The sequence below is a fragment of the Orientia chuto str. Dubai genome (assembly GCF_000964595.1).
Taxonomy (GTDB): Bacteria; Pseudomonadota; Alphaproteobacteria; order Rickettsiales; family Rickettsiaceae; genus Orientia; species Orientia mediorientalis.
Genome location: NZ_LANP01000003.1, coordinates 1 through 53,497, shown reverse-complemented (window position 1 = coordinate 53,497; position 53,497 = coordinate 1). Strand labels below are relative to the sequence as shown.

Annotated in this window: 38 protein-coding genes, 1 tRNA gene and 3 pseudogenes; 19 read left to right on the top strand and 23 right to left on the bottom strand. The window is 29.0% G+C overall.

The features are described 5' to 3' along the window. Nucleotides 1-824 precede the first annotated feature (824 nt). Together OCHUTO_RS05705 and OCHUTO_RS00860 are read right to left on the bottom strand one after the other, a co-directional pair. Nucleotides 825-974, bottom strand: coding sequence for a hypothetical protein (locus OCHUTO_RS05705; RefSeq protein ID WP_156961258.1), 150 nt, complete (start codon nt 972-974; stop codon nt 825-827). Between the two features lie 447 nt (nt 975-1,421). Beyond that, nucleotides 1,422-3,008 (bottom strand): lysine--tRNA ligase, encoded by a 1,587-nt coding sequence (locus OCHUTO_RS00860; RefSeq protein WP_045796989.1) that lies wholly within the window; start codon nt 3,006-3,008, stop codon nt 1,422-1,424. A 132-nt stretch (nt 3,009-3,140) separates the two neighbouring features. On the opposite strand from OCHUTO_RS00860, the gene OCHUTO_RS00855 reads away from it, so the two are divergent. From OCHUTO_RS00855 to OCHUTO_RS00815, 9 genes and pseudogenes are all read left to right on the top strand, one after another. Next, nucleotides 3,141-3,674, top strand: coding sequence for a disulfide bond formation protein B (locus tag OCHUTO_RS00855; RefSeq protein WP_045796988.1), 534 nt, complete (start codon nt 3,141-3,143; stop codon nt 3,672-3,674). Further along, nucleotides 3,652-4,199, top strand: a pseudogene (locus tag OCHUTO_RS00850) (demethoxyubiquinone hydroxylase family protein). Before OCHUTO_RS00855 ends, OCHUTO_RS00850 begins: the two are co-directional and overlap by 23 nt. Nucleotides 4,200-4,260: 61 nt before the next feature. After that, on the top strand, nt 4,261-4,956 hold the full coding sequence (locus tag OCHUTO_RS00845) for a phosphatidylserine decarboxylase (protein WP_045796987.1): 696 nt from the start codon (nt 4,261-4,263) through the stop codon (nt 4,954-4,956). Between the two features lie 45 nt (nt 4,957-5,001). Next, a complete protein-coding gene (locus tag OCHUTO_RS00840; protein WP_045796986.1) occupies nt 5,002-5,766 on the top strand; it encodes a CDP-alcohol phosphatidyltransferase family protein in 765 nt (254 codons plus the stop codon). A 48-nt stretch (nt 5,767-5,814) separates the two neighbouring features. Next, complete coding sequence (locus OCHUTO_RS00835) at nt 5,815-6,297, top strand: Na+/H+ antiporter subunit E (protein ID WP_045796985.1); 483 nt, start codon at nt 5,815-5,817, stop codon at nt 6,295-6,297. Continuing rightward, nucleotides 6,294-6,536 (top strand): monovalent cation/H+ antiporter complex subunit F, encoded by a 243-nt coding sequence (locus OCHUTO_RS07010; protein WP_045796984.1) that lies wholly within the window; start codon nt 6,294-6,296, stop codon nt 6,534-6,536. Before OCHUTO_RS00835 ends, OCHUTO_RS07010 begins: the two co-directional genes overlap by 4 nt. A gap of 28 nt (nt 6,537-6,564) precedes the next feature. Further along, the gene (locus OCHUTO_RS00825) at nt 6,565-9,363 is read left to right on the top strand and encodes a PD-(D/E)XK nuclease family protein (protein ID WP_045796983.1); all 2,799 of its coding nucleotides are present in this window, start codon (nt 6,565-6,567) and stop codon (nt 9,361-9,363) included. 1,324 nt (nt 9,364-10,687) lie between these two features. Continuing rightward, a complete protein-coding gene (locus OCHUTO_RS00820; RefSeq protein WP_045796982.1) occupies nt 10,688-10,936 on the top strand; it encodes a DUF2312 domain-containing protein in 249 nt (82 codons plus the stop codon). Between the two features lie 748 nt (nt 10,937-11,684). Beyond that, a complete protein-coding gene (locus tag OCHUTO_RS00815; RefSeq protein WP_045796981.1) occupies nt 11,685-11,984 on the top strand; it encodes a hypothetical protein in 300 nt (99 codons plus the stop codon). 815 nt (nt 11,985-12,799) lie between these two features. Here the strand turns inward: OCHUTO_RS00815 and gyrB are convergent. Beyond that, a pseudogene (gene gyrB, locus OCHUTO_RS00810) lies at nt 12,800-15,222 on the bottom strand (DNA topoisomerase (ATP-hydrolyzing) subunit B). A 118-nt stretch (nt 15,223-15,340) separates the two neighbouring features. Between gyrB and OCHUTO_RS00805 the strand changes: the two are divergent. From OCHUTO_RS00805 to OCHUTO_RS00795, 3 genes are all read left to right on the top strand, one after another. After that, nucleotides 15,341-16,195 carry a TIGR01459 family HAD-type hydrolase gene (locus tag OCHUTO_RS00805; protein WP_045796980.1) on the top strand — a complete coding sequence of 285 codons (855 nt, stop codon included), beginning with the start codon at nt 15,341-15,343 and terminating at the stop codon, nt 16,193-16,195. A gap of 60 nt (nt 16,196-16,255) precedes the next feature. After that, nucleotides 16,256-16,341: transfer RNA gene (locus tag OCHUTO_RS00800), tRNA-Leu, on the top strand. 86 nt (nt 16,342-16,427) lie between these two features. Continuing rightward, nucleotides 16,428-17,174 carry an outer membrane protein assembly factor BamD gene (locus tag OCHUTO_RS00795; protein ID WP_232296902.1) on the top strand — a complete coding sequence of 249 codons (747 nt, stop codon included), beginning with the start codon at nt 16,428-16,430 and terminating at the stop codon, nt 17,172-17,174. A gap of 231 nt (nt 17,175-17,405) precedes the next feature. Here OCHUTO_RS00795 and OCHUTO_RS06920 read toward each other — a convergent pair. From OCHUTO_RS06920 to OCHUTO_RS00745, 12 genes and pseudogenes are all read right to left on the bottom strand, one after another. Next, nucleotides 17,406-17,678: pseudogene (locus OCHUTO_RS06920) on the bottom strand (TraU family protein). Nucleotides 17,679-17,737: 59 nt separating this feature from the next. Then, on the bottom strand, nt 17,738-17,869 hold the full coding sequence (locus tag OCHUTO_RS06915) for a hypothetical protein (RefSeq protein WP_306305436.1): 132 nt from the start codon (nt 17,867-17,869) through the stop codon (nt 17,738-17,740). A 521-nt stretch (nt 17,870-18,390) separates the two neighbouring features. Beyond that, entirely contained in the window at nt 18,391-19,131 is a 741-nt protein-coding gene (locus tag OCHUTO_RS00785) for a Bax inhibitor-1/YccA family protein (protein ID WP_045796979.1), read from the bottom strand. 454 nt (nt 19,132-19,585) lie between these two features. Further along, nucleotides 19,586-21,595 carry a DNA mismatch repair endonuclease MutL gene (gene mutL / locus OCHUTO_RS00780; RefSeq protein ID WP_045796978.1) on the bottom strand — a complete coding sequence of 670 codons (2,010 nt, stop codon included), beginning with the start codon at nt 21,593-21,595 and terminating at the stop codon, nt 19,586-19,588. A gap of 18 nt (nt 21,596-21,613) precedes the next feature. Continuing rightward, nucleotides 21,614-22,876, bottom strand: a complete 1,263-nt coding sequence (locus OCHUTO_RS00775) for an MFS transporter (protein ID WP_045796977.1) — start codon at nt 22,874-22,876, stop codon at nt 21,614-21,616. A 34-nt stretch (nt 22,877-22,910) separates the two neighbouring features. After that, nucleotides 22,911-25,472, bottom strand: a complete 2,562-nt coding sequence (locus OCHUTO_RS00770) for a TrbL/VirB6 family protein (RefSeq protein WP_084215307.1) — start codon at nt 25,470-25,472, stop codon at nt 22,911-22,913. 35 nt (nt 25,473-25,507) lie between these two features. Next, nucleotides 25,508-28,810, bottom strand: coding sequence for a TrbL/VirB6 family protein (locus OCHUTO_RS00765; protein ID WP_045796975.1), 3,303 nt, complete (start codon nt 28,808-28,810; stop codon nt 25,508-25,510). A gap of 39 nt (nt 28,811-28,849) precedes the next feature. Continuing rightward, on the bottom strand, nt 28,850-32,674 hold the full coding sequence (locus OCHUTO_RS00760) for a type IV secretion system protein (RefSeq protein ID WP_232296905.1): 3,825 nt from the start codon (nt 32,672-32,674) through the stop codon (nt 28,850-28,852). Between the two features lie 102 nt (nt 32,675-32,776). Continuing rightward, on the bottom strand, nt 32,777-33,193 hold the full coding sequence (locus OCHUTO_RS06210) for a hypothetical protein (protein ID WP_232296901.1): 417 nt from the start codon (nt 33,191-33,193) through the stop codon (nt 32,777-32,779). Between the two features lie 5 nt (nt 33,194-33,198). Then, a complete protein-coding gene (locus tag OCHUTO_RS00755; RefSeq protein ID WP_232296900.1) occupies nt 33,199-35,193 on the bottom strand; it encodes a TrbL/VirB6 family protein in 1,995 nt (664 codons plus the stop codon). Continuing rightward, nucleotides 35,193-37,610 (bottom strand): VirB4 family type IV secretion/conjugal transfer ATPase, encoded by a 2,418-nt coding sequence (locus tag OCHUTO_RS00750; RefSeq protein WP_045796973.1) that lies wholly within the window; start codon nt 37,608-37,610, stop codon nt 35,193-35,195. The genes OCHUTO_RS00755 and OCHUTO_RS00750 overlap by 1 nt, the downstream gene beginning before the upstream one ends. 9 nt (nt 37,611-37,619) lie before the next feature. Then, nucleotides 37,620-37,907 (bottom strand): VirB3 family type IV secretion system protein, encoded by a 288-nt coding sequence (locus OCHUTO_RS00745; RefSeq protein ID WP_045796972.1) that lies wholly within the window; start codon nt 37,905-37,907, stop codon nt 37,620-37,622. Between the two features lie 343 nt (nt 37,908-38,250). Between OCHUTO_RS00745 and OCHUTO_RS00740 the strand changes: the two genes are divergently transcribed. Continuing rightward, entirely contained in the window at nt 38,251-40,422 is a 2,172-nt protein-coding gene (locus OCHUTO_RS00740; RefSeq protein ID WP_045796971.1) for a TrbL/VirB6 family protein, read from the top strand. A 1,342-nt stretch (nt 40,423-41,764) separates the two neighbouring features. Here OCHUTO_RS00740 and pnp read toward each other — a convergent pair. The 3 genes from pnp to truB all read right to left on the bottom strand — a co-directional run bounded on the left by pnp (nt 41,765) and on the right by truB (nt 45,457). Beyond that, the gene (gene pnp, locus OCHUTO_RS00735; RefSeq protein WP_045796970.1) at nt 41,765-43,975 is read right to left on the bottom strand and encodes a polyribonucleotide nucleotidyltransferase; all 2,211 of its coding nucleotides are present in this window, start codon (nt 43,973-43,975) and stop codon (nt 41,765-41,767) included. A 290-nt stretch (nt 43,976-44,265) separates the two neighbouring features. Further along, complete coding sequence (rpsO, locus tag OCHUTO_RS00730) at nt 44,266-44,535, bottom strand: 30S ribosomal protein S15 (protein ID WP_045796969.1); 270 nt, start codon at nt 44,533-44,535, stop codon at nt 44,266-44,268. A gap of 28 nt (nt 44,536-44,563) precedes the next feature. Next, nucleotides 44,564-45,457, bottom strand: a complete 894-nt coding sequence (truB, locus tag OCHUTO_RS00725; protein WP_045796968.1) for a tRNA pseudouridine(55) synthase TruB — start codon at nt 45,455-45,457, stop codon at nt 44,564-44,566. 171 nt (nt 45,458-45,628) lie between these two features. Here truB and rpiB point away from each other — a divergent pair, with 171 nt between their 5' ends. From rpiB to OCHUTO_RS00710, 3 genes are all read left to right on the top strand, one after another. Beyond that, on the top strand, nt 45,629-46,078 hold the full coding sequence (rpiB, locus tag OCHUTO_RS00720) for a ribose 5-phosphate isomerase B (protein WP_045796967.1): 450 nt from the start codon (nt 45,629-45,631) through the stop codon (nt 46,076-46,078). Between the two features lie 381 nt (nt 46,079-46,459). Continuing rightward, nucleotides 46,460-46,924 (top strand): single-stranded DNA-binding protein, encoded by a 465-nt coding sequence (gene ssb / locus OCHUTO_RS00715; RefSeq protein ID WP_045796966.1) that lies wholly within the window; start codon nt 46,460-46,462, stop codon nt 46,922-46,924. Nucleotides 46,925-46,978: 54 nt separating this feature from the next. Further along, entirely contained in the window at nt 46,979-47,794 is an 816-nt protein-coding gene (locus tag OCHUTO_RS00710) for an alpha/beta fold hydrolase (protein ID WP_045796965.1), read from the top strand. 461 nt (nt 47,795-48,255) lie between these two features. Here OCHUTO_RS00710 and OCHUTO_RS07005 read toward each other — a convergent pair whose 3' ends face one another. Continuing rightward, nucleotides 48,256-48,393, bottom strand: coding sequence for an Rpn family recombination-promoting nuclease/putative transposase (locus OCHUTO_RS07005; protein ID WP_084215309.1), 138 nt, complete (start codon nt 48,391-48,393; stop codon nt 48,256-48,258). Nucleotides 48,394-49,095: 702 nt separating this feature from the next. Between OCHUTO_RS07005 and OCHUTO_RS00705 the strand changes: the two genes are divergently transcribed. The 3 genes from OCHUTO_RS00705 to OCHUTO_RS05695 are packed head-to-tail and all read left to right on the top strand — an operon-like array spanning nt 49,096 to nt 49,769. Then, nucleotides 49,096-49,395, top strand: a complete 300-nt coding sequence (locus OCHUTO_RS00705; protein WP_045796964.1) for a hypothetical protein — start codon at nt 49,096-49,098, stop codon at nt 49,393-49,395. A 30-nt stretch (nt 49,396-49,425) separates the two neighbouring features. Next, nucleotides 49,426-49,611, top strand: a complete 186-nt coding sequence (locus OCHUTO_RS00700) for a hypothetical protein (protein WP_045796963.1) — start codon at nt 49,426-49,428, stop codon at nt 49,609-49,611. Continuing rightward, nucleotides 49,608-49,769 carry a hypothetical protein gene (locus OCHUTO_RS05695; RefSeq protein ID WP_156961256.1) on the top strand — a complete coding sequence of 54 codons (162 nt, stop codon included), beginning with the start codon at nt 49,608-49,610 and terminating at the stop codon, nt 49,767-49,769. The genes OCHUTO_RS00700 and OCHUTO_RS05695 overlap by 4 nt, the downstream gene beginning before the upstream one ends. Before the next feature lie 447 nt (nt 49,770-50,216). Here the strand turns inward: OCHUTO_RS05695 and OCHUTO_RS06205 are convergent, their stop codons facing one another. The 4 genes from OCHUTO_RS06205 to OCHUTO_RS00690 all read right to left on the bottom strand — a co-directional run bounded on the left by OCHUTO_RS06205 (nt 50,217) and on the right by OCHUTO_RS00690 (nt 52,704). Continuing rightward, a complete protein-coding gene (locus OCHUTO_RS06205; protein WP_232296899.1) occupies nt 50,217-50,555 on the bottom strand; it encodes a PRANC domain-containing protein in 339 nt (112 codons plus the stop codon). A gap of 89 nt (nt 50,556-50,644) precedes the next feature. Next, the gene (locus OCHUTO_RS06200) at nt 50,645-50,971 is read right to left on the bottom strand and encodes an ankyrin repeat domain-containing protein (protein ID WP_232296898.1); all 327 of its coding nucleotides are present in this window, start codon (nt 50,969-50,971) and stop codon (nt 50,645-50,647) included. Continuing rightward, a complete protein-coding gene (locus OCHUTO_RS06195) occupies nt 50,971-51,186 on the bottom strand; it encodes an ankyrin repeat domain-containing protein (RefSeq protein ID WP_232296897.1) in 216 nt (71 codons plus the stop codon). Before OCHUTO_RS06195 ends, OCHUTO_RS06200 begins: the two co-directional genes overlap by 1 nt. 1,017 nt (nt 51,187-52,203) lie before the next feature. Next, nucleotides 52,204-52,704, bottom strand: a complete 501-nt coding sequence (locus tag OCHUTO_RS00690; protein ID WP_084215303.1) for a hypothetical protein — start codon at nt 52,702-52,704, stop codon at nt 52,204-52,206. Nucleotides 52,705-53,497: the final 793 nt, after the last annotated feature.

The window sequence follows — 53,497 nt, the reverse complement described above, 5'->3', positions numbered from 1 at the left end:
TATGCTAAATGTTTCAATCTTTACGCTCATTGATTCTATGTATTGTCTAAATAATGCTATTCAGAGAAGCTGTTCCTCTTTTATAGTTATTTACTATTCTTCTAAAATATTGTATCCAATCTATGCAATTTATGCTTACTTGCCCAGATTCTTCTAGTTTGTGGTATAGTTAATTCAGCATCTATCTGTTTTATAGTAGTGCTATTAATACCTTCTGTAGCTAATTTTTAGTTAATTTATCAATTTTGTTTTGACCTTCATCTTCTATAGGCATAGAATGCTCCTGCTATTTTATTTCTAAAATGGTTTTGCTGGAGGTTAAAAGAAATAAATTTGCTGTTTACGCCTTTAATCTCTAGAGAACATTATCTAACTCTAAATCTCAGATAACATCAGGTATACAGTAACATTTTACTTTTTATCAGCACATGCTTTTTTGTAATATTAAAATTTTTACATAATATTAAACACTGATGCGAAATTATCGCATTCATGGTTGTAAATAATGAAAATTTCATCAAAAAGATATGTAAAAAAAAGCTCTGTAACAATTATTATTACTGGCATTAAGGCTTATTTGCTGCTATAATCTATGACAGGATTTTTTTACTAACAAAATTGCCTTTTTTACCACCAACCCAATGCAGGAAATGCTTAGTAGCAGTTGCTACTGACACAATGTTTTATTTATAAATATCTCTGCTATAGATTATAGCAGCAAATAAGCCTTAATGCCAGTAATAATAATTGTTACAGAGCTTTTTTTTACATATCTTTTTGATGAAATTTTCATTATTTACAACCATGAATGCGATAATTTCGCATCAGTGTTTAATATTATGTAAAAATTTTAATATTACAAAAAAGCATGTACTGATAAAAATTAAATGGTAAAAAATCGTGTCATTATTGACACTGTTATTTTTAGTAAAATTGCAGCTATTGATTGTAATATCGAGTACTATATGTTGCACTTTTTGCCTCCAAAAATACAGCTATAGCAGGTAGTTTTAGAATATTTTTATAAATTATTCTAAAATTGTTATTTAAAAGCTCGAATATAGGGAGCATAATCATTCTTATGCAAAACCTATTTTCATCTTCATACTGATTCTATCTGTCTTACAAGACCAGTTTTTCTATAGGCAATATTAAGATATAAAAACTTGTATAGCATCTTCTTTTCTGTCTAAAGACTATCAACTTATTTTTTTGATTTAAATGAAATTGAGCCTTACTGGTTTAAAATAAAAAATTAAATACGTAAAATAGTCGACTTATTTAATGAATTTTTTTTATATTTTACAAAGTGTAACTATCTTAGTGAGTTAAGATATGTAAAAAACAAGTAGATTATTATATCAGCCTTTTTGCTTGTTTTGCAGATAATAGCTGTGGTTTTGAGGATTAAGGTAATGTTTTTAGTTGCTAGCGCTTGCTAGTTTTGCCTTAATAATAGCTTTAGTATTATCAATACCGAATAATTTTATGAATGAACCTAATCTTGGTCCATCTGATTGTCCAAGTAAAATTTGATATAGTTCTTGAAAATAGCATTTTAGATTATTATAACCATTATTTATACCAATTTTATAAATTGCAGATTGAATTACTTCTGCATCTACTTCATGTAAGTCACTTAGTACAAGATCAATTTGCTCTAAAATTTTACGCTGTTGTGTTGATGGTATCAGATATTTTTTATTTATCTTTACATAATCATTATAATATTGAATAGCAAACTCTATTAACTGATCAAGATATGGACTGCTAGTTGGGCAGGCATCTGGAGCATATTTTTTAATAAATCCCCATAATACTGATTTATTTTCTGGATTACATGCTGAAGCTAGATTAAGTAATAAACTAAAGTTTAAGTTATAAGTGTTAATAACATTTGGTACCTTACCTAAGTGAACATGGTATACTGGATTATCTATCTTAGCTACCTGATCATTTGTTTGATGATATTTCTTTATCAAAGTTAAATAATCATCAACATTTTTAGGTATGACATTAAAATGTAGTTTTTTAGCTTTAGCTGGAGACTGATAGATAAACAATAACATACTTTCCATAGGAGCATATGTTAACCACTGTTCAACTGTTATACTATTTCCCTTAGACTTAGAAACTTTAGCTCCTGTTTCATCGAGAAAAAATTCATAAAAAAATTGTACTGGTGGAGTGCCTCCAAGTACTTTACATATTTTGGAATATATGTGTTGATTTATCATATGATCTTTACCGTATATTTCATAATCTACTTCCAATGCTGCCCATCTCATTGCAAAATCTGGTTTCCACTGTAATTTACATTTGCCTTTAGTTACTTCTGTCTCAAAAATTTTTCCAGTGTTAATATCTTGAAAAGTTACGGTACCTGCTTTCTTATTAATCTTAACTGCAGGAATTTGTAATATTTTACCTGTCTCTGGACAAACTGGTAAAAATGGACAATAAGTTGCCTGCCGCTCTTCACGTAAGGTTAGTAACATTATTTCCATGATTTTTTCATAATTCTCTAAAACTTTTAATAACATGTTATCAAATATTCCAGAATTATAACATTTTGTAGCACTATAAAATTCATATTTAAAATTAAATGTGTCTAAAAATTGTATTAGTTTACCGTTCATGTATTCACCATAACTTGTTGCTTTACAAAACGGATCTGGAACTGATGTTAAAGGTTTATCAAGATGTTCTTTAAGCATATCCTGATTAGGAAGATTAGTAGGTACTTTTCTTAATCCATCCATATCATCAGAAAAGCATATTAGCTTAGTTGGTATGTTAGATAGTTGCTTAAATGCTTCAATTACCATTACAGTTCTTGCTACTTCACTAAAAGTGCCAATATGTGGTAACCCAGAAGGGCCATAACCTGTTTCAAATAAAACGTACCCTTTATCTGGAGCTTGATAATTTAATTTGTTTAAAATCTTTTGTGCTTCAATAAATGGCCAGGCTTTTGATTGAGCTGCATAACTTGAAAATTCTAACATTTAGTCTTAACCTTCTAAATTGAGTTAAATTGAAAAGTATTATAGAGTTTTTACTTAAAAAATCTATAAATCTCATTATAATAACTTTAAATTCTAAAAAAATCACTTACTAGAAGTCATAGATTGATTAAAATGATAGATTCGATATTTAAGGGATTAGCACTGAATAATTATAGAAAGTTCTTTATTATACTAGCTATTGTTCCAATTGTAAGCTTAGTCTTCGCGTACTATGTTGAGCATATACTTGAAATAACTCCTTGTACTTTATGTATTTACCAAAGGATACCTTACTATATATTGTTTTGTTTAAGCATATTGGGTATATCATGCTCGAAGTTAGGGAACGTTTTACATAAGATTATAATGTTGAATATTTTAGTATCAGTTCTTATATCCGGCTATCATTATGGAATAGAAAAAGGTATATTTAATGAGCCAAGAACTTGTAAAGTTAATACACCAATGATAAAAAATTTATCAGTTGAAGCAAGAATGAAATTATTGGATACTATTTCTATAGTTAAAAGCTGTAAAGCTGCTCCATTTAAAATAATAGGTATGTCTATGTCAATGATGAATTTTTTATATAGTATAGTATTGCTATTACTTTGTTATATAGTTAATTTATATTATAGTAAATATGCCAAAGCCGATTTTTGTTGAAGATTCTGATGCTAAAATAGCTGAAATAATTCGAGTAAATTATGCTGGTGAATATGGAGCTTGCAGAATTTATAAAGGACAAATAGATTTTGTCAAAAATAATCAAATATGTAAAACACAGATTATTTCTATGCTACAGCATGAAGAAAAACATTGTGTTTTTTTTAAACAACAAATACAGAATCGGCAGGTTCGGCCAACATTTTTAATGCCATTATGGAATATATTAGGATATGTATCTGGCGCTATTACTGCTAGTATTGGTTCTAAATATGCAATGTTTATACTGAAGCTGTGGAAAGTGCCATTGATCGACATTATCACGAGCAGATTATGCAATTAGAATCAGGATTTGCAGAAAGCGAAAGGGAACTATTAACTGAAATTAGAAAATTTCATCAAGAAGAAATTGAACATAAAATAATTGCTCAAACTTACTATAATGAGTTCAGTAAAATTGATCTAGTTTTTAAGAATTTAGTGGAATTCTGTTGTAACGTTGCTATATGCTTAAGTAAAAAATAGCTCTAGTTAGAGAACAATATCTTAAATTAATTGAAGATGAACTTAATAAAAGGAGTATGTAATGATACCTATACAAGATTTTTCAAAAATAATACATAAGGAAGGGTATATATTTATAGTAATATCAGCAGCTGTAACTTTCTTATTTGGATCATTTAGTCCTATACTAGGGTGGATAGGAGCTATTGTAACAATTTTTTGTGTTTATTTCTTTCGCAATCCTAATCGTGTAGTTCCGATAGATACAGGGCTAGTAATTAGTCCTGCAGATGGTAAAATACAATCTATTATTTATGCTACACCTCCTCCTGAATTAGGATTGCCAGAGGAAGAGCTACTTAAAATTAGTATATTTTTAAGCATATTTGATGTTCATGTTAATAGAATACCGGCTGATGGAAAAATTGTATCCTTAAATTATAATCCTGGACAATTTATAAATGCTTCACTTGATAAAGCAAGTATTCATAATGAGCGTCAATCAGTAGTAATGGAAACTACAGATAAACAGCAAATAATTTTTGTACAAATAGCAGGATTAATTGCTAGAAGGATAGTTTGTGATTTGGAGGAAGGAAATGAAGTTAGTGCTGGTGATCGTTTTGGTATAATTCGATTTGGTAGTAGAGTAGATATTTATTTACCTAAAAAGACTGTTCCATTGGTAGATGTAGGCCAGACCTGTATAGGAGGAGAAACAATACTTGCTGATTTTAAATCAAAGAGAATTGCCCCTGCTAACTATAAAGTTAAATAATAATATTCTAGAAGATAATAAAATATAAATCAGGATAGTAGTAGAATTATGAATTTTAGAAAGCATAAATTAAGCTATCCAATGCCTTTTATTAGGTTATTACCTAGTATAATTACATTATTAGGGTTATCTGTAGGGTTAAGCTCTATAAGATATGCTTTTGATAGTAAATGGGAAGCAGCTATAACATGTATATTAGTTGCTGTACTAATTGATGGTCTCGATGGTAGAATAGCTAGGCTGCTTAATGCTGCTTCTTCCTTTGGAGCAGAATTAGATTCGCTTTGTGATTTTGTTAACTTTGGATTAACTGCAGCATTAATTACTTATTTATGGCTAGATCCAGATCAGCAACAAAAATTAGTATCTTGGATATCTGTATTAGTATTTGTTATTTGTACAGCTATTAGATTAGCAAGATTTAATATTAGTATACTAAATCATGAACATAGTAATAAGAAAAAATATTTTTTTGTTGGTGTACCTGCTCCTTTAGGAGCAGTATTATGTTTAATGCCTGTTATGCTAGATTTTAATATTTTTCCAATCTTAAACTGGCAAATTAAAGATTATAAGCTATGTATTAATATTTACTTATTGATTGTTGGTTTTTTGATGGCAAGTAGAATTCCTACATTTTCAATAAAAAGTATTACTGTAAAACCACAATATATTTGGATTTGTTTATTATTATTTGCTACTGTAGGAGTGACTTTATTAATTTATCCTTGGTATATTATTCCAGTGTTTGCTTTATGGTATATTATTAGTATTCCAGTAAGTATAGTTGTTGCTAGAAGAATTAATTAATACAGAGTATAATGTTATTATGATATTTAATAATTTTTAGTATAAATTATGTTATTATGGGCTAAATTGCAGCATTTAGCAGCTTTACTAATTGTATGGGTTGGGCTCATAGGGTTGGATGATGCATATAATCATCCATATTTGAGCTTGATATCGGTTTTAGTAACCTATTTTATATCTTTGCGTTTGAAATTATTATTTTTTACACCAGTTCCTATTATAAAGTCTATAGCATATTGTATATGGTTATTAGTTGAAGTAGTAAAATCTGCTATAGCTGTTACTAAAATCATTTGGAAAGATAATTTGCAGCTTAATTCTTGTATGTTATGGCTAGAATTTAGTAAACTTTCTCCAGTAGAAAAAGTAATATATGCAAATAGCATTACTCTTACTCCTGGTACTGCTGTAGTTGATACTGATAATAAAAGAATGTTAGTGCATATTTTAAGTACAGAAATTTTTGATACAGCTCAATTGCATGCTGATTTTCTCAAGCTAAAGAATAAAGTATTAAAGATTCAACAATGATACCTGTAATATTTATTTTAATAGGGTGTATATTTGTTTTAATAGTTAAATTTTTATTTACTAAATCTAATTTAGAAAGAATATTGTATATTAACAGCTTAACTAATTTGATATCTCTGTTTATTGTGTTTATTGGTATGAATTATTATACTAGATATTTTATTGATATATCAATAATCTACTTATTACTAAGCTTTATTGCAACTAATGCCTATATGAAGCTTTATTTAAGAAATTAATTGTTGTGAATATCACTTAAATAAGTCCATGAGTGTATATTATGTTAAGCCAAATGATGATTTTATATTTTTACTAGCAAAATTCTTATTAAAAAAAAGCTCATTATCTCTTGATAAGATTAAGGTTATATTACCTTATAGTCAACAATGTCAAGAACTTAAGAAGGCCATAATGCTGACAGCTCAAAAAGAAGCAATGCTATTGCCAGATATATTAACGTTAAAACAATTTATTACTTCCTTTATTGCTACTAATCAATGTTCATTATCTAGTTGTTGCAAGTTAAGTATTAATGAACAAAAAGTAGCCCTTGCTAAGATCATTCAACAGCATAGCTATTATCAGATTCGTTTAAGTGATGCTCTTAAATTAAGTGGAAAATTATTGCAGCTTTTTCAACAATTAGAAAGTCAACAAATCAATCTAAATCAGTTAAAAAATTTGGTTGATCAAATTGATAGTTCAGAATATTGGCAAAACACATATGAATTTTTAGATGTTGCTTATACTAAGTGGAGTGAATTATGTAATACTAATATTAGCAGTAAAAATAATATTTTTTTTCAGTTGCAAAATTTATTAAAATTTAACAACAATTTAATTGTTGTAGCTGGCATCTTACCAAGTAGCAAACTAGAGCTACTACTTTTTAAGGTAATACTTTCTTGTAAGTTTAGTCATGTAATTTTACCGCCAATTTATTTAGAAGAATTAAATTATAGTTTCAGGAATTCTAGTGATTCTTTATGTGATTTTCAATATTTTTTGAAATCATGTAATATTTTACTGAATGATTTAAAATATCTTGCTGAAGAAGTAGCAGTACAGGTAAAAAGAAGACCTATACGGTTATCAGAGTTTTTAGATTTACAAAATTCAAGATTAGTATCATCACACGATGATATTAATAATATTCCTATCGATATTGAATATGTAAAAGTTAACAGCCAATATGATGAGGCTAAGTTAGTTGCAGCAATGGTTTATAGTTATTTAACTAAAGATAAAAAAATTTTAATAATTACTACTACATCAAATTTTACTACTTTATTAACTATGCATTTAAGCAAGTATCAGATAGACTATACTAATCTTATAAATGCTGATATTAAGCAATTATTAGAGATAAATTTTATACTGTTGTTAGCGGACTTTATATCGAGTAATTTTAGCATTAGTAAATTTATTAATTTAATTAATACTCCATTACTTACTAGTAGTAATAGTAGTAAATTTGAAAAGCTAGTTTTTAAAAATAAATTTCAGCAAGGAGAGCTTAAGCAAATCTTACTAGATTTAACTACTAGTGTGGATGATATAGAATTGCAAAAATGGGCTAGGTTTGTTCTTGAGGCTTTAGATAATGTATGGATATACTGTAATAGTAATACAATTTTATGTACTAAGTTAATAACTTATTTATTACAAGCTGCTGAAAATTTAACAGTAGGAAAAATTTGGCAACTACAATCTAGTAAGAGAATAGCTGATGTTCTTAAAGAAATTATTTATATAGCTCAACAATTTGGAGAAATTGATATTAGAGATTTTAGTAAAATTCTCAAAGAGTTATTTGCTATTATCAAATTAGATTGCGAACATGATTATAATGCTAATGTTACTATTACAAATGCAGATAGTGCTGTATTGTTAAGTGCAGATTATATTATTATACCAGAATTTAGTAATGATAATTGGCCTGGTAACTTAATTCAAAATCCATGGCTTAATCAGGCTATATATAGTAAATTAGGGTTAATTGAACAAAATACCTATTATGCTAGAAAGCAATATATATTATATGCTATATTACAAAAAGCACCTGTTACTTTAACTAATGCCAAGTTTAGTACAGCTGGCAGATCTACTGATTCTAAATTTTTTTTAAAGTTGCAACTTCTTGCTGTTAGTAATCCTTTAATTCGTATTAAGGTAAATGACTTAGAGTTAGTAAATAATATTACTTTTAATAAATGGAATAATGAATCTACAACAACAATTATATCACCTAGAATTTTGCTATCTAGTACAGACATAGTTAAGACTATATCTGCAACTGATATTGAACTGCTCATTAGAAACCCTTATGGATTTTATGCTAAAAACATATTAGGGTTAAAACCAATAACACTAAATTCTGATCAATTAAAAGCTGCAAAATTTGGTGAATATATTCATAATGTAATTCATGAATATACTGTTCACTATCAAGATTTAGAGGAAAACAAACAGATAAATTGTTTTATTGCTATAGGTAAGCAATTAATGGATTGTTACAACTGTGATGTTTTTACAAAAACAGTATGGCTTACTAAGCTATATCAGTTGGCTGAAGAATTTGTGCCTTTTGATAAAGATAGAAGAAAACAAGGATTTAGAATTTTTTCAGAACAACTAGGTCAAATTCCATTAAATATTGATAATTTTAAACTAAATATTGTAGCTATAGCTGATAGAATAGAATATCTCCAAAATAGAGAATGCTATATTATTGATTTTAAAACTGGTATAGTCCCTAGTAAAAGAGAAGTAGAGCAAGGGATAGCAACCCAATTAATTATTGAAAGCATTATATTGTGTCATGGTGGATTTAAAGATTTACCTTCAATTATACCTAATAAAATAATCTATATAAAAATTGCTTCTGCTAAGCCTTTACTTCAATTTACAGAAATATTAGTAAATCAAGAAATATTAAATAAACATAAACTAGGTTTAAAAAAATTAATAAAGAATTATATTAAGGAAGGAGAAGTGTTTTTTCCTTTTGAAGGACTAGCTCTTAAATGCAATAACTATAAGCATTTAGCACGTTATTTAAATTAACCATAAATCATTTAACTTATTAAGAATATAAAATTTATAATGGCAAAATTAATATGAATATTTTTTTTTACTAAAGCGTTATACTATAGTAATAGTATGTGCTTTATTATGTTCATTATTAGTACATGTAAAAGCTGATATATACGATGTATTCAAAATTATTTCCCCATTATATTTGAAATTTTTAGCTGGTGTTGTTTCTGATCTGCCATTTACCAAAAATAACAACCAATATTCTAATCATATACCGGGCGTAGTTTCAGGTTATAATATTAGTAATAGATATAGAATAAATATGCAAATATAGCATCTGATATGATAGAATTTAAATAATAAAAATACTGCAGAATATAAGTTTTCTGGGGTGAAAATGCAAGGCTATACTTTGTACAAATGATTTCAAACAGATATCAGGTTTATCACAGCAGAGCTAGAGACGCATATAAATGTAGTAAAAGAAGCGATTAGTATGTTACTTAGAGCTGGATTACCAATCTTAATTACAAATAGGATGTATCTAGATTTTGAAGGTAATATTAATAATATTACTGGAAGTTCCTAAATTGGCACTAGTTGCTAGTTTACATTGCTATTAAATCTATAATAGTTAAAATAAAAAACGAATCATAAATATTTATCATTATTTTATAACAAAGCTGGGCTGTAATAATTATATTTATTTTGTTATTTTCATTATTGTAGAATAGGATGATATAGCTTACTAGGATCAATGGTATTAGAATTACAGGGAAAAATTGTACTATAAAATGTTCAATAATATATTTTAATGGAACATCTATTTTTATTACAACTAGCTTAACTCACTATGTGGCATGTTTATACTGCTGCCATGGAGTAATCCTTATAATTTTGTAATAGCTGGAGCTTATTTATTAACAAGCAAAAGATAATAAGACATATGTATAGGTAATACTGGTGCAAAATTTCTATGCTATTGCCCTCATATGCAATATGCCTATAAAATATATATGACAATATTGCTTGAAAAAAGAGGTACTGCAATAAGCAATGTGATTAATAGATATAGCTAGTTTTTTCCTGATCTTAGTTTTTTTATTTTTTTTCCGTTTTATTAGAAGCAAGGTTTATAATAACTGCTAAAGTAGCTATAAGAGATATAATCCTGATAGTAATGTAATTATATTGTAATCACTAGAAAAGTAAGTATCTGCTATAATAGGAGATATTATTTAATATAAAAATTCCTAATTTAGAATGGTTTGAATTGTTTTTATGTTAAGCTTAGTTTATATTTAATGTTTGAAATCAAAAATTTAATCAACTAAGAAGATTTATATAAAATATGTCAGAAGATATTATCTCTAGTAATCAACTTAAAGAAATTATTGAAAAAATAGAAAGATTAGAAGTAGAAAAGGCAAATATAACAGAAGATATTCAAGCAGTATATGCTGAGGCAAAAAGTTATGGATTTAATCTTCCTACTCTTAAGCAAGTAATTAAAATTAGAAAAATGGATAAGAGTAAATTTAAAGAACAAGAAGAATTGCTTGAAACTTATCTAAATGCTTTAGGAATAATATCATCATAGTTTTTTTATGGTAAATTTATTCTTTGAGCGCCATTAATAATTTCATCTTTTGCTTGCACATTAGCATTAATAGTTAGGGAAAGATCTAGCTATTGACACTTAGATGGTTTTGTATTTTATAAATTATTAGTACTATTCTTTTCTTTATAATCTAAATTTATTTAAGCTCTCTGCTTTTGTAGAGGTATATTTTAGCAATAATTTTTGTTATAAATGTACACTTATTCTTTTTTTTAGCTAAACATTACCTAATCCTAGATTGAATCATGCCTGCAAATTGCAAAAAACCATAATTTTCCTGTAATTTTAAATATTTATATATTGGCTAACTGTTAGTATATAACTGTTTTTGATTTTAATGAATTCTTTAGTTAAAATCAGTTACTTAAAACTATATTTGCTATATGTATTGCATAATATTATAAAAAATAACTAAATTCAAATGTTTTGTTTTTATTTATTTCGTTTTTATTAAGAATAATTATAACTTTTATCAGCTTTAAATTGCATTAAACAATAGTTTATATAATATTATATCAGATTATTTTTTAGATAAAACCTCACTTAATGATAGTTAAGATTATAAATTATAAATTACTTAATATCATAAACATGTAACCATTTTTGCTAAAAACTTGCATTATATTAATAATTTTTTGATGTATTGATTCATTTTTTTGTATTAGTGTCAGTAATATTGCGTGCTATATAGTAACATAAACTCTAAATTATATGTTTTAAGTCACTTATGAATTATGTAATAAAATTTCAAGCTCCATTTGAACGCTTAAAGACTTTTTCAGATGATCCGGATATCTTACTTAGACGAGCAATAATTCTACAAGCTATTATTGATGCTTCTAATATTTCACTAGCATCTGAGGCAAAAAAATATGAGCTTGAAGCTAAAGCGTGGATATTTGGTAACTCAGATTATTTTCAAAAAATATGTTATGAAGCGCTCTTGGAACCTGATTTTATTGTTAAAATTGCAAAAGAAGTTATTAAGTTGAACAAGCAAAAATGTAATCTAAAAATAGAAATTTGACAGTAAAAAAAGACAAAAAGAGTAGTAGTTTTAATTATTGCTAGTATTACACTAGTTCTTAGTGTACACTGCAACTAAGGATGTGATATAAAGTTAGCTTATGTATTTGCAATGTAGAAAAAAGAGGAGTTTCTTAGGAAAAGATAATACCATATAGAAATTTGGGGTAATAAAAAAGAAGTAAGGATTAGAATACAGAATTTGAAGAGTAAATATGGGTAAATTTGAAAAAATGATTTATAAGGAAATAATTTACCAAGAAATGGTTATTTCAAAGCAAAACCTTTGTCTAAATTATTAGAAGTTATATATTTTATCATTGATTGATAAAACTTTAATTTCAATTTTTTATAATTGGCTATTAGTACTACACTAAAATTAGGAGATATATTTAGCACAATTGTCAATACATATTGTGCTCATAATATAAGAAATAGTTTTTAGTACTTGCATAAACCTTTCTATTTCATCTTGCATTATATATTCTCTTTTATTTCTTTGTATTAAAAAGTTCTTTTGGTCTCAAATATACAAGACACTGTTCAATATATATGCTTTCATCTACATATATATTGTTTTACTCAGTTTTAAAAATGGTTTACTAAATCCTTTATATGATTCTACATTCCTATCTAAAACTGCAGCTTATAAGGAGCTTTGTATAAATTTTTTGATTTTTTTTTCATGCCAATCTAACTTTTTGCTTTTTAAAGCATTAAATACTGCTAGTTTTAAATAAAATTGTATATGTAAAACAGTACTTGATTTATAGATTATTAAATAGTAACATTTTCTTTTATTGCATGACGTTAGAGTTATACATCTAAGTTATGAACATTCAAAGCATTAGCTTGAATGAACTCACGTCTAGGTTCTACTACATTACTCATTAAGGTTGAAAACACTGCTGCTGCTTCATCAAAATCGGTTATTTTAACCTGTAAGAGTGTTCTGTTCTCTGGATTTAGTGTAGTTTCCCATAGTTGATCAGCATTCATCTCTCCTAATCCTTTAAACCTTTGAAGGCTTACTCCATGCTTGCCAATTGCTAATAATTTATCCAATAACATTGATGGTAAACTAATATCAATCTTTTCTGATTTATGCTTTAATACTAATGAATTTTCAAATAATTCAAATAATTTTTGTCCTAGCTTGATCAAGCTAATAAACTCTGGAAATTCTAATTGGCTTTTAAAAAGAGTTTGAGTTTTTTTTATTCCTCGTACAAAACAATAAAATTGTATACAATCCTCATTAACTTCAACCTGCCAATTAGTTTTATCTAAATCTTGGGTTGGAAGCATTTTTTGTATAAGAGCTGATAACTTATCTTGATTAACAGGATTAAAAATGCTAGCAGTAATATTTTTAGTAATAACTAAAATTTCAATAATATATTTATTCAGTTTGGTACCGACTTTATTCAAAGCATTAACTAACTTTCTAATATAAGAAACAATTTTTATCAACTCAGCATTAGATATCCTATCTCCAGAAGATTTAATTAAATCAATTTCATCAATGGCAATTTTTAATAAAAAATCATATAATGCTTGGTCATTTTTAAGATAAAGTTCACTAGCACCACGCTTAATTTTATACAAGGGCGGTTGTGCAATATACAAATAACCTTTTTCAATAACCTCTGGCATATAACGATAAAAGAAAGTCAAAAGCAATGCTCGAATATGTGATCCATCAACATCAGCGTCAGTCATGATAACTACTTTATGATAACGTATTTTATCTACTGAAAAATCATCACTGCCAATTCCTGTTCCGAGTGCAGTAATTAAAGTGCCAATTTGGTCAGATTGTAGCATTTTGTCAAACCTAGCTCTTTCTACATTAAGTAATTTACCTCTTAATGGAAGGATAGCTTGAAATTTCCTATCACGGCCTTGTTTAGCTGTACCACCTGCTGAGTCTCCTTCTACTAAAAATAACTCAGATTTATCCGGAGCTCGTTGTTGGCAATCTGCTAATTTACCTGGTAAGTTTGCTACTCCTAATGCTGATTTACGTCTAGTTAATTCCCTTGCTTTACGCGCTGCTTCACGGGCGATAGCTGCTTCAGTAATTTTAGTAAAGATTTTTTTAGTTTCGCTAGGACGGTGCTCTAACCATTCTAGCAGCTTTTCATATACTATTCCTTCAACTATAGCTCTAGCTTCTGGACTAACTAACTTATCCTTAGTTTGTGAAGCAAATTTAGGATCCGGTAACTTTAATGATAACACGCAAGATAGCCCTTCACGAATATCATCACCATTATAATTAATATTACTTTTAGGAAAATGATCTTTATTATATTTAGTAATTGCCCTAGTTACTGCTGATCTATATCCCTGTAAATGGCTTCCACCATCTCTTTGTCTAATATTATTAGTAAAACATACTATATTTTCATAGAAGGAGTCATTCCACTGCATAGCTAATTCTACAGTTGCTCCATTATTATCAGTTTGTTGAAAACTTATGGTTGGATGTAATGCTATTTTAGCTTTATCAATATATTGCACATATGATTCTACTCCACCAGTATAAAAAAATTTAACATGTTTTATTTCACTAGAACGTTCATCAGTTAGTAAAAATTCCACGGAAGAATTTAAAAATGCTAATTCTCTTAATCTATGCTCTAACTCTGAAAAACTAAATTCAATAGAAGTAAAAATTTTCATTGATGGATAAAAAGTTATTTCTGTGCCTTGTTTTTCTTAGCATCAGCTACTACTGATAAAGGATTTTGAGGTTCTCCATATTCAAAACGCATAAAATGTTCTTGATTATTTTTCCAGATACGTAATTCTAACCAATCAGATAATGCGTTAACTACTGATACTCCAACTCCATGTAATCCTCCAGAGACTTTATATGCATTTTGATCAAACTTTCCTCCAGCATGCAACTGAGTCATGATTACTTGAGCTGCAGATACTCCTTCTTCTGAATGAATATCAACTGGTATACCTCTACCATTATCTCTAACTGTAACAGATCCATTCTTATTTAGAATAACTTCAATTTTATTACAACCACCAGCCAATGATTCATCAGTTGAATTATCAAGAACTTCATAAACTAGCTGATGTAATCCAGCTCCGCTGCTAACATCCCCAATATACATACCAGGCCGTGTTCGGACTGCTTCAAGTCCTCGTAAAATCTTTATTGAATCAGCATTATATTGATCTGAGTTTGTTTTTGTGGTCATATTTAAACTTGATGACATAATATTTGCAACCTTATAATAGCTAAAATACTTAGATGGAGAAACATATTGTGATAGCATATAGCATAATATATCAGAAGTCAAAAAACACTTTAATATCATTCAGTGAGGAATTAATATGCCTAAATATAAACCAATTAATTTATCTAACATAGTTAAAGATTACGAACTTTTATTATTTGATATATATGGGGTACTACTAGAAGATAATAATCCATATACTAAGATAATAGAAGCAGTTAATAATCTGTCCCAAAGCATAAAAATATGTTTTATATCTAATACTCCTCAACCGGCTCAATATTCCAGTGATCGACTTAATAGTTATGGAATTAATGCTACTTCACGAAATGTTTATACTTCTGGGGAAATTGCAAGAGCAATGTTAAAAAATACAAAAAAATACCTCGAAATTGATAGTCCTATTGTTTTCCATTTAGGGCCAGATTTTAAAAAAAATGTATTGAAAGATCTTCCTATAAAAATTACTACAAATATTCATGATGCAAATATACTACTTATAACAGCATTTGAAGATTGTGAAGATAAGTTAAATCAATATAATTCTATTTTTCAAACTGCAGTAAATAACAAGGCAATCTGTCTTTGTGCTAATCCAGATACCATCAATCCACTTGGAAGCAAAAGTAGGTACTGTGCTGGATATTTTAGTGCTATTTATAAGGCTATAGGAGGACAAGTAGTATACAGTGGTAAACCGTATGCAGAGATTTTTCAAGCTGTATTAAATACAGCAGCACAAAATGTCAAAAAAGAAAAAATACTAATGATAGGTGATACTTTGGAAACAGATATTCTTGGAGCGAATAACGTTGGTATAGATTCTGCCTTAGTATTAACAGGCAATGCTTTTAGAATAGCAAAAGCTTCAAATATTAATGATCAAGTGAACATATTAAGTGATATATTTAAACTGAAGAACATTTATCCAAACTATATAGTTTGCATTTAAAAAACATTAAATTCTTTAATTTTTATAAATAAGATTGTATACTTCATACAAGTATTGATTGCCTTTGTGGTGAAATGGTAGACACAACAGACTCAAAATCTGTCGCTTGTAAAAGCATGCTGGTTCAAATCCAGTCAAAGGCACCAATTATTCAAAAAATTAATTTAGTGCTTTATAAAATAGAATTAGTAATGTATAACCTAACAATATTACAAAATTAAAATTACTTAGTATGCTTCGGTTTGTTTTTGCTTTTTTAATTTTATTACCTTTTATTAACTATACAATTCTTGCAAAAGAAAAAAAACAAATTGCCTCTTTTTCTGCAGAAGAAGCATATTGTAAAGGTGAAAAACTATTTCAGAAAAAAAAATATAGAGCTGCTGCAGAGCAATTTTTTAATATATTTATTCAAAGCCTTGGTTCTGATATTGCAACAAAGTCAGAGTTTATGCATGGCTATAGTCTATATTTAGCAGGCGAATATGCAGAAGCATTTGATATACTAGAAAGGTTTATTAGGTTACACCCAATGTATTATAAAATTGCTGATGTGTACTATTTAAAAGCTTCAGCAAAATATAAACAGGCTTACTATCAACAGGACTTAGATCAGCTTGCTCGAGCAAAATCGGAGTTACAACAAGTAATAGATAAATTTCCTGAAAGCGATTATGTAGCTAAAGTACAAGAGAAAATAAATGTTCTTTCTAAGAATTTAGCCAGTATTCAAATGGATATAGGAAAATTTTATTTAGCTAGAAAGAATCCTATTGCAGCTTTAAATAGATTTAATACTGTAATAGATCAGTATTCTCATACATCATATTACCCTGAGGCCATATATAGAATGGCTCAAAGCTATGCGTTATTAGAATGCAAAACAGAAATAGAAGAACAACTAGCTATTTTAAATAGCAAATTTCCAGATAATATATGGTCTAAACGCGCCAAATTGGCATTTAAAGCTATATGGTAAGCGCAGCCCATTTATTTTTGCGCTTAAAAAAAACTCAAGTATACTATCACTTATTATTAATGAATTTTATAAACTAAGGATAGTTTTAAATATATCGTGCGAGATTTAGGCTACACAACACAATAATCTTATCAAGAATTGAAAATCCTCTATATCATAGTTCTGATTAGCATATACCGTGTACCACTTTATATTGAACCTACTATTTTTGTCTGGTTAATAGTTTAACTCTTATCCATTAACTGGAAACTCTCTACCAGCTTGCCAAGTAGCTTCAGTTTCACCAATACGTTTACAAGAGGTAACTTCTGGAATTGGATAAATCATCTGTAGTCGATATTCTTCATAATGGACATTGGATACTTGCCACACAATCATCTATAGCCATAATATCCCCATAGCATCAATTGCCGATGCATCTTAGCCATAAACTTTTGCCACCATTTACAGTGTGCCAACTCCTCCATTATGAGCTGCAGCAGTTCCAGTAAATGGATAAAGCATTCCCTGACATCCAGCGCACCAAAATCACTTGCTAAACCCCTCCAATGGCGCTACACAATTCATGCAATCATCTTACAGGCCTGATAAGCTGCAACGTTTTGAAATAATAATGTCTCTGGATTTAAAATTGCAGATTTAGCATCGTCGCCCCATAAAGAGTCATATTCTAGTGAATAAAGGTTGAAAGTCATATTCAATCTAAAGAAGAAGAAAGGTTAATTTTTGTTAACTTTCGCACTTTATAGAACCTGCTATTAACTTGTGTTAACTTTTATTAATATTCAACCTTAACTGTAATTAAATTTGCAAAATTTGTCAATATTATAAAAAAATTAATGCAAAAGGTCGAATATCAGGAGAATAAAAATTGTTGAACTAATGATCAAGAAACGTATACACCCTAAGGGTGAATCAAGCGTTTTTCAATTCAGATGTATTATGAATGAATTAATATAAAAAAATTGCTATAAAACAAGCATAATTATTTGATCAGTTATTTAACCACAGTATTTATTAATAATATACATAAGTTATATAGTATCTTCAATAGCATTAAAGTTTACAATGAGTTATAAAAAGGGAAGAAGAGCAAAAAGAAACAGCTTAGGAGCTAAAAAAACAATAATTAGCCTTTAATTAACAAAAAAAATATAGCAGTAATTTTTTTTACTATTTTTTTTATTAACTCTCCTAAACTGTTAAAAATAAAATCTTAATCTTTCCTTCTATTGCCTAAAAAACGCAAAACATACAAGAAAAGATTAATAAAATCCAAATATAGAGTAAATGCTCCAACTACTGCTAACTTTTGGCCTAACTCTCCACCACCAGAGTTATAATAAATATGCTTTAATTTTTGTGTATCCCAAGCTATTAGCCCCATAAATATTCCTACCCCTAAAATTGAAGTAGCAAAATGAATTGCTGCACTGCCTAAGAAAATATTCACTAAAGAGGCAATTATAATGCCAAAAAGCCCCATTGTTAATAAGGAACCAAAGGAAGTTAAATCCTTTTTTGTACTATGCCCATAAATACTCATAATAGCAAAAGCTGAAGCAGTAACAAAAAAACTACTAACTAAAGACTCACCAGTATAAATATAACCCAAAGCTGAAAGCGACATTCCTACAAGAGCTGAATATATCCAAAATAAAACTTGAGCTGTTGAAATATCAAGCCTTCCTATTCCCCAAAAAAAATAAAGAGCTATACCAATTGGAGCTATATTAACTAGCAACCCTATAGGTGTTTGACCAATTACATACCCATTAGGTGAGAAATGAAACATTAACCTTGCAATAGGCTCTAGTGAAAAAGTTGCAGTTGCTGCAATAGCTGTAATAAAAAGAGCTACAGCCATTAAGTTATATATTCTAAGCATATAGGTACGCAATCCCTCATCAATATTATTTTGTACCCCACTTGAATACGCTTTTGTATAATCAATCATAAAAAATACTCTCTAGAAAATTATGCATTCAATATAGGCATATTAGCATAATTATAAATATATGTACATAGTTTTTGCAATATCAAAACAATATTTATAGCTTGATTTATTAATACAGCTAAATAATACCAAGTTGGTAAATGCATTAGAGCAATTTTTTCAAAAAAGCACTTTTATTTAACCAATACTAAACTTTCTTTACTTATATTTTTTATCCAGAATTAGACTTTAGTGAAGTTTTTCACATTATCGACCATAAGATCTCTTCCAATTTACTGCTTTTACAGTTACTGATAGTTTCTATTTGAGTGCTATCACGTTGCATAATTATTCTTTTTTGGCATAACAAATAGCTTCTTTTATACTCAAAACTTCTCATTAATTCAAGTTATATTTAAAAATCTTACCTCCCATTCTTCTCTTTAAGTCAATTTTAAATAAAAAAACATATAAATCACCGCCTACCAAATAGCCTCTCTATATCCTTTAGCTCAAATCTAACATAAGTTGGACGACCATGATTACATTGCCCAGAAAAAGAAGTAGTTTCAATTTGACGCAATAAACTATTCATCTCGGCTATCGTTAATATCCTTCCTGATCTTATAGAATGATAGCATGAATAAGATTGTAATATTTTCTCCACCATATCTGCTAATAATATAGCATCAGTAGCAAATAAATAATCAGCAATATCATTTACTACTGCTGCAACATCAATCAATGGTAATATTGCTGGCATTTCTAAAACTCTTATTTGCACATCACCACAACGTTCAAAACTCATACCTAATGCTAAAATTTCTTGCATTTTATCACATAATTTTTCTACTCTAACAATATCTAACAAAGTAACAACTTGAGGCATTAACAACCTTTGTCTAATAATTTGGCCAGCTTGAAATTGAGTACGCAGCTTTTCATAAGTTATCCTTTCATGAGCTGCATGCTGATCTACAATGATTAAACTATCTATAGTTTGAGCAAGAATATAATTACCATGAAATTGAGCAAAAGCTAATCCTAAAGGGAATTGATAACCATCTTGAAAACCATTACAAGAATTATTATTCAACTTTTGAATTTTTTTTTCTGCACTGGAAGCAACTTGTTCATTAGCAATCATGCTAGTAGTTACAGCATTAGTATCATCATCAGAAATGTTATTATGTTGATTTAGCTCTAATGGATTAATAAATTGTTCTTTTTCTATATTTGATTCCATTATCTGCTGTTCACTATCATTAGCTAAATTGTTTTCTTGAACTTCCTGAATTTTAAATATCTGATTTACATTATAATCTCTACCAGCATTATTCATTGATTCTCGCAATTGAAATTGCTGAGTATTGTGCATATCTCTACTAAATTTTTTTTGTTCAAATATATCAATATCATATTTAGGTTTCATATATTTATTCGTATCACTTGCAACTATTGATGAAACCAATTGAGAGGTATTTAATAATGCTTGTTTAATAGCACTAATTATAACACCTCTAACCAGATTAGAGTCATGAAATCTTACTTCACTTTTAGTAGGATGTACATTAACATCAACAAAATGAGGTACAACACTAATAAAAATTACAACTACTGGATATCTCTCACGAGCCAATACTCCTTGGTAAGCTAATCTTATTGCTGTCATCAACAGCTTATCTTTTACAGGACGATTGTTAACAAATAACAATTGATCTTCAGCTGAAGCTTTATTATATGTTGGCACACTAACAAATCCATTAATAGATAATCCTTCTCTTTCCATATTCACCGATATTGCATTATCAATAAAATTCTTGGATAATATTTCAGATATTCTAAATTTTCTTGCATCATCAAAAGATAATTGTGAATTTGTTTTAAGTTTTAAAATAGTTTTATCATCATGAACTAATGAAAATGCAATATGAGGATAAGAAATTGCTAATTTTTTCACCACATCATAACAAACTATATATTCTGTACGATCAGAACGTAAAAATTTTAGTCTAGCTGGAGTCGCAAAAAAAAGATCCCTGACTTCGATTTTAGTACCTGATAGCTGAAATTGAGGCAATAGATTTATTTTAGTTTTTACCCCACCATGAACATTAATCTCATAAGCCTGATTATGGTGTTTAGATTTTGTAACAATATGCATTCTACTTACAGAAGCAATTGAAGGTAAAGCTTCACCTCGAAAACCAAAAGTATTAATATTCATAATATCGTTTTCATTTAACTTTGAGGTAGTATGACGCTCAATTGCAACCTCTAAATCTTCTACAGACATGCCACAGCCATTATCAGAAACTATAATTAAGTTCTTACCAGATTTTTCTAAAGTAATATCAATTTTAACTGCCCCTGAATCAATTGAATTCTCTACTAATTCTTTTACAACAGATGCAGGACGCTCCACTACTTCTCCAGCAGCTATACGATTTATAGTAGTATCAGACAAATATTTTATTACACCCATAATAATAACCTACCTACACTATAATTCAAAGTTTGATTTTTGTTGCTTTTGGCTATAATAATCAAGCAAATAAATTACTGTAATCATAATAGCTATTATTATAAAAAAATATATCATTGGCCACCATGTACCACCTAGCTGATATAAACTAGTTGCAATAAAAGTAGTTGGGCCAGAAATTAAGCTTGATCCACAAGCATGCGCAGCGCTAAATAATCTATACCTTATTGGTTGAGGAATACTACCTTTAAGAAATACTAAAGCTGGCATAGTCAAAAACGGTATAAGCATACACATAGTTAAATATAAGCTTGGCATAAATTTGCCCAAATTTATTATATAGGCTATAATAGCAATAACTATTCCTAAACAACAAGCTGCAATAGAAGATACTAACTTCTTACATGTAATATCAGCAATATACCCCCCTATTATTGCAAATAACATTTGTATAGCTAGACCTAATGTAACATAATACTTAGCTGTAGCTTCATTTAAATATTGCAATATTTTAAAAACATAAGTACCAAAAAATATCGTACAAAATTGATTAGTACTACCAATGGTACCAGCCATTAGTATTGCTAAAATAAATATACTTAAATTTTTATGAATAATTTGCCAAATTGAACAATTCTTATATTGCAAATACTTACAATGCTTCATTATTTGATCATCTTGAATTGATTGAGCAAAAACCCTGCGTATAATAAGCACACACCCACCAAATATTCCTCCAAGTATAAAAGCAAAGCGCCAGCTATATTTAGGCATCATATCTAAAGTAAAAAATAATGCTGATAAAGAAGCAATAAATGACCCACAATTTGTAGAAGCATTAACTATACCTGTACCTAAACATTTATATTTATCACCTATAGTTTCATATACATATAACCTTACTCCATCAGTTCCTGGAGAAGTAAACATACATATAGAAATTCTGGCCAATAATAACCCAAAAACAGATAACACACCAATAGCATCATAACATGGCAAAATAGAAATTAATAACGATCCACCAGCTGTTCCGATTAAACTTATACTAAATGTAGCATTTCTTCCATAAAGATCACCTATTCTTCCTAAAATAACAGCTCCAATTGCTTTACCTAAAATAGCCATGCCCATGATAAGATAAGTGTTTTTTAGCTGTGTAATGCTATCACTTTTAACAATAAAGCACTCTGAAATCTGAGAAGCTAATAATCCAAATAAATAATAATCATAATAATGAGCTAAAGTTACAAGCATCGATAAAGCTAGCGACTTTTTGTTCATAAATATTATTCTCGTTCAATACTGTAACTTAACTCTAACTTAACAGTTGCATCATAATGCTTTTAACATAGCTCATTCCTTTTCTATTTATTCCTTTAGCAAATACTTGAGAACCAACTAATGTTCCAGCTAGTAAAACTAAGTTATATAATAAGAAAACCCCTGCTAATGACCCAGCAAAGCTGTTACCTAAATCCATAGCATTAAAGAAACTTCCTCCATTGAAAACAATATTATAGAAAGGCACAGCCATCAAAGGAATGCTAAATGCTGTTGGTAATCCAATTGCAGATAAATCAAGATTTAATTCTATATTAAACAACGTTCCCCAACAAATTCTCATTACAGGGAAAGCTGATTCTACTGCTACTATCATTAACTCATTAATAATTAATATAAAGATAATCATTATTACTGGCATTAATGCATTCAATAAAAGAGCAGAAAACCATCTTTTAAAAAGATCTGCTGTTCTATCAAATAACATAAAAATAAAAAACATTGGTGCTAGCCCAACTAATATTGCAATTGCAATCATAGACATCAAAAGTTCCATACATACTTTAACCATAATAACTATAAATTTTATAATTGACCATAAAGTTAATATTCCTAATATAGTTAAGCCAGTATGCACATGAACTATTTCAATCAATATTATTTTTAATAAATTAACATCAATATATCTACTAACAACTAAATCAAAAAACTTAAATGGATTATGAACATTACTATTAGTAGTTTTAATAGCATAGCTAATTAAACTATTTATGCCACCATCAAACATTGGAAATAAAGTATCATAAAAAAATTGCTGACTATTTTCATTAAATACTGCCCCAATAATTATAATTTTACTACATCTTATAAGTAAGTCATAAGCTGTAACCTTTACTACTCCTAATAAAAAATAAATACCATATAGTATAATATAGAGAATTGCTAAAATATTAAATAACTTTTTTAATGCCGCATTTTTAGCTAAACCAAAATAAAATAATTTAGAAAACTTTTCTACTTTCTGCTTAATTGGAATATAAATATTATCATAAAAAAATTCAGCAATTTTGATTGTTCCTTCGCTATCATGTGGAACTGTCACCTTTAAATTTAACTGTGTATCATTCTTTTTTATAAAACGAAACCATAGCTTTGCTGATGCTGGGGTAGCTATATTTATTCCATTTTTAGGCAAAATTGTGCCTCGAGTAGATGAAGTTGGAGTTTCATTAGAAATAATATACTCTATATCATCATCATATTCATCACCAACTATATTGTTTCTATTAATAGTTATATACATCAAGTAGCGCCCTACTAATATTTTATCAATAACTATTCCCTGAATTACCTCTTGCTTAGAATTAAGAATAGAATTTAAATATTTTACTTCAAATTCATTTAATGTATGACAGCTATTTAATACACTACTATATTCTACATCATTTAATCCAGAACTACGGTATTTAACATTACTATATAATGGTGTCGAAAAACTTAAATACCCATCACCTTTTGCAACTATATGATACATCCCCTCTATCGGTTTATCAAGAAAAGAACTACTATACTGATTGCTAACAGTATCTACAATCAAAAATTTGTCAAACTTTGATTTAAGGACTTCTTGATTTAATTTGATTTCCATTCCTATTCCTAATCCAAGAACACAAGATTTAGATTCAGATAGGTTATTCAAATTACATTTCTCAAAGCTACTTACACTATCAATATTCTTAACACCAACTAACAATTTACTTAGTGTCTTCTTATCAGATGAACCAGCAGTAATTAACAAGACGTTATCAACAACACCAATATTAGATTTTATTGATACAGTATATATACCATAAGGTTTATAATATCTATATCCATCCCATTTAGGATACAATTCTGCAGTAAACTCTGATTTATTACTCCCATCTTTTAACTGCAACTTATTAAAAAAATCTACAGAAGAAATTAAAGCAATATCTATAACATCACCTGCTTTAACCTTAATTTTAGAATTTTGACTATTAAAAAATTGTTGCTGTAGATTTACAGCGTTTATGAAATTACTACCATCAGTGTTCTGAAAATAACTGCTATGTTCATTTTGGTAACTCTGTAATCTACCATTTTCAAAATTATGAATTCGTGAAATAGGAGTAGCAGCTTCATCTAATTCAATAATAAAAGTTTGCCCAACTATAGGAAATCTTGGATCAACTCTATGCAATACTAGATATCTATTTTGCAATTTTCTAGAATTTTGATTAATGCTTGGAACTTCAATTGAAATACTTTTTCCAGCTTTAGTCATAATACCAGAATCAATCCAACTATTGTTCATAGATGCAGCTTGTACTCTTACCCATCTCACATCTGCTCGACCTAGCCATGTCGGTGATACATCTACACATCCTGTATTATCATCATTCGGATATTTATCCATCCATTGCAAAGAACTAGAAGCAGGTAATTTTTCTCCTGCTTGAAGTCCATTAGATGCACTAATTCCAGTTGATAAAAATATATACAATAAAAAAATTAATACATTTATATAAATCATTTTCTTTTCTGTTTTAGATTCTTTAGTAACTTTATTTTTCATAAAATCACTGATATTATAATAACTAGATTAACATACTATTTTGAGCTATCTTTTTCATCTAATGATTTCAAATCTTCTAAGTTAGCATCTTTAAATTTTTGTTTATTTAGTCCATTATCTCTAAAAGAAGTTTCCTTTATATTAGTAGAATCTGCATTTGCTAATTTTAAATCTTCCAAATTTTTAATATTTTGCTTGTTAAGATTACTATCTCTATCTAGCCCTTTAATACTAGAACGCGTTGTATTTTCTTGATTATCTTTCTTAAAATCTTGATTTTTTATAGAATTTTTCCCAGGCAGTTCATTATCTTGTCTGCTAGCATGCTTATTTTTTACATGAGATATGCCCTTCCCTATCCCTTTTCTTATTGTAGAAACACCTTTTTGGCCTAAAAACATTCCTCTACTAGCAACATTTTGAGACCACCTAACTGCAGTATCCCAAACATGAGGAGCAACTTGACCAGCTGAAGGAGCAACTCCTCCAGCTCCCCCAGCTGTAAGAATATCAACCATTAAACTTGAAAATTCAACATAACTATACATACAGTAAGCAATAATTACTAAAGCAATAACATAATTCATTGCTAACCCAATATTGCTATCAGCCCTATTATCATACCCCCATGGACCAAACCAATTTATACAGAATAATTCTTGTCCACCATAGCTACCTAGTATACCTCCTAACACATCTATTTTTGGCAACTTAAACGTTATAGCACATTTCCAGCAAACGCTATAACCAAGAACAAAATCTAAGTAAACAATAAAAAGCTGAGTTAAAATTGTTATTCCTGCCATTAACACAACCGGTTCTATTAAGTACCGAAACAACATTCTAACCCAGTTATCAAATAAATACCAAGTTCTATTAAAAAGCATAAATGATAAAAATAATGGTGCAAGACCAACTAATAAAGCAACAGCAGTAGTTGCTACTAAATACACCATAATAGTTTTTAACAAAGATATAATTATCAAAATTATAGGAACAAATATTATAATATAGTAAACTACTCCCATTAGTCCCATACTTAACAGGGATAATAACTGAACATAAAACGTTTTATTAAAAAATATTTTGCTCATTAGCTCATCTAAAAATAAAAATGCTCCTATATTTTGATCATACTCATACCCAGATACATTAACCATTAGTTGTTCACTAAAACTCATAATTAAATCATATAAATAAACATTAAAAAAATTAAAAGTATCCTCATTGATCAAACCACTAACAATTATTATCTTAACTACTCTAATTACTAATTCTTTAGCAGTAAAATTAACTGCTCCTAGCATAAATGCAAAACCACAACTCATGATATAAAGAGTTGACATTACTCTAATATAATTAAAGAAGTTCGTACATCTAGACTTATCATTCTGTTGATAACAAGTCATATTTTTAAACATTGTTTTTGAAGCATTAGCAATTTTACTTTTAAATAAACTCACTATCGGATTTAATACCTTAGTTAAAAATTTGCCTCTAGGTACCACAGTACTCATGGTAATTTTATATTCACCTACGCTAGCTTTATAATCTTTTTTATCATTTAGAATTTTAAACCAAATATATCCCGACTGAGTAGAACTAATTTTAGCTTTACCTATTAAATCTTCCACCTTTACATTAAGTTCACCTACAGTATATAGATCAAGCTCATGAGATTGTAGCGTATTTACATCTACTCCTGCAGGAACTATTGCATATAATATTTTTCCTCTATTAGGAAACTTACCATCATCAAAAGTAGCACCAGCCTTTCTAACACATGAATTCTGTTTTAGATACAATACATATCCACCAACACTATTTTTCATGCTCTCAATACCAATATTAGGTCGAATCATATATTGCAGATATCTTGGACCACTAAAGAAAGCTTCTGGAATTCGATCTTTATAGATAGTTAAGTCTTGATTCACTTTATTTATTTCGTAATAACAATCAGTAGCTAAGTCTTGAATTGTAGGAGAATCGCTTTTACATTTATTCCCTAGTGATAAATCTCTATTCTGAGTACTACTAAATCTATATTTTAAATCAGTAGCATAAGTAGCTGATCTCCAAGAATAAACTTTTTGTCTATTATTTACTAATTTTTCATCAGATGGGTTAGAGCAATTTATCTTTCCTAAACTTCTAATATCATTTATATCTTGTTCAGTTAAAATTGCGGGCACTGTTTTAGTGCCATCATCACGATATTCTTCTGGTAAACCAGTAGCTAAAACACCACGCTTACAGTTTAATAAATATTTTTCTGGGCAATTCTTTCCTCCCCAAAAATCTCTAACAGTACCCTTATAAAAACATTTTTTGTCAGCAAGCCTAGAGTCAAATATCGAAAACGCGCTAGAAGCCCATCCATGTGCCGCTGCCATTTCACACTCTGGCGCAGGGCATATTGCTTTTGCCCCAGCACATTTTGGTTTCAAACCACAATCTTCACATGTACAACCTTTACATTCATCGCACTGCTTTATATAATTATCCCCTTCTCCCCATGGGGAATATCTTCCACATATTGGACTATAATTTTTTTTTCCTTCTTGACAATCAGCTCTAACATGCTTTGCTTTATCAAGCAAACCAAAAGTATCATTAACACCTTGTTGCCAATCACGACTTGTATCATTAAACCAATCAAATTTTGGTTTACTGTAAGTATAACCTATTTCTGTATTCTCAATCCCTCCATGACTGAAATTTTGATTTCTACCAATTTTAACTTCTATTTCATCACCAGCAAATATTTGAGCAAGATTACGCCATTCCCCAGCATTTGCCTTTAATATTACTGGTAATCCATCACCTGGATCTAAAATTCTAGGAATAGCAATAAGATTACCATTGTCATCTGTATTATCTTCACAGTCTTCTATACAATCACTTTTCTCTCCATTAAAAAATTTGTTAACATCGCCAATATTACAATCTCGACCATCTTTATATTTTAGTTTGCAAGTCAAAGCACTTTTAGGTAAATATGCATAACAAAGACTAACTGTACCATCAACCATCAAATCAATATTTACTGGTTTTGGTTGACCATTTTCCTCAGGTACTGAAACATAAAAATCTGATTTTACCCAAAGGCCACATGGTTTATTAGGATCAACTATTCCTCCAAGACGAACACTATCATATTGCCCAGAAGCATGAACATTCTGTGTAAACTTAACAAAATCTACATCTTGCCCATCTGTATTATAACGGTACCAGCAATCATCACCTGATCTTAATGCTCCAAAAAACATTAAAACAAAACTTACTACAGCTATACAAACTGCTACAATCGCTAAGTTAATAATTTTAGATTGCATACTCTTTTATTAATCATTCCATTTTAAATTATAAAAAGCTTAAGTATTTTTCTTATCATCGCTAGCTTTATTAAGTTCTTCCATTAAGCTATCAGCATTTGTTTTTGTTGACAAATCATCAGATGCAATATTACTATTCCTGATTTCCATTTTTTGATTATTCGCAGTATTATTATTGCTTAGATTAGAAGCTAATTTCTTATCAATTGCAGATTGGACAACATTTTTATAATCTTTAGGTTGCGAAGAAATATTAAACTTATCTTCTGCAGAAGTTATATTATTAATTCTTGTCTTAATATCAGTAGTTTTATCACTCTTCTGACTACCAGTACTAAATTTATCAGTTCCAACATAAAATTCCTTAGCAGCTTCAATAGCATCATTATTAATTTTAGGTTTAATGAGACTGGTATCATCTTTTAATTTAGTACTAATTTTATCTTGAGCTAATAATTCTATATTAGGCCGATTGCTAAATTTATCTGCAGCAGCCTTCTCTTCTCCTCCACCTCTAGAACTAAACTTGTCAGTTGCCTCTGCTTCTTTAGCAGCTTTCTTAGCTTTAGCACTATTACTCAAAAAAGGCATCTTAAAACTAGGCAGCTCCATATTTACTGCAGTAATACCACTAGTAATAACAGCTGCAAATCGATGCGCTTCTTGAAAAAAGTAATAAAAAATTCCACAAAATAGTAATATAACAAGCATAGTAGGCAAAAAATCTGGTTCAGGATATACTACAAATGCTCTAAAGAAAATAAATATTCTTTCATGCCAATTCTTTCCATTGAAATATTCCACTAACCTATACCCAGCACTTTCTCGACATATTTTAGCAGCATCACTGCTGTATGAATCAGCAAAGATACTATTCTCATTAGTAAAACTATTAGGTACACGTAACTCAAAAGTACTTAAATTTTTATTTCCCTGCTGATAATCATAACGTGCAAATTGACATGTTTTATATGTTACTGAATCCATTAAAGTTATAAATATGGCAATAAATGCAGCAACAATTGCAGGCTGTAAAGCAAAAGATAAAGTTAAATGCAACCAATTATTAAACATTGATTTAGTCTTTTCAAATAAGACCATAGGAATAAAAACAGGAGATATATAACACATGACATACAAATTTACTAAACTAGTAATAAACACAGCCATAAACCGCCAAAATAATGTTAAAAAGATTATAACAAATAATAGCATTACCACAAAAAAGATAATTTCACCACTTAGTAATAATCCCCATAAAGTAGGGAATACTAAAAAAGTATCATCTTTTTTAAGAGCATGATCGTTCTTAATGTTACTCAAATGCTTAGCTATCTCACTATTAGCACTAGTTCCAGCAGAGCCTCCTACTAATTGTCCACCTGATGATGGTTTTGCTCTATCTACAGTATAGTCATGCAATAGTCTAAAACCTAAATAATATCCTATTCTACAATCTATCGCATCCCATAACGCATAATAACGAGCATCAGGTGTATAATCCTTATCAGGATCAAAATAACATAATTTAGTACCACCAACAGAAGAATCACTACCAACAGAAGAAAATATCATATGAGCTAATTCCGAAGTCACAGAACTTAAAAATGGCAAAAAGTGATCCTGCATACCATTATTATAGTTTATTTTCCCATCTTTTAGAGTCATTGGCCCAAACCCAACAGAAAAATACGTTACAAGTAATATCTTTAATACCCCAGTAACTAGTTTTTCAGCACTAAAAAAACGCTCAATAAATATCATTTTTATACCAAAAAATATTATGTATAATATTAAAGCTGCTTTAACAGTAACTTTCATACCCTGTTGAAAGCTCGAAAGAGGTTTTAATATGCTAGCAGAAGATACCTGATCACTAGTAACTGAATCAGCATAAAACATCTTATCCAATGCTTCTTTTAAACAACCTATTGCACGACCAGAAAAATTAAATGGCACTTTACTTTTTGTAGTACTTAAACTACAAATTCTGTTATTCTTACTAATTTGAGATATTGAATCAGTATTATCAGATGAAATATTCTTACAAACTATAGGAATATCGCCATAAGAAGTTCTAACTTTTAAACAAGAAGTTTTATCATTAAGTTCAACTTTAAATTCAATATTTTTTACTGCACTTTCAGTTACAAGTATAGGATCTTTTCTACCTTTCTTTACTTCACTACTATCAAATAATTCCTTAATAGACTTAAATTCAGAATGTGGGCCAATATAAACTTGTATACAATCGTTACAAATTTCTGATTTCTTAATTTTCAAACAAAGATTAAACCCATGATCTGTAGTATTACATGCATTTCCACACTTAAAATTGATATTTTGATATATAAAAGAAGCTAAAGTAAAAACGCTACTTTCCGGAGATATACTTTGATACTGACTAAAATCACAGTTTGGACTAATTGATGATAAATTCTTATCTTTATCAAATTGTTCCTTATATATTTTCTTAGCTGTATCAACATCATTTGTAAGCCGTTCAATATCATTGGTTATCTTATCTATATGAACTTCTAAATCATCATACTCTTTCACTAGAGCAGAATTATTATTAATAATATCAAGTCTTTGTTTCAAAGAATCTTTATATTTTATAGCCGCTTTATACTCTTTCTTCTTTTTATCTAAAATTTCAATTTTATCTTCTAAATCATCACTAGCATTAGCTTGATCCTGAGCTTCTTTAGTTTGATTATTTCTTTTCTTAAATTCACTTTTTGCTATATTTACCTCTTTTTCAGCCCTTTTTATTTTATCCTGAAACTCTAACAATTTTTTAGCTTTTTCCTCTTGTTGCTTTCTCTTCTGTTCATCTTTAGCAACTTGTATGTTATACTCTATTTCAGTAATATCATTCTTTATCTTTTCCTTCTGCAATTTTAGTCCATTAACAAACTCATTATAATTTTTACATATCTTTATTACTCCTTCCATCTTAGATTTAAGCTGCTCTTTCAGCTCAATATTACTCCGCTCTATCAATATTCTATTGAATTTCTTAATGTAACTTTGATACTCTGTAGGTATTACATTTTGAGATTGTTGACCAGATAAAAAACTAATAAGTTGATTTTCTTTTTCTTCTGTCAAACAAGTTTTTATTTCATGGCTTTTCGAACGACCGAAAAGCCATGAAATAAAAACTTGGCATACTGATCGCAACTCTGTACTAGCATTAAAAATCTCTTCTGTTTTACTTATAGCCTGCTTTTTTAAGTTTAATATACTTTCCTGATCAATTCTATTACTCTCTTTAGAATCTATTTCTGTGTTAATTTTTTGGTATATTAAAAATGAATCAATAAATTTTACTCCAACATCAACTACTAAATCTCTAGATTTAAATTTAGTTGTTAAAAATTTTGATCTAGCATTTTCTCCAGATTCCTGTACTAATTTTAACGCAGCTTGTTTCTTTTCTACCAACTGAGCTACAAGTTTAGAATACTCCTTGGGTTTTAGTGCATTTTTAAGATAATTATTTCTAATTTTGCTTTCATTGACCATAGCTAGTTTAAATTGTTCCACCAAACTAACAATCTGCCTACCTTTATCACCTACCTCTGTTAGAGTATTAAGTTTCTCTAAATTAGATGAAAACTGATCATTCTGAATATTACTCCATGCATCGTTAATATAAGATTCAAGTGACTGTATCCTTTGTTGTAAATGATCAGGATTCTGATAACGTAGTTCCTCTTTTTCTATACATTTAGACTGCACTAATGGATAACAAAATTGATGATCATAAGTACAGCATTTAAACTTTCGAGGATAAAAAATACAACAATCCTTTTCACCATATGCTACTGATGGCAGTATAATAACCAAACATAACATACTCCAAAATATAAATCTAAAAACCTGTAAATTGGAATTATTGTTAATTACTACCTCTTTGTTTAGCAAGCGCTTTATCATTTTACAACACTAATACAATAGTTATTTTAGGGTACCACCTTGTCTTGATTGTGTATTACTACCTTTCATTGACTGCCCTTTGCTTGCACCTTGTTTTGCCAAAGCTCCTAAAGTATCATGCATTTGCTTAGGATTAACAGTCATGCCAGCAAGATTTATTCCACTCACCAAAGATGCAACAAATTGTGATAGCGAATCACTAAGATGATAAATCAAATATAAAGTTAAACAAGCTACTAGTAGCGCCATTATTAAATCTTTAACCAATTGAAAAATAGAACGAACAGTTTTAAAAAATAATCCTTGATGTACTTCTACAGCATCATCAAATTGCTGACCTTCTTTTCCATCTTCTGATTCTAAGCTATCTATTGAAATAACATCATTAGCTATAGTTTTAACAGTATTAATCACCGCAAAAAGAGGATTGTTTATCATCCACCCTAAGCTTTTCTTACATCTAGCAATTTTTTGATCAGCGTCACTATCATATAAATTTTTATCATTAACATTAATGAAAAACATTTTTCTTGTCCTTGAAACATTATACTACTATGTTCTTTGACTAATTTATAATCGTACGCACAATCAGTATAAAATCCATATTCATAAACATGAAACATCATCATCATAAAAACAATAACAACCATAGGCTGCAATACAAAAGATATTACCAACTTTAACCAGCTATGAAAATAATTTCTAGTATATTCAAAAAGTACCATAGGAACAAATATAGGTGCTAATAATCCTAAAATTAATATTCCTATAATGCATACTATATATGCATTAACCATATATGCTGCTATTGATATTACTAATAATGGATAAAATAATACCAACCCAAGTAAAGTCATATTCCCACTCCATAAAGCAGGAATTAACAAATAATAATATGGTGGTATAGAGTTACCTAACGGATCCCCTCCCCCTTTTACAGCCTGAACTTTTTGCCTAATATAATCTTTCATGGCATTTATTCCTAAATAATGAGTTAACCTGCAATCAATAGAGTCCCATAGTGCTAAAAACTGCCTAGCATCAGCACTATTCTTGCTAGCATCATAATCACTAGCTTGAAAGCTACATAAACCAGATACTTTTTTACCTTCTTCATTATTGGATTTTGTCATTACCCAAGCAGCAACTTCTGCCATTATATCACCGCTTAGTAATTCCATACCCCATTTTTGCACTCCATTAATTATTCTTCCATCCCCTGTACTAATACCAATTGAAAAATATGTTACTAATACTATTTTTAAAACACTATTAATAACATCTTTACGAGTTATTTCATCTCTTGATAATACAATATTGTATCCCCAAAAAATGATATATAAACACATAAAAGCAGTAACTGCTCTTCGCATATGATGACTAAAATTGCTAATCATGTTACTATCACTAGCTTGTATTATAACCTCCTCCCCTTTAGCATTTAACTTACATACTGTTGATTCTCCAAGAATTCTATGAGCCATCTGTACAAAACACGTAACTATAGGACCAGTTATAGGTAATAAAGTTTTAGAATTTTCTGCAGCACTTGTATAACACCCTTTCATGTTGGCACATTCAACTAATCTAGTTTTATCAGATAATTCTTTCGAATCCTTATTATTTCCAGTATAGCATATTGGCTCTGATAGATTTGATACATTAGAATAATTGTTTAAAAAATTGCTATATATAGAGCGAGTGCAAGGCTCACTGATATATTTGCATCCTACATTTAAATATCCACCTAATATAGTCCATGCAGCAACGCAAATTTTATCTTTATCCCGTACTACCTTATAAGGTATATAAGGTGAACCAGCAAGATTAATATCTATAAAACTACCAGAATATCCTTCTTCTTTATCATAATATACCTCAAAAATCTGTTGAGGTTTTATATTCCATGCTCTTGCTACTGCATCCCAAACATTGTCACCACTTGCAACAGCAACAGCAACATTAATTATAGTTTCAGCTACAGCACCTGCTGCTGCTGCTATTAACTTAACATTATTACATAAAGCAAAACTAATTTGTGGATTAGCTGGATCAGCTCGATTTGTCTTAAGACATTGGCCTCCAGGAAATTTTTCATTAAACAATTCCCCATTAGTCATATTTAATTTTAACACCATTGGAAGATAGGTACCTATTCCTATGATAGATGCTGTTGCTAAACTAAAAAATGGAGCAGGAGTACAAGTATGAGAAAATTCATCTTTAAACAATAAAGCATTAACCCCTCGAGTTTCACAAGTAAGATTTGATAATGTATCTACAACTTTCTTAATTCCATCTTTTACTTCATCAGCAACATCCTTAACTTCATCAGGTAGTATATCCCCCAGCCCGACTATAGCTTTAACAGCTTCAGCTTGCGATATAAATACTAATATTAATATAAATATTTTAGCTAATTGATATACCAACCGCATTATTTCGCTGTTTCTAATTGCTTAAAAAACTTAGGTAACCATTTTCTAGAATCATCTCCATATTCACTTCTTAATTGATCTAACAATATTACGGTTTCAACACGTCCTGACAATACCCCGATAATGTTATTCATACCAGATAGATTTAATTTTGCTACTACAGAACCAATTCCTTGTTTTATTAAAAAATAACGCGAACCAGGATCAGTTGATTTAATGATAGAAAATTCCCTTTCACTCAACATAAAAGCAGTTCTATAAACATCAGTTGCTTTTAAATTTGGCAAAAAAATCTGAGTTGCAGTTTGTTGAATTAGTGTATCACTAATCGAACTTTTAGATGCATCTTCAACACTTTGAGTAGCAAAAATAACAAAAGTATTCAGCTTTCGTAATACCTTTAGCCAATCTTTTATCTTAGGAGCAAAAACAGGATTATCAATTAAAGCCCATGCTTCATCCAATACTATCATAGTTGGAGAACCATCTAAAGATAAATTAATACGATGAAACAAATATAATAATACTGGAGCTAAACTAACAGGATCTTTTAACAATTCACCCATTTCAAAGCCAAAAACTCTACCACTTTGTAAATCCATATTATCATGAATATTATCAAATATTCCAGCTTTAGCTCCAGTACCATGCCACATTGCAATTCTACCTGCTAGAGTATCAGGACCACCAATTCCTAAAAATGCTACTATATTACTTAAATAACGATCGGATGGACTAAGTTTATAATTCCCTTCTACTGCTAAACTAATATAATGCATATCTTCAGCAGTAATAGATTCACCATTTGAAGTAACTAAGGTTTTTATCCACTCTACTAAAAAATTACGATTTTCATTTGTATCTGGCAATTGCAAAGGATTAAAATTGCACTGTTGAAATGGATTAATCACAGTATATTTTCCATCTAAAGCTCTGATAAAAATTTCAGCTCCTCTATCTTTATCAAAAAAGAAAGTTCGTGGATAAAATTTTTGAGCTTGAGCACATAAAAAATTCATTAAAACTGTTTTTCCTGCTCCAGTAGGACCAATTAACAAAGTATGCCCTACATCACGTACGTGAAAATTAAAATAAAATGGAGTACCAGAACTTGTATCTAATACAGTAACACTATCTCCCCAATGGTTACCTGTAGCTTTTCCAGGCAAATAGTTATGCATAGATGCAAACCCAGCAAGGTTTAAAGTATTGATCACTGATTTTCTTACAGCAAAATCTATATTTCCTGGCAATTGAGCCCAATAGGCAGCTTCTAAATTAACTTTTTCTCGTACTGGCTGCATACCAGTATTCGAAATTTCAACTGATGCAATAGATAAAGCATTTTCTAAAGCTTTTAAACTATTCTCTATGCATAATACTGTTAAATGATGCTCTCCAAAACCAATTTCACCACTAGTTGCCATATCTAAGGCTTGAGATATTTCAGCAATCTGAGATATTGCTTTATCTTCAGTTTGAATCATTCTATTTTGTTGCAATTGCATTTTATTAATTGCTGCTGTACGGCTAGAAAACTGAAAACTTTGACTAATAATAAGCTCAAAAGGAAGCTGTAAAAACGAATCAAGTACTCCAGCTGAAGTTTTGGGACCATACTCATGAATACTAACTATACCAGCATATCTACGCCTCCATGCTCCCCTAGCCTCAATTGATCTATCTCCAAAAAACAACCTATGAGTAGGTATGTAACTATCTATCGAACCTCTAGGCAAAAGCATAGGCATAGAACTACCGCAATTAACTATAGTAGCTAAAAATTCTAATATCTCACAAAAAACCCCTTGAGGTGTATCTTTAACTTGTAGTATTTGTGCATCATAATCACCAAATGTAGTTACTACCCTTGATACCATTTCATCAAGATTAGCATACATTTCATTCATACTTTGTGCCCAAGCATTTTTATCAGATTTTTGCAATAATTTATTATAAAAATGTCTTAAAATTTCTCCACCTTCAACATCAGGCTTATATAAAATCGTGATATAAATATCATTCACGAAAGATTGAAAACTAGAGTATTTCTTCTTCCACTCACTATCAACATAAGAAACAAAATCTTTTGCTTGACCAACTGTAGGATTTACATCACTTTCACCTATAGCGGAAATTAGTTGCTTACGACGTCTAATTATATGAAAATATAAATTCAAGCTACCTGAAGCCATACCTTTAAATAAAAGATTTCGTAGCCTTTTTCTAATATCTAAATCTTGATCATCAGCCGTTTCAAAAGCAAATCCACCAATTTTAATAACCTTAATTAGTTCATTATTTTTTGTCATTATAGTAGACTTATTCCAATGCCAAGAATATGGAATAAATTTAGAAATATGAACTTCTCTTTTTGAGTAATACTCCCTTGCTACTCTAGTCTTAAAAAATTTCATTATTTAATGCTATATACTATATGAATTAGCGCCATAATAAAGCCTATTAGGACACTTATTAAATTTTTGAGCTCGCATTAAATAAATTTCCATAAAACGTGGTTCTTTAAAGCATAACACATAACCTACTGCATGTATCACAAATGCTACTGGTACAACATAAAAATTAGATGCTAAAGTAAGATACATCGTTGAAAGCATAATATTTAATAGTGCGTATGGAAGACTTACTCCAAATATCATTGGAGGTCTAGTTAATCCTAAAAATAAAGGATCAGCTTCTAATTTTCCTAACATATTTTTTATCTTCTCCTTGTAAATTCAGTAAATATAAATAATTAACAGCATTATTATTTGAAAGAAAATTAAACTTAATCATGATTAAGTTTAATTAAACTACTCTTGCGGCATAACAGAATGCTACCATAATTAAAAGCTGAAATTGAACTAAAATCAAATACCCACACTAACTTTGTAAAAAATTTTTATAGCTATGATGCGATATTATCTCATGTCAATTTTTGAATTAACTAACTATACTATAATAAATATCAATAATTATGTTCTTTTTGAAATCAATAAAACTTTATTGTATGATTCAACATAATTTCAGTAATTCAATACTCGCAATTTGAACATAATGAATCAGCAAAATATATCGTTCTTAAAAATTTTTATTAAAATTATACTATTCTGCTCTATAATTAGTTATAGCATGGCTGAATGTATAGATGCGGATGATTTTGGATTTCCTATAGTTACTGTATCATCAAGATATAATGCTAAGCAACTTATTGGCCAAAAAGACCATCAAGTAGCGCCTTGGGTTGATAGCAAACTTTTAGTTAATGGCAAACCTATAGTTATTATGGTTAAGCATTGGAATTATCATGACTATGATAATGATATCAGCAATCTATCAGCATGGTCAGCATGGTATGGAACTACTAAAAATAAACACACACTTGCCAGCATCACAAAAAGGTTTCCAGAATGTAAGTTTCATAATAATAAAACTTTTCCTGACTCAGCTGATGACAACGATGACGTTCCAGTTATTAACCCACCATGCTTATTTAAACATGGAATTGGACTTTATGCTTTAATTGCTAAGCCTGGAGTTAATCCAAATGCTAATGTTAATTCCCAATCTTATGGTATTCATAACAAAACGATTAATTTTCATGTAGGCCAAAACTACCTTAGTTCACTCAATGCTACAGAAGATGCTGGTTTTTTTGATACTACACCTGATGGAAATATAGTTAAAACTGGAGGATATTTCTATAAATACCAACCTCAAGAGTCTGAACAATATACTAGCGGAAAATTATATTTCAAAATTCTAGATCGATTTTACGATGATAATAATGGACAATATAAAATCATTATTAAATCTGGCGTTGGGGATGAAAAAGATGATCCATCACAGTTCCTTATTAATCTAGTTAAAGAAATGCTGTTTGGTAACCAAAAAAATCAAAATAAAAATGGAATAATCCAAAATCTCTTTACTAATATTCTCAATAATCCAAGCTATAAATTAGTTGTCAACCTTACCTTGATATTATTTATCGCGTTTAGTGGTTTAGCTTTCTTAATAGGCAACATTAATATGACTGCCCATGAACTAGTAATTAGAACAGTAAAAATTTTAGTAATATCTATTTTACTCAATTCTGCTGCAGCTTGGAATTTTTTTTATAATTATCTATTCTTTATTTTTGTAGATGGACCGCAATTTATTATTAAAACTATCAATGAAGCAACAGCAATAGGACCAGGTTCATCAAGCATATTAGGACTAATGATTGCTCCTCACACGCTAAAAAAGTTATTTTCAATACTATTTGTGCATTGGGGAGGATTTATTTATATTATTTGTTATTTGATATTACTATATTATATTCTAATAATCAGCTTTAGAGCAACAATATTATATCTTAATGCCTTAATTCTAGTTGGCATAGGAATAATTGTAGGACCAGTTTTCTTATGTTTTGTTTTGTTTCAATTTACTAAACCAATTTTTGAAAACTGGATTAAGCAGCTAACTATATATGCTCTTCAGCCTGTGATATTATTTGCTGGTATTGCATTTGTTGGAATGTTCATTAGGCATGAAATATACGCTTCTCTTGGCTTTAGAGTATGCGAAGTACCTTTCCCTCCTATTGCTAACACATTAATAAAAATTATTAGCGGTGATAGCTCTAAAAAACAATCACTTTTAAATTTATGGTTTCCAGCACAAGTGCTTAAAAAAACTTTATTATTCAATCAAAAATGTGCTAATATACCTGTACCTGAAGACCATATTGTATATCGTAACCAAAGCCAATGGCAATGCAGTGATGGTATATCTGGTAACAGTAAGCAGCTAATTAATTCACCAGATATCTCAAATGAAGAACACTGTTCCGCATATGAATGTAAAGCTAACCGTTATGTAGAATTACCTTTTTTGGATCCTAATATAAATAAAGATAGACATAGAATAAGAAACTTTTTTGCCGGTAATTTTGTTCAGTGGGATAGCTTATTACTACTTGCAGCTTGTGTATTTTTACTTAGCATGTTTAACGATAAGGCAATTGCCCTTGCAAATTATATTAGCAGTGGAGGTGATAGATCATCTGCTAGTGAAAAAGCTACTACTGCAATAGTATCAACAGTAACTCCTCAATCACCAACAAAATTCATTCCTCAGTTATTTAATAAAACTAGTCAGCAACACACTTCAAAAGATAGCAATAATCCTTCTTCTAATTTTAGCAGCAGGCCTGGAATTAATACAGGACCTAAAAAATAATACATTGGTATTTAGTTCTATACTCAATATGCATACAACTAATAATTTAAAAATACTATAAATCTCAACTATGGATGAAAAGATGTGGTTATCACAAAGAGTTGTAAAATGGAGAAAATATGCAGTTAGCTTATATATATTTGTGGTGTAGGAAAAAAGACATAACAAACCTATACTGTTTTTGTAGAATAGTTCCATATTTAAATACTAGCAAAAACCCCTACTAGAACATCTATAATAGGCTATTCAAAGATTCTAACAATAGTATTACTAGTATAATCATACTCTCCCACCATTGCAAAAACTTCAAACATTTTTATATTATAAGCTATTTATAAATTATACAAATCTAACCTTAATATACTTTCATACTACAATTTTATTGTAGTAAAAGCAGAAATATTAAACTATTTATATTTTACTTGAAGGTATTGTTATTTTTTTTAAGTAAAGCTACTGGATTAGTATATATATACTTTACATCAATTACTGCCTGTCATTTTATAAAAAGCTTTCAGAAATAAAGCATTTGGTAATATTATAGCTCCTACTAAAAATAGCAAAGTTTTTTTTGGAATTAAAATTACATTTGTCAATTAATAACAATTGGAAATCCAAGACCTCAAATAAACTAAAGGAAATATAGACGATAGAATCATATTTTTGAATTAATCAAGAATATTACTAGTTTAGTATTTGGTGTCAAGGATATTTAAAATAAGAATTTTGTTTTCTAATCCCCGCAATCGAGAATTGAAGTTGATAACTGATATAAGGAAAATATAAAAAACAAACTCTTGCCTTGAGTTAAAAGTTTACTACTATTGAAACTATATTTAGTGTATTATATAGCTCCTCAAACATATAAGGCACCGTTTTACCAGAATTTATCATTGTTTGTTAAAATTTGCGAATAGACTCTGAAGTTCTAGTTGATTTCTTAGTGTTTGTAGATAAGCATGAATTATTAATCTATATTATTGCTAATTTTGACGCAATTATCCATAAAACAAAGGTATTATGTTTTGTTCCTAAATACTTCTCGTAACATATAAAACTTGTTTAGAAACTTATATATCACTTTTAAAGATCAAACCTAAACCATTCTAATACTTTTTTAGATAAAGCATATCAGTATCTTTAGCTTTTCATGCTCAAAGATATTTTTATCAGCAGTTTACTTAAACGTTAAGCAGTATAAAATTCTCAAGTTCAGCTTCTAACCATATAATACCTGTAAAATAATTACTCTTCTTTTTTCAAGCTAAGTATACTGCAACGTTTTGTAGAATAATAGATTTAATCAATTCTCATTTTCCATTCTACAATCATTAAAAAAAACTTAATCAAAATATTTTCTATTAGAAATTACTGCTGTTTCCTTAAGCTTAATCCTTTTCTTTATAGGGCCTGTAACATTCTGCTGCTCATTTTTATTGTTCTTGCAATGCTCTTTGTCTGTTCTTAGAGTTAATTTAACACGATTTTTATGATCAATCCCGATGATTTTGACTTTTACCTTATCTCCTAATTTAATGTGTTCATTTATATCTTTTATATGTGTATCATTAATTTCACTAATGTGTACAAATCCATCTCGACCAGCTACATACTTTATAAATGCTCCAGATTCAATAATTTTAACTACCTCACCATCAAAAATATCTCCTATTTGAGGAATAAACACAATACTTTCAATATTTTGCACTGCTTTTTTTACATTTTCTCCTATATTTCCCCATACCTTAACCTCTCCGTTTTCTCCAACATCAATTTCAACATCAAAAGATTTGCAAATTTCTTTAATAACTTTTCCACCTACCCCAATAATATCACGAATTTTTTCTTTTTGAATTTCAAGTGTTTGAACCATTGGTGCATATGCACTTAGCTCTGATTTAGAGCAATTAATAGTATTATTCATAACACCTAATATATGATCTATACCAATTTCAGCTTGTCGTAAAATATTCTCGATTATAGATAAACTAATTCCTTGAACTTTAATATCTAACTGCACAGCTGTAATACCATTCTTAGTACCTGCTACTTTGCAATCTATATCCCCAAAATGATCTTCATCACCACATATGTCAGATAGAATTTGAAAGTTATTATTTTCACCGCAAACTCCTCCCATTGCAATACCTGCAGTATGTGTTTTTATTGGTACTCCAGCATCCATTAAGCTAAGGGAAGCACTACATACTGTTGCCATTGACGAAGAACCATCAGATTGAGTAATTTCTGATACAATTCTGATAGTATATGGAAATTCTTCTTTAGTAGGAATAACTGGCTGAATAGCTTTTTTAGCTAAATAACCATGTCCTATTTCTCTTCTACTAGCAGCTCTTAGTGAAGAAATTTCACCTACAGAATAAGGTAAAAAGATATAATCTAGTAAGAAATGCTGTCTTTCACACCCATTTAACTGTTCAACAACTTGCTCATCAGTACTGCTACCTAAAGTAATCGTCGCTAAGCTTTGAGTATTACCACGAGTAAATAATGCTGATCCATGTACCATATTAAATAGACCAACCTCACAAATGATAGGCCTAATTTCATCCATTGCCCTATTGCCAATTCTTGTTTTATCCTGTAAGACTAAATTCCTAAATATCATTGATATGACGTTATCTAAAGCTTTTTTTATATTTAAAACAGCAATCTCATCTTTAGCTCCATTTTGGAAAAAATAATCAATAACATTTTGTTGTATTAACTGCAGTTTTTGATTACGTTCCTTTTTAATCGATAATAAAAGTGCCGATCTAATATCATAATTAAAATGTGCAAGTATTTCATCATTATAACTCAGATGAGGGCTAGCTGTAACTACAAACTTTTCTTTCCTAAGACTTGATTGCATTTCTTCAATAGCACTAATGACTGGATTTAGTGATTCACATCCAAATTTTATAGCTGCTAATATTTGCTCTTTCTTAATTTCGTAAGCTCTAGCTTCTACCATAGTAATTGAATCATAATCACAAGTAGTAGCAGCAACTACTAAATCAAGCTCTCTATGATCTGTGCTGTTATGATGAATTGTAGGATTTAATACAAATTCATCGTTTACTAAACCAACTCTAGCAGCTCCAATTGGTCTAATTATTGGAATTCCAGAAATTGCTAATGCAGCAGAACTGCCGATAATTGCTAAAATATCTGGACTATATCTAGGATCATATGACATTACTGTACAAATAATCTGAGTTTCATTACAAAAGTTAGAATCAAAAAGCGGCCTAATGGAACGATCTATTAATCTTGATATCAGGATTTCATGCTCTGAAAACTTGCCTTCTTTTTTTATAAATCCGCCTGGAATCTTACCAGCAGCATAGGACATTTCTCTGTAGTAAACACATAGTGGAAAAAAATCTATATCTGTCCTTGAGTTTTTATCAAAGACTACTGTGCATAATACTGAAGTATTGCCCATAGATGCTAGAACTGCTCCATCAGCATCACGAGCTACCTTACCAGTACTTAGAGACAGCATGTTGCCACACCAGTCTACTTTTTTTATTATTTCATTAAACATAATTTATTATCCTTAAAATATTAACTAAATTTTATATTTTTCTATATCATATTTTTATTATTTTTTTATTTTATAGAAATAATGCATTTTAACTCCTTTGTTACTTTAACAAAGCTAATAATGTTATAAATTACTAGGAATAAAGTTATTTCAGTAGCCAATAATTATATTAGTTACTAAATACGCTTGCTGCACAAACAATGGGTGAGCACTATCTTTATTAAGAAAACATCATTAAAACATTAATACAATGATTTTACATGGCATTCTTAATAAAAAATACAATGCTATTATTTACGAAGGCCTAATCTACCAATAAGTTGAGTATACCTGTTCACATCTTTTTTCTTCAGATATCTTAATAACCTTCTACGGTGACTAACCAACATTAATAAACCACGCTTAGAAGAAAAATCCTTAAAATTAATCTTGCAATGCTGAGTGAGGTTAACAATACGCTCAGTTAAAATTGCACATTGCACTTCAACTGATCCAGTATTACCTTCTTGGTCAGCATATTCACTAATCAATACTTTTTTACGTTCAACTGTAATTGACATACTAATAAAATCCCTACATCTTCTTATTTTAAATTTGTACTAAATTAAATACTCTCGATGATCTAAAATAACCATGCTCAAGCTTTCCTATTGCAATTAGCTGATTGTTATACTGCAACCATACTAATGAGCAATCAAATAATTCAGACAGCTGTACCTGCTGTCCATAATAAATTTGCTGTGCTACTGCTTTATTTATAGTTAGTACTGGAATATTGCTTAAAATATATTCAGTATTCATAATACTTTTCTTGAGATATATATTACCATCTACTTCATTAAAACTACTTAATGCATCTAGATAAAGACTATTCTCATAACTAAAACATCCCACTTTAGTACGAACCAATTTTACCACAAAACTTAAGCTTTGCAAGCATAAAGCTATATCTTGACTTAAAGTTCTTATATAAGTACCTTTTGAACACTCAGTTAAATATGTTGCTGTAGAGTTTATTGAATCATAAGATTTCAATTCAAGGCTGAAAATCTTGACTTCTCTAGGAGAGAGAACTACCATATGTCCAATTCTAGCAAGATTATATGCTCTAACACCATTAATTTTTAATGCTGAATAGCTTGGTGGTACCTGAACAATTTTACCAATAAACTTCTTTGTTATTGTAGCACACTCATCATAAGTAGGTATATAATTAGTTGTTTGCAGCACCTTACCTGAAGCATCTCCACTATCGGTTTTAGCACCAAACTTCATTGTAAAGTGGTACTCTTTTCTTGCTTCAATTAAATATTGAATTAATTTAGTAGCTTCTCCAATAGCTATTGGTAATATTCCTTCAGCTTCAACATCAAGAGTACCAGCATGACCTACTTTAGATAAGTTAAGTAACCGCTTAATTTTAGAAACTGCCTGTGCTGAACTTATACCAGCTGGTTTATATAAATTAATCCATCCGTTCATTTAACTATATATCTCTATAATTAGATATGCTAAGTTTACTTAAACTATTTTCAACTTATACGTATTTTTATATATTTTTATCAAAAAACTCTTATTATCAATAATTTTATTATTGATAATGTAAAATTTAATTTTAAAATTAATGATATTTTTATTTCCAAGTGTTATTATATGACTTCATCTAATATTATTGCTATTGGATCTGATCATAAAGGTTATGAGTTAAAAGAAAAAATCCATCAATACATTCTCGAACAGGATTGTTTTGCTCATTTTTCAATACTTGATATAGGAACTCATGATAATCAGCAAGTTGATTATCCAGATATTGCAAATCTGTTATGTGACAGCATAATTAACAACCAAGCTAAATACGGTATTTTGATTTGTGCTACAGGTATTGGCATGAGTATAGCTGCTAATCGTCATTTTGATATTAGAGCAGCTTTATGCTTTGATGACTACATGGCAGAAAAATCGCGCCTACATAATAATGCAAATATCTTAGTTATAGGAGCTAAAATTTCTAATTTTAATACTATTACTAATATGATTTTTAAGTTCATAACTACAAAGTTTGAAGGTGGTCGCCACTTAACTAGACTAGAAAAACTCAGATAAATTTTTTCCTTTTTTCACCTTACTAAATATTCTTAATATATTTGTACCTATCTTGTAAACTACAGCTATAATATCACTATATTTGTTAGAGGAAAGAGCTTCTGTATTTTTCACATGCTAAATACTGTATATCTTCCTTATATCTTCCTTTTTTTAGGCATACAGTACTTGTTAGAGCAAGTTCTCTCTTATTCTGTACAACCAAGTTAAGATTTTTTCACAATCTACCTCTTAATTAATCTATATTTTTTACCTCTTTTTTCTAATTTTAAGTTCAGTATATAAAATCTTTAATTAGAAAAAAAACATTAGCATAATAGAACTTTTTAACTTATATTGACATTATATTACTTTTGATGAATTCACTTGGAGTAAGACATAATGGCTGGCAGCTTAAATAGAGTAACGTTAATAGGAAACATAGGACATGATCCAGAAATTAGAAAAACAAATGATGGTAAAGAGATAACAACCTTTAGCTTAGCTACAACAGAAACATGGCGAGATAAACATAGTAATGAAAAGAAAGAAAAAACTGAGTGGCATCGTATAGTGGTATTTAATGAAGGCTTAGTTAATATTATTAAAAATTACGTAAAAAAAGGCAGCAAAGTACTTATTGAAGGCAGTTTACAAACTAGAAAATGGCAAGATAACTCTGGACAAGAAAAATATATTACTGAAATAATCTTGCAAAATTATAATGCAAGCTTAATTTTGCTTGACTCAAAGTCAGCTGGAGATTCTCCCTCTTTTCAAAATAAACCCCCTAATGATCTATCATCTCAAAACAAAAAGCAACAAAATTTAAGTCAATCATTAGATGATGATGATATACCATTCTAGTTTAGAACATGTTAAAGCATTACTTATCGTATTTTAAGATATATAAAAAAATGTATGAGCGTTTTTTCTAAACGGCAAAACCTAATACTAATATCAATAATTAGTTTTTTATTATCAAGTCATATAAACGCTAGCTATAAAGCTCGTGTTAATAGGGCCAACAAAGTCATTCTAAATACAGAAATGAAAAATGATATAATAAAAACTAATAGTTTTTTTCTTACAATTTTTCATAAAATCAAAAATCCAAATTTAAATTTTGTATTTTACATTGAAGGTGATGGCCTAATATACTATAACAATAGTATATCTGACAATCCCACACCTCTACTTCCATTAGTGCTAGAGCTTGCTATAATTGATCCAAGACCAAACGTAGTTTATATAGCTAGACCCTGTCAATATGTTTCTCCATCATTACAGCAAAACTGCAAAAAAGAATATTGGACTAGTAAACGATTTGCCAAAGAGGTTGTCGAAGCTATTAATGAAGTCATTATAAAAATTAGCAACAATCAACCATCAGATATTATTGGCTATTCTGGTGGTGGTGGATTAGCGGTATTAGTTGCAGCAATTAACCCTAATATTAAGACAATTACAACTATAGCTGGTAATCTTGATCACATTGCATTTAATAATTTTCATAATAGCCCTCATATGACAGATTCACTTAATCCTATTGATTATGCTGAAAGCGTTAAGAACATACCCCAGCTTCATTTAACTGGTATAGAAGACAAGATAGTACCATTATTTATTATTGATAAGTTTGCAAAACATGCAAACTTTGCAAAAGTAATTAAGTTTAAATCTATTAGTCATGATAAAGGTTGGAAATCAATTTGGCAAAATATTTGTACTGAATAAAGTTTTAAATTGAAAATACAAAGCTTTACAAAAAAATATTGATAAAGTATTTTACCGTTGCAGAGCAATCAGAATCAGTGTTAACAAAAAAATCAGTTCTAGAAAAATGATTAAAAATTGCGTCAGCAAAACAAAAAAGTTTGTTATTAATTAAATAATATAGCCACTCATATAATATCAAAAATTCAGAAAATTCCTCCCATAATGCTATTATATTATTTCATAAATACACTAGACTAATACTTTTCTCTTGATTTCATCATTTAGCATTGCTTGCAGCTGGTTAGTTGGTATTCTCCTGCTTATTATTCTGGATTATTTTCCATAAGCTTCTTATTGTATTAGTTTTTATAATATACTATCATAGATAGTACTATTGGTAATTTATCTCTTTCTTTTCAAGATTTTATGGATAAGGTATACTCCTACAATCTTAAAGCAATCCAATAGTTTGAACTAACTTATACTTCAATAAGAAAATAAATAAACTCTTCTTCATCATTTTTAGTTTCAGCTAAAAGTAAAACATCACACATACTGCGTCTTATGGTTTCTTCTACATATGAGTCCTTTTCAAGCCTTATTGAATTTAAATCAATTAAATTTTTTTACTATGATAAATCAGAGTTTAATATTATAAATTGTATTTCTTGATCATTTATATATATAACAAAACTTTAAACTATAAGGTAACAATGTATGACGAATTTTATCCTTAAATATATAGAGAATGCTAATATAAATATAGAAGCTAAGTTTGAACAACAAGGAACTTTTTCCAGCAAAAGTTATGTATTATAACTCAAACTATGAGAGCATCAGGTTTTCATATAAAATATGCAATTGTGTACTTAACATAGTATAATCAGCAACTTGTAAAACAATTTTTAACAACAAAATTAATTTCATATTTTACAAAGCATTTTAAAACTTATGGCTATATTGAAGAAAAAGTCAGCAAAAGAACAGCTGAATGGCTTATCAGTCAAAGATTGTAGTCTAATGAAATAGAGGTTATAGTATCAAATTTTGCCAAATTTTTTAATGATCGTAAGTTACAATGGAATATAAAAAATCATATAACAGAGCTAACAACAGATAGGCAAAATAAGTATAAAGAATTCTTTGCTTAAAAATTTTTTCACATATAACACCACCTTCACTACAAAACATAGCTTCAGGTATAATCGATATTTTACAAACAGAATTGACACAACAACTTGAAGAAAAAGATTTAGCAGAACATTTTATAAAATGCGTACAACAACGATTTATAAAAAAAATTTGCATCATATTTTATTGTGCGCAATGTAATACCAGGAGACAGAAAATATGAACACATTGATATGTCAATTGAGTTAGCAGATATCAATGACTTTATAGAAGATATTTACAAAGTTGATAAATTAGGCAAAAGTGCAGTCATAAAAATAAAATCTACAATAAATCATCCTATAGTACTAAAGGATTTAAATAAGATTTTCTTTTCAAGATTAAGTAGTAATATAGTTAAGTTTATAGAAAAATATAAAGCACAAAATCTTGATTCAACTGATATAGAAAGTGACACTGAAATCAACAGTAACATACAGTTAGTATAACTTAAGCAATATTATGATTTAACCAATAATATGGGCACTGAAATAGAAGTTAAATTAGATAAATTTAAAAATAATCTATCACCTGGATACATTAAAAAGCAATCCGAGGTGATATTTGAAGAGCAACAACCTAACTTAACTGATAGTGACATTGACAACGACAACAAGATACAGTTAACACAATCTGAAGACATAGAAATAGAAAATGGCTATTGACAAATCTTCCTCAACCAGAAAAAATGCCTGAATCTATTCAGTTGCAATGCTCATTATTAAGCAAAGATAAAACTAAAAACACTATACTACAAGCAGATGAAGAGCAATTCATCGAATCATATCAGCAACATCAATTACTATGGGATAGTGGAATATAGTATTTAGCTTAAATTAACCAGAGTTCTATACTATAATAATAGTTTAAAGAGTATAAAGAGAGTAAGTATTATAGCCATTCTAGCACTTATTCTCCTAAGATTTTGTATTTCTTTAAACATTTTGCACCTAATAAATATATCATGAGGATTTACTTTATCATAATAATATGACTCACAGTATTTTCGGAGTTATAACACTTAAACTTGTTATTATAAATCTCTGATATCAATAGCTCATTAGCATTATTAGGTAGTTTTTAACTTATGATTCATGCTTTTTTAAGTAATTTTAAAGTGCTTAAGCATAAAAGAATAACAGCTTAAGCCCATAGAAGCTAGATCTAACTTTTTATTGAACTTTCAGTCTATTTTAGCTAACATGGCTGCACTTTATTACTTAATAATCGATTTACAACAACCAATGTTACAAGAGCTTTTATATCTTAGCTACTCCTCATATATAGCATAAGCTCCTTCAACTTTTAATTCGTCATTATGTTGAAGTTTTGCTAAATCATCATTGCTTAAGTGCTCCAATATCATCAACCTTACTTCTGGTGAAAAGGAATGCCAAAATGTACTACTTTCTAGCAAAGAACCATCATTGGATTCTAATATCTCATCCATTGATTCAACTGCCCCTTGTAGCACTATGAATCTTTCTTTTCCTGCTTCAATAGATTGTTTAATACAGGAAGAATATATTGGAAATTTACTCCAATAGTTACCTTCAATATCAGGATTATTGGCACATCTTGCTAATATGTTTATATTTTTTCTCAGCACAAATATATCAAAAAAAGATAAACTACTTTTGCTAACAGAGATAGACTTCATTGCCATTATTTCTTTATGACATTGTTGTTCAAATGCCTTTAGCGGGTCTGATTCATTGATAAGCCCTTTATTTTGTAAAAAAAACCTTGTGAACTAATATCTACCAGGTTACAATGTTCCATCTTAACAATGTGAGAAGCTAATAATCTTACTATGTCTAAATATACCTCTCGACTCTCGGGATATTTACGCCAAGCTAGCTGTATAGCAGTTTCACTAACGCCACTTTGTAAATTTACATCAGCTCCATAATCTAATAGATAACGTATAACATCAGTATGCCCTCTTGCAACAGCTAAATGTAAAGAAGAATTGAGATTTACATCTTGTAGATTTGGATTAGCATTATTCTCTAACAACAACATTACCATAGGTATGGTGCCGCATATAGAGCAACATGTAATGCAGTATTACACCAATGATTTTGGGCATTTACATCGATTCCATTGTCTATCAGATACTGTAATAATTCCATATCGCCTGTACTAGCAACATAAGGTAAAACATGCTTATTTACTGAACTACAAATATTCCTTGCAGGAGCATATAGCAGCCGAGCATAAAGCCTTAACTTATTCATAGTAGTTTTCCCATTAAAATCATATTATATTACCAAAAACTTTATACATTAAATGTAAATATCATTACACATTAAATCAGTAGCGATGCAACTTAAAATTTACTCAAGCTTCTTGTTTTATAAAAAAAGTACAAGATCATATATTGTTTATCTAATATTTATCTAGTAATCTACTGGCTGCAGATTTTGCTTGCATTGAAATTGCTACAGAACTTAGAAATAACAGCTAAAGCTAGTTTTATTCTGATAACACCTTTTTATATCATGGCAATTATAGCCATACTTCCTAATATGCTATAGGTAATGAGTTAGATCAAGCTTATTTACTTTTAGTAAAAATTTCAATAACCTTGGTAATCTTAAGCTGTAATTATGTAATCTATATATAGAATGTAACTCTGTAATGAGATTACTAAAGTGTGTATTATAAAGTTCTAAATTAAGATTCTGACCGAAGCAATACCACTTGTAAAAAAAAATATTTTTGCAATCTTATAAAAACTAGAGCTGCATAAATATAAAATATTTGTTTGCTGCTTAAATATGCATCAATTTTTTCATTCGGAGTCTACTTAGTGATCTATTTGTAAACTTTAATGCTATTGAAGACATAATTACTATATAATTGATATTATTAATAAATGCTGTGGTTAAATAACTGATCAAATAATTATGCTTGTTGTATAGCAATTTTTTTGTGCTATTTCATTCATAATACATCTAACTTGAAAATCGCTTGGTTACCCTTGGGTTGTATGCATTTCTTGATCATTAGTTCAACTTCTGAATTAAAAATTAGTGTAAAATTTCCTAAATTTTTATTCTCCATATTTTCGACCTTTTGCTTTAATTTTTTTGTAATATTGATAAATTTTGCAAATTTAATTATAGTTGAAGTTGAATATTGAAAAATTAATTAAAGTTAATACAAGTTGATAGTAGGTTCTACAAAGCGCAAAAGTTAACGAAAAATTAACTTTTCTTCTTCTTTATATTGAATATGCCTTTGAGGCCTTTTCAGTAGATAATGTTAATACCAATATATGTTCTTGCAATTTTTTGTAAGTTCAAGCCAAAATTTTTTTCTGTTGACTCTTTTTCGAAGTTACTAACATGTTGAAAATTTTTAATAAGTTTTATACATGGAATATTACGCCATTTAAGATTATTTTTAATTGTTGTCCTATTTTCAACCTCAATAAAACCAGCGTCTCTTAATTCTACTAGGCATTGTCTAACCCTGCGTTGACCAACATTTAACTTATCCTCAAAAAGCTTATAACTCTCCTGTAATTCCTCTATATCGTTGTTATAATAGCGCTGCAGTCTAAATACTATGAATGATAGGAGTTGTTTAGAGGTTTTACTTAAAGCTTTTTTATTATCTCCAATCAGATCCTTCCACTCTGCTGGTATAAAATTTCCAATAAAATGGTAAAAAATTGTATCATTATTGACACTGTTATTTTTAGTAAAATTACAACTATTGGTTAAAATATCGCGTACTATATGTTGCACTTTTTGCCTCCAAAAATACAGCTATAGCAGGTAGTTTTAGGAAATAATTTTTTATAAATTATTCTAAAATTTTGATTCAAAAGGTCGAATATAGGGAGCATAATTATTCTTATGCAAAACCTATTTTTATCTTCATACTGATTTTATCTGCCTTACAAGACCAGTTTTACCTATAGACAATATTACACTCTTAAAACAAGTCCTCTTTCATTTTCATCTCTATAAACTGTGTTTTCACTCGGAGTCTCTATTTTACTTAGTAATCTATTTGTAAACTTTAATACTATTGAAGACATAATTACTATATAATTTATGTATATTATTAATAAATATTACACTGTGGTTAAATAACTGATCAAATAATTATGCTTGTTTTATAGCAATTTTTTTATATTAATTCATTCATAATACATCTGAATTGAAAAACGCTTGATTTACCCTTAGGTTGTATGCGTTTCTTGATCATTAGTTCAACTTCTGAATTAAAAATTAGTGCTAAATTTCCTAAATTTTATTCTCCTTATATTCGACCTTTTGCATTAATTTTTTTATAATATTGACAAATTTTGCAAATTTAATTATAGTTAAGGTTGAATATTAATTACAAAAATTAATAAAAGTTAACACAAGTTAATAGCAGGTTCTATAAAGTGCGAAAGTTAACAAAAATTAACTTTCCTTCTTCTTTAGATTGAATATGACTTTCAACCTTTTTCACTAGGGTATGACACACGGAGTATAAGTCCTTTCTCACATTCATCTCTATATATTACTCTACCTTCACTTGGAATCT

Bases quoted from the DNA above. Each gene is read 5' to 3' on its own strand.
- OCHUTO_RS00860 (WP_045796989.1), bottom strand. From the start codon at position 3,008: ATGTTAGAATTTTCAAGTTATGCAGCTCAATCAAAAGCCTGGCCATTT.
- OCHUTO_RS00855 (WP_045796988.1), top strand. From the start codon at position 3,141: ATGATAGATTCGATATTTAAGGGATTAGCACTGAATAATTATAGAAAG.
- OCHUTO_RS00845 (WP_045796987.1), top strand. From the start codon at position 4,261: ATGATACCTATACAAGATTTTTCAAAAATAATACATAAGGAAGGGTAT.
- OCHUTO_RS00835 (WP_045796985.1), top strand. From the start codon at position 5,815: ATGTTATTATGGGCTAAATTGCAGCATTTAGCAGCTTTACTAATTGTA.
- OCHUTO_RS07010 (WP_045796984.1), top strand. From the start codon at position 6,294: ATGATACCTGTAATATTTATTTTAATAGGGTGTATATTTGTTTTAATA.
- OCHUTO_RS00825 (WP_045796983.1), top strand. From the start codon at position 6,565: ATGAGTGTATATTATGTTAAGCCAAATGATGATTTTATATTTTTACTA.
- OCHUTO_RS00820 (WP_045796982.1), top strand. From the start codon at position 10,688: ATGTCAGAAGATATTATCTCTAGTAATCAACTTAAAGAAATTATTGAA.
- OCHUTO_RS00815 (WP_045796981.1), top strand. From the start codon at position 11,685: ATGAATTATGTAATAAAATTTCAAGCTCCATTTGAACGCTTAAAGACT.
- OCHUTO_RS00805 (WP_045796980.1), top strand. From the start codon at position 15,341: ATGCCTAAATATAAACCAATTAATTTATCTAACATAGTTAAAGATTAC.
- OCHUTO_RS00795 (WP_232296902.1), top strand. From the start codon at position 16,428: ATGCTTCGGTTTGTTTTTGCTTTTTTAATTTTATTACCTTTTATTAAC.
- OCHUTO_RS06915 (WP_306305436.1), bottom strand. From the start codon at position 17,869: ATGACTTTCAACCTTTATTCACTAGAATATGACTCTTTATGGGGCGAC.
- OCHUTO_RS00785 (WP_045796979.1), bottom strand. From the start codon at position 19,131: ATGATTGATTATACAAAAGCGTATTCAAGTGGGGTACAAAATAATATT.
- mutL (WP_045796978.1), bottom strand. From the start codon at position 21,595: ATGGGTGTAATAAAATATTTGTCTGATACTACTATAAATCGTATAGCT.
- OCHUTO_RS00775 (WP_045796977.1), bottom strand. From the start codon at position 22,876: ATGAACAAAAAGTCGCTAGCTTTATCGATGCTTGTAACTTTAGCTCAT.
- OCHUTO_RS00770 (WP_084215307.1), bottom strand. From the start codon at position 25,472: ATGAAAAATAAAGTTACTAAAGAATCTAAAACAGAAAAGAAAATGATT.
- OCHUTO_RS00765 (WP_045796975.1), bottom strand. From the start codon at position 28,810: ATGCAATCTAAAATTATTAACTTAGCGATTGTAGCAGTTTGTATAGCT.
- OCHUTO_RS00760 (WP_232296905.1), bottom strand. From the start codon at position 32,674: ATGTTATGTTTGGTTATTATACTGCCATCAGTAGCATATGGTGAAAAG.
- OCHUTO_RS06210 (WP_232296901.1), bottom strand. From the start codon at position 33,193: ATGATAAACAATCCTCTTTTTGCGGTGATTAATACTGTTAAAACTATA.
- OCHUTO_RS00755 (WP_232296900.1), bottom strand. From the start codon at position 35,193: ATGCGGTTGGTATATCAATTAGCTAAAATATTTATATTAATATTAGTA.
- OCHUTO_RS00750 (WP_045796973.1), bottom strand. From the start codon at position 37,610: ATGAAATTTTTTAAGACTAGAGTAGCAAGGGAGTATTACTCAAAAAGA.
- OCHUTO_RS00745 (WP_045796972.1), bottom strand. From the start codon at position 37,907: ATGTTAGGAAAATTAGAAGCTGATCCTTTATTTTTAGGATTAACTAGA.
- OCHUTO_RS00740 (WP_045796971.1), top strand. From the start codon at position 38,251: ATGAATCAGCAAAATATATCGTTCTTAAAAATTTTTATTAAAATTATA.
- pnp (WP_045796970.1), bottom strand. From the start codon at position 43,975: ATGTTTAATGAAATAATAAAAAAAGTAGACTGGTGTGGCAACATGCTG.
- rpsO (WP_045796969.1), bottom strand. From the start codon at position 44,535: ATGTCAATTACAGTTGAACGTAAAAAAGTATTGATTAGTGAATATGCT.
- truB (WP_045796968.1), bottom strand. From the start codon at position 45,457: ATGAACGGATGGATTAATTTATATAAACCAGCTGGTATAAGTTCAGCA.
- rpiB (WP_045796967.1), top strand. From the start codon at position 45,629: ATGACTTCATCTAATATTATTGCTATTGGATCTGATCATAAAGGTTAT.
- ssb (WP_045796966.1), top strand. From the start codon at position 46,460: ATGGCTGGCAGCTTAAATAGAGTAACGTTAATAGGAAACATAGGACAT.
- OCHUTO_RS00710 (WP_045796965.1), top strand. From the start codon at position 46,979: ATGAGCGTTTTTTCTAAACGGCAAAACCTAATACTAATATCAATAATT.
- OCHUTO_RS00700 (WP_045796963.1), top strand. From the start codon at position 49,426: ATGGGCACTGAAATAGAAGTTAAATTAGATAAATTTAAAAATAATCTA.
- OCHUTO_RS06200 (WP_232296898.1), bottom strand. From the start codon at position 50,971: ATGTTGTTGTTAGAGAATAATGCTAATCCAAATCTACAAGATGTAAAT.
- OCHUTO_RS06195 (WP_232296897.1), bottom strand. From the start codon at position 51,186: ATGAATAAGTTAAGGCTTTATGCTCGGCTGCTATATGCTCCTGCAAGG.